Here is a 55,593-nt window from a genome sequence, read left to right on the forward strand (position 1 = left end):
CGACCTGACGTCGGCCGGCCAGGAACGCGCCCGCGAGCTCGACGTCCTCGTCTTCGGTCTCGACGAGATCGCGGCCGTCGCCCCTGAGGAGGGGGAGGACGACGCGCTCCGCATCGAGGAGGCGCGACTCGCCCACGCGGAGTCGCTCGCTCTCGCCGCCGCGGAGGCGCACAGTCTGCTGTCCGACACCGACGACGCCTCCGACGTGCTCGACCTGCTGGGCCGTGCGAGCGCCCTGCTCGACGGCGTCCGCGAGCACGACCCGGCTCTCGACGTCCAGGCGCGCCGGCTGGACGAGGTGCGGTTCACCGTCAGCGACGTCGCGGGCGAGCTGGCCTCGTACTCCGACGGCGTGGAGGTCGACCCGGCACGGCTGGCGGGGGTGTCCGAGCGTCGGGCGGCCCTGGCCGGGCTGACCCGCAAGTACGGTCCCACGGTGGCTGACGTCCTTCGTTGGGCCGAGGAGGCGCAGGTCCGCGTGACGACGCTGCAGGGCGACGACGGTCGCATCGCCGAGCTCGCGGACGAGATCGCGGCCCTGGAGAGCGAGCTGCTCGCGCAGGCGGCGACGATCACCGCCCGTCGCCGCGAGTCGGCCGTACGCCTGGCGGCCGAGGTCGGTGCGGAGCTCGAGGCGCTCGCGATGCCCCACGCGCGGCTCGACGTGCAGGTGGACGCGCCGGCCTCGCCGACGCCGGCCGATCTCGGTCCTGACGGTGTGGACGCGGTCGAGATGCTGCTGGCCGCCAACGCTGGTGCGGCCCCTCGGCCTCTCGCCAAGGGAGCCAGCGGCGGAGAGCTCTCCCGCGTGATGCTGGCGCTCGAGGTGGTGCTGGCCGACCGCGCCAGCGTGCCGACGTTCGTCTTCGACGAGGTCGACGCCGGGATCGGGGGACGCGCTGCCATCGAGGTGGGGCGTCGGCTGGCCCGGCTCGCGGCGAACGCCCAGGTCCTCGTCGTGACCCACCTGCCGCAGGTCGCGGCGTTCGGAGACCGGCACTACCACGTGCTCAAGTCCGACGACGGCACGGTCACCACGAGCGGGGTCGGCCTGCTCGACGACGACGCACGCGTGGCGGAGCTGTCACGGATGCTCGCCGGGCTGGAGGGGTCGGCGACGGCCGAGGCCCACGCCCGTGAGCTCGTCGACCTGGCGGCGGAGGATCGCGCCCTCCGCTGACGGTGGAGCGCGCTGACGGTGCGCCCTGAGCGGGCCAATCCGGACACGCCGGACGGCCCAGGGTGCGCCGATCCCCGCAGGGCCGGTGGCAGCATGGCGTCGGTGAGCCTGCTGAACCTCCGCCGTACGCCTCGCGACACCGACCTCGACGTCATGGGACCGGTACGCCTCGTACGCAGCGCACGAGACATCAGACGCGTCCGCTCCGGCGACGTGGCCGTGGCGGACCTGCCGGACCTGGACCGCAGTGCCGCCGAAGAGCTCCGTGAGCGGGGGGTCGTCGCGGTCGTCAACGCCGCCACCTCCAGCACGGGGCGCTATCCGAATCTCGGCCCCCAGGTGCTGGTGGGTGCGGGCGTCCCTCTGCTCGACGCCGTCGGCTCCGAGGTCCTCACGTCGCTCAAGGACGGCGAAACGGTCGGACTCGACGGGACGAGGCTCGTCCGTGGCGACGAGCCCGTGGCCGAGGGCACGCTCGTGGACGCGACGGCGGTCGAGGAGCTGCTGAGCCGCGGACGCAACGGCATGTCGAGGCAGATGGAGACGCTGGCGGCCAACAGCGGCGAGTACCTGCGCCGCGAGCACGCCATGCTCCTCGAGGGCGTCGGCGTGCCGGAGCTCACCACGAGCCTCGCCGGTCGCGAGGTCGTCGTCGTGCTGCCGGGCGCGGACGCCCGCGCCGAGATCCGGTCGATGAAGCGCTATCTGAAGGAGCGCAAGCCGGTCCTGGTCGGTGTCGACTCCGGCGCCGACGCGCTGATGGCCGCGGGCTACGAACCGGCGGTCGTGGTGGGTGACATCGCGCAGATGAGCGATCGCACCCTGCGGGTCGCCGGGGAGGTCGTCGTCACGGGGTCTCGTCGTCACGCGGAGTCGGAGGAGCGCCTGGAGCGACTGCAGCGCACGTCGGTGGGCTTTCCCGGTGCTAGCGGGTCGGAGGAGGCGGCGCTGCTCCTCGCGGATGCGCGGGGCGCCCGGGTCGTCGTGACCGTCGGCGGCTTCGGGACTCTCGAGGAGTTCCTCGACTCCGCCCGCTCGGGAGGCGCCACCCGGTTCCTCACCCGCCTTCGCCTCGGCGCGACGCTCGTGGACGCCAAGGCGATCACAGGGCTTCACCGTCCGCGGTTCACCTGGCTCCAGGTGCTCCTGGTCCTGCTCGTCGCCCTGGTCGCCCTGGGGGCGGCGATCGCGACCACCCCGGTCGGGGGAGAGTGGTTCGACTCCGCCCGCGACTGGCTGTCCACCGCGATCCAGGAAGCCCGTGCCTGATGCCCGTCCGCTCGCTGCTCGTCGTCGCCGCTGCGCTCCTGCTCGCTCTCGCCGGCGGGATCGCTCTCGGGACCGGTGTGCTCGACGGTGCCGAGGCCCCGCCCGCCGCCGCGGAAACCTCCAGGTCGGCCGAGGACACTCCTGAGGACGTCGCTGCCCGCGGCCTCGCCGAGGCCTACCGCGACCAGCTCGGTGCGGCACCGCTGGCCGGCCGGCTCACCGGCAGGTCGGTCGTGATGGTCACCCTGCCTGGGGCCGCGGACTCGACCGTCGACTCCGTCGACGCCGCACTGAAGGCGGCCGGAGCCACCGTGGTCGGTTCGGTGGCCGTCACCGACCGCATGCTCGACCCTGCTGACCGCCAGTTCGCTGTAGGCGTCGCCCAGCAGACCTTGAAGGGCGTGACCGACACGCCGACCGATGGGCTCGCCAACTACGAGGTGGTCGGAGCCGCGCTGGGACGTGGGCTCGCGGCGAAGGCGACGACCGCGGTGGACGCCCCCGCGCAGACGATCGTCTCGGCACTCACCGAGGCGAAGCTGGTGGGGACCGCGCAGGCGCCGGCGTCGCGCGCTCAGCTGGCGCTGGTGGTCGCGGGGACGGACGAGACCTTCGAGAGTGGACGCGGTGAGCTGTTGGCCACCATGGTCTCCGGGATGGACTCAGCGGGCCTGGGGAGCCTCGTGGTCGGCCCGGTGGGCTCGGGTGCCCCCGACGGCGCGGTCGAGGCCGTCCGCGCGTCGCCGTCTGCCGAGAGCGTGTCGACGGTCGACGTGGTCGGGGTGCCGTTCGGAGACGTCGCCCTCGTGACCGCCCTGCAGCAGGAGAGCAGCGGGAAGGCCGGACACTTCGGCACCTCGGGCGCGGCCGACGGTGATCTGCCAACGCCCGGATGACCTCGGCCTGGCCGGCCGAGTGTCGCAGGTCGCACGCGCCACGCCCCGCGGAGGTCCCGGACGTTGCCGGACCTTGATAGGGTGAAATCCCGTGAACATGTGCATTGATCCGCCTGTGTTCCACTGACGTGTCACGCGTCGTCCGGACCAACCGGACGCCGACCCGGCAACCCACACGATCACGGGAGTTCCCTTGGCAAACTCGGTGCCCACCAAGCACGTCTTCGTCACCGGCGGCGTGGCTTCCTCGCTCGGCAAGGGCCTCACGGCGTCCAGCCTGGGCCGGCTCCTCAAGTCCCGCGGTCTGCGCGTCACGATGCAGAAGCTCGACCCCTACCTCAACGTCGACCCGGGCACCATGAACCCGTTCCAGCACGGCGAGGTGTTCGTCACCAACGACGGGGCCGAGACCGACCTCGACATCGGCCACTACGAGCGGTTCCTCGACGAGGACCTCGTCGGTCGCGCCAACGTGACGACGGGTCAGGTCTACTCCGAGGTCATCGCCCGTGAGCGTCGTGGCGACTACCTCGGCGACACCGTCCAGGTGATCCCGCACATCACCAACGAGATCAAGGACCGCATGCTCACCATGGGCGGGCCTGCCGTCGACGTGGTGATCCACGAGATCGGTGGCACCGTCGGTGACATCGAGTCGCAGCCGTTCCTCGAGTCCGCGCGCCAGGTCCGCCACGAGATCGGCCGCGACAACTGCTTCTTCCTGCACGTCTCGCTCGTCCCCTACATCGGTCCGTCGGGGGAGCTCAAGACCAAGCCGACACAGCACTCGGTGGCCGCCCTGCGCTCGATCGGCATCCAGCCCGACGCCATCGTGTGCCGCTCCGACCGGGAGGTCCCGGTGAGCGTCAAGCGCAAGATCTCGCTGATGTGCGACGTCGACGCCGAGGCGGTCGTCAACGCGATCGACGCGCCGTCGATCTACGACATCCCGAAGGTCCTGCACACCGAGGGCCTCGACGCCTACGTGGTACGCCGTCTCGACCTCCCGTTCCGTGACGTCGACTGGAAGCAGTGGGACCAGCTCCTGCGCCGCGTCCACGAGCCGGAGGAGGAGGTCACCGTCGCGCTCGTCGGCAAGTACGTCGACCTTCCCGACGCCTACCTCTCGGTGGTCGAGGCGCTGCGGGCCGGCGGCTTCGAGCACGACGCCAAGGTCCGCGTGAAGTGGGTGCCGTCCGACGAGTGCGCCACGCCGGCAGGCGCTCAGCAGTGGCTCGGCGACGTCGACGCCGTGTGCGTCCCCGGCGGGTTCGGCATCCGCGGCATCGAGGGCAAGCTCGGTGCGCTGACCTGGACGCGCGAGCACCAGGTGCCCACCCTCGGGCTCTGCCTCGGCCTGCAGTGCATGGTCATCGAGTACGCGCGCTCGTTCGCCGACATCCCCGACGCCAGCTCGACGGAGTTCGACCCCGCCACCGAGCACCCCGTCATCGCGACGATGGCCGAGCAGGAGGCGTACGTCGAGGGCGCCGGCGACCTCGGCGGCACGATGCGTCTCGGTCTCTACGCCGCTCGCCTGACGCCGGGTTCGGTCGTCGCGGAGGCGTACGGCGCCACCGAGGTCGAGGAGCGCCACCGGCACCGCTACGAGGTCAACAACGGCTACCGCGACACGCTCGAGAAGGCCGGGCTGTCGTTCTCCGGCGTCTCGCCCGACAACCACCTGGTCGAGTTCGTCGAGCTGCCGCGCGAGGTCCACCCGTACTACGTGGGCACCCAGGCGCACCCCGAGCTGCGGTCGCGCCCGACCCGTCCGCACCCGCTGTTCGCCGGTCTTGTCGCTGCGGCGCTCGCCCGGCAGCGCGAGATGCGTCTGCCGGTCGACGAGTCGGGTCTGCGTCGACGTCCCGCCGAAGTCACCGCGTGAGCGCGGCGACGCGCGTCGCGCATCCCACCCTGCCCGGTTTCCTGCTCGCTCCGGGCGAGCAGCTCGAGGACCGCGCCGAGTCGTGGCAGGTCCGCAGCAGCGAGACCCCGTACGCGTCGGCGTTCGTCGACGTCGTCCTGGATCAGGTCGAGACGCCCGAGGGCGGCACGATCAACCGGACGACCGTCCGCCACGACGACGCGGTGGGAGTGGTGGCGCTCGACGACCAGGGGCGCGTCCTCCTGCTCGAGCAGTACAGGCATCCCGTCCGAGAGCGGCTCGTCGAGCTCCCGGCCGGGCTCCTGGACATCGAGGGCGAGTCGGCCGCCGACGCCGCGGCGCGCGAGCTGGCCGAGGAGACGGACCTCGTCGCCTCGGAGTGGTCGCACCTCGTCACCCTCCGCTCGTCGCCCGGATTCACCGACGAGCGGGTCGAGGTCTACCTCGCGCAAGGGCTCGAGGCCGTCGCCGATGACGCCCGCACCGAGCGGCTGGACGAGGAGGCCGACATGACGAGCGTGTGGGTCCCGCTGGGCGACGCGGTCGCGGCCGTGCTCGACGGGCGGATCACCAACGCCCTGGCCGTCGCTGGGCTGCTGGCGGGTCAGGTGCGCGCACACGGGGACACGTCCGCCTAGGATCGGCTGTGTCGACGACCGCCCAGCGGCAACGCTGTCATGAGCGGTCCGGGAGGAGTGCACGATGAGGATCGGCGTCCCACGCGAGGTCAAGGTCCACGAGTACCGCGTCGCGATCACCCCGGCGGGAGTGCGTGAGCTTCGGGAGGCGGGCCACGACGTGCTCGTCGAGGCCGGAGCCGGCGAGGGCTCCTCGATCTCCGACGACGAGTTCGTGCGTGCCGGGGCTGACATCCTCCCCGGTGCCGAGGGGGTCTGGGCGGCCGCTGACATGCTGCTGAAGGTCAAGGAGCCGATCCCCGAGGAGTACGCCCGGCTGCGACCCGACCAGGTGCTCTTCACCTACCTGCACCTCGCCGCGTCGCGAGAGTGCACCGAGGCGTTGCTGGCGGCCGGGACCACGGCGATCGCGTACGAGACCGTGCAGACCGCCGACCGGGCGCTCCCGCTCCTCGCGCCGATGAGCGAGGTGGCGGGACGCCTCGCGTCTCAGGTGGGTGCCTACCACCTGCTGGCCCCCGAGGGCCGCGGCGTGCTCATGGGCGGCGTGCCCGGAGTGCATCCGGCCGACGTCGTCGTCCTCGGTGGGGGCGTGTCCGGCCGCAACGCTGCCGCGATCGCGCTCGGCATGGGGGCACGTGTCTCCCTGTTCGACATCAACGTCGGCCGGCTGCGCCAGCTCGACGCGGAGTTCGGCGGACGGCTCCAGACCGTCGCCTCGAACCGCTATCAGGTCGAGGGCGCGGTGGCTGAGGCCGATCTCGTCATCGGCGCGGTGCTCGTCCCGGGAGCCAAGGCGCCGCGCCTGGTGACCCACGAGATGGTCGCCACGATGCGACCCGGCAGCGTGCTCGTCGACATCGCGATCGACCAGGGCGGCTGCTTCGAGGACTCGCGTCCGACCACGCACCTCGCGCCGACGTTCGCGGTCGAGCGGTCGGTGTTCTACTGCGTCGCGAACATGCCTGGTGCGGTGCCGCACACGTCGACGTACGCGCTGACCAACGTGACCATGCCGTACGTCCTGGCGCTCGCCGAGCACGGGTGGCGCGAGGGGCTGCGGCTGGACCCTGCCCTCCGCGCCGGTCTCAACGTCCACGACGGCTCGGTGACCAACGAGGGGGTCGCGGAGGCGCACGCCATGACGTACGTCTCGCCCGACGCGGTCGTGGGGGTCTCGTGAGCGAAGCCGGCCGAAGCGACGTTGGTCGGCTCGTCGAGGAGTACCTCAGCCACCTGGGCGTCGAGCGGGGCCTCGCCGCCAACACGCTCTCCTCGTACCGCAGGGACCTGCGCCGCTACTCCGCCTATCTCCGGGAGCGGGGGATCGCGTCCCTGGACGAGATCGCGGAGGCCGACGTGACGGACTTCCTCGCCGCGCTGCGGGAGGGAGACGACGACCATCCGCCGCTCAGCGCGCCCAGCGCGGCCCGCACGCTCGTCGCGGCCCGGGGCCTTCACAAGTTCGCGCTCCGCGAGGGCGTCATCGGACGCGACGCCGCGGCGGAGGTGAAGCCACCGGCACCGCCGCGGCGACTTCCCAAGGCCCTCGCGGTCGAGGAGGTCGAGGCGTTGCTGGACGCCTCCGGATCGGCGGGCACCGCGCTGGCGACACGTGACCGGGCCCTGCTGGAGCTCCTGTACGGCACGGGTGCCCGGATCTCGGAGGCCGTCGGGCTCGACGTCGACAACCTCGATCTCGAGGCCGGTGAGGTGCTGCTGCGCGGCAAGGGCGGCAAGCAGCGCATCGTCCCGGTCGGGCGCTTCGCCCAGGAGGCCGTACGGGCTTATCTCGAAGGAGTGCGGCCGGGACTGGTGAGCGCGCGGACCCCGGGAGGAGCGATCTTCCTCAACTCCCGAGGCGGTCGGCTGTCGAGGCAGAGCGCCTGGGCGGTTCTCGCGAAGGCTGCACAACGGGCCGGCATCACCGTCGACGTCTCGCCGCACACGCTCCGCCATTCCTACGCCACCCATCTGCTGGACGGGGGCGCCGACGTCCGCGTCGTCCAGGAGCTGCTCGGGCACGCCTCGGTCACCACGACGCAGGTCTACACGCTGGTGACCATCGACAAGCTGCGCGAGGTGTATGCCACGGCACATCCACGCGCCCTCGCGTAGCGCCGCCGACACGCCGCGCGGCGCCAGGGTGGAGACTTGTCGACTTGGTACAGTCCAGTCAGCCACCACCACGGGATCGAGAGCGCATGAACCAGCACCGCGATCTGCTCAGCGAGCTCCCGTCGGCCGGCGCCGAGATCGGCCCGACCGGCCGGCCCATGCCGGAGTTCCCCGCCGCGGGACCCCCGAGCGGAGGACCCGCCTACGTCATCGCCCTGTGCAACCAGAAGGGCGGCGTCGGCAAGACGACGACGGCCATCAACCTCGGTGCCGCGCTGGCCGAGGCAGGTCGTCGGGTCCTCCTCGTCGACTTCGACCCGCAGGCCTCCCTGACCGTCGGCCTCGGCTTCCCGGCCCACGATCTCGAGGCCACGGTCTACCACCTGCTCATGCACGACGACGTCGACGTGCCGGACGTGCTGCTCAAGACCCGCACCGCCAACCTCCACCTGCTGCCGTCGAGCATCGACCTGTCGGGCGCCGAGATGAGCCTGGTGCACGAGGTGGGCCGCGAGCAGACGCTGGCCCGGATGCTCCGGCCGGTCCTCAACGACTACGACGTCATCCTCATCGACTGCCAGCCGTCGCTCGGCCTGCTCGCCGTCAACGCGCTGACCGCCTCCGACGGCGTCCTGATCCCGCTCGAGTGCGAATACTTCGCGCTGCGCGGTGTGGCGCTGCTCAAGGAGACGATCGAGAAGGTCCGCCAGCGCACCAACTTCGACCTGGACATCATCGGTCTCCTCGGGACGATGTACGACAGCCGGACGCTCCACAGCCGAGAGGTGCTGCAGACCCTGGTCGACGGGTGGGGAGACAAGGTCTTCCACACCGTCATCCGCCGTACGGTGAAGTTCTCCGACGCCACCGTGGCGGGGGAGCCGATCACTGATTTCGCACCCGAGTCCAAGGGTGCCGAGGCCTATCGCCAGCTTGCTCGGGAGGTGCTCGTCCGGTGCCCCGGCGTGTGAAGCTGCCTGGCGCCGACGAGCTGTTCCGACCGACCACCGCCCCGGAGCACCCAGGCTCTGCTGCGTCCGCAGAGGGCGACGGGGCCGCGGACGCCGGACGCCGCGGCGGGCGGGTCAAGCACGACAGCAAGGTCACCGTCTACATGAACTCCGCGGAGCTCCTCGATCTCGAGGCGGCCCGCCTGGAGCTGCGGCGCGACCTCGGACAGACGTTGGACCGCGGACGGCTGATCCGCGAGGCGGTCGCGATGGCGCTGGCTGAGTACGCCGAGAACGGTGCCGACGGCGAGCTCGCCCGGCGACTCGGGGCGACGTGAGCGAACCCGCTGGGTTCGTCGTGCACCTCGACGCGTACGAGGGTCCGTTCGACCTGCTGCTGCAGCTGATCGCCAAGCACAAGCTCGACATCACCGAGATCGCGCTGTCCAAGGTCACCGTCGAGTTCATCGCCCACCTCAAGGCGATGGGCCCGGACGGCGACCTCGAGCAGACGACCGAGTTCCTCCTCGTCGCCTCGACCTTGCTCGACCTCAAGGCCGCACGGCTCCTGCCGCAGGCCGACGTCGAGGACGAGGAGGACCTGGCGCTGCTCGAGGCACGCGACCTGTTGTTCGCCCGGCTGCTCCAGTACCGCGCGTTCAAGCTGGTCGCGGCGCGGATGCAGGCGCGGCTGGCGGAGGAGTCGAAGCGGTTCCCTCGGTCGGTGGCGCTGGAGCCCCGCTTCGCCACGCTGCTGCCCGAGGTGCTGATCAGCATCGGTCCGGACGATCTTGCCCTGCTCGCCGCGAGAGCCATGCAGCCGAAGGTGCCGCAGGTTCTCTCGCTGACGCACCTGCACGCACCACAGGTCAGTGTCAGAGAGCAGGCGGTCCTGGTCGTCGAGCGGCTGCGGCGCGGCACCTCGATGACCTTCCGCGCGCTGGTGGCCGACGCCCCGGACACGTTGACCAAGGTGGCACGGTTCCTCGCGCTCCTGGAGCTGTTCCGCGAGAGCGTCGTCTCGTTCGACCAGGTCACGCCGCTCGGCGAGCTCACGATCCGGTGGACGGGCACAGAGGACGGCGAGGTCGAGGTGAGCGCGGAGTTCGACGAGTCCGACGCCGTACCCGTGGGCGCACCGGACGACGTACACGACGGGGCACGAGCCGGGGATGTCCCCGAGACCGAGGATGCAGATGGACGACAGTGACGCGACCGGGCCGACCGGTCCTGCCGATCAGCCGAACCCGGAGGACCCGCAGGAACCGGAGGAGCCGCCCGAGGCGTACCCGTTGCGCCCCGCGCTCGAGGCCGTCCTCATGGTCGCCGACCAGCCCCTCGACCACGTCACCCTCGCGTCGGCCGTCGGGCACCCTCCCGCCGTGGTGGAGACGGAGCTCGTCGAGCTCGCGCGCTCCTACGACGATGAGGGCCGTGGGTTCGAGCTGCGCAGGATCGCCGGCGGCTGGCGCTTCTTCACCAGGGCCGAGTACGGGGGAGCGGTCGAGCGCTTCGTGCTGGAGGGTCAGCAGGCCCGCCTGACGCAGGCGGCGCTGGAGACGATGGCCGTGGTCGCGTACCGTCAGCCGGTCTCGCGGGCGCGGGTCTCGGCGATCCGCGGCGTCAACGTCGACGGCGTCATGCGCACGCTCGTGACGCGTGGGCTGGTCGCCGAGGCCGGGACCGACAGCGAGACCGGAGCCGTGCTCTATGCGACGACTCCGTACTTCCTCGAGCGGATGGGACTCTCCAGCCTCGACGAGCTGCCCGACCTGGCGCCGTTCCTGCCGAGCATGGAGGACATGGACGATCCCGAGGTCCTCGGCGGCGGCGCCGCACCGGTGACCCCCGAGGCGCCCGAGGGTGAAGGCGCCGAACCTGAAGGAGACGAGCATGTCTGAGCAGCACCCCGACGGTGTCCGTCTGCAGAAGGTCCTCGCGCAGGCCGGGGTGGGCTCGCGTCGCGCCAGCGAGGACCTGATGGCCGCGGGCCGCGTCACGGTCAACGGCGAGGTCGTCACCGTGATGGGCCTGCGCGTGCACCCCGCGACCGACGTCATCCACGTCGACGGCAAACGCATCCCACCGGCGTCGGACAAGGCGTACCTCGTGCTCAACAAGCCGCGCGGCGTCGTGTCGACCATGAGCGACGAGCACGGCCGGAGCGACCTCTCGTCGTACGTCGCCGACCGACCGGAGCGGCTCTTCCACGTCGGCCGGCTCGACACCGACACCAGCGGACTGCTGCTGCTCACCAACGACGGCGAGTTCGCGAACCGGATGGCGCACCCCTCGTTCGAGATCACCAAGACCTACGTCGCCGAGGTCGAGGGCGAGGTCACCCGCGGGCTCGGGCGACGGCTGAAGGACGGGATCGAGCTCGACGACGGACCCGTGCGCGTCGACCGGTTCGCGGTGAAGCAGACGACGGCCGACCGGAGCATCGTCGAGCTCGACATCCACCTCGGCCGCAACCGGATCGTGCGCCGCATGATGGAGGCCGTCGGCCACCCGGTCGTGAAGCTCACCCGGACGGCGTTCGGGGGGATCCACCTCGGCGGGATGAAGCCAGGGGAGCTGCGCGACCTGACGTCGGACGAGCTCGGGGTCCTGTTGGATAGCGTGAAGCTGTGACCTCCGCCCCGCAGTCCCGTGCTCTCCCGGGTCCCGTCCTCGTCGTGGGCTGCGGACTCGTAGGCACCTCGCTGGCGCTGGCGCTCACGCGGTCGGGCGCCGAGGTGCACCTGCGAGACACCAGACCGGAGCACGCGCGCACCGCCGAGATGCTCGGCGCGGGCACGCTGGCCGCTCCCGAGAGGGTGGCGCTCGTCGTCGTCGCCGTTCCACCGGACTACGTCGCCGAGGTCGTCGCCGAGGCGCTGGGGGAGTGGCCGGACGCCGTCGTCACCGACGTCGCCAGCGTGAAGCTGCCGCCGTTGCAGGCGCTCGCGTCGGCCGGGACCGATGGCCTCGAACGCTACGTCGGGAGCCACCCGATGGCGGGCAGCGAGCGGTCCGGCCCGACGGCCGCCTCCGAGAACCTCTTCGAAGGGCGTGCCTGGGCGATCACCCCGCACGCCGCCGTCTCCGACGCCGCCATGGAGCTCGTCCGTGACCTCGGCCGTACGGCCGGGGCGACGCTCGTCGAGATGCCACCGGACGAGCACGACGTCGCCGTCGCGCGTGTCTCCCACCTGCCGCAGGTGATGTCGGTCCTGACGGCCGCGCGCCTGCACGGAGGTCCGACCGACCACCTTGCCCTGGCCGGCCAGGGTCTGCGCGACGTGACCCGCATCGCCGGCAGCGATCCCGGCCTCTGGCGCCAGATTCTCTACGCGAACAGGCTGCCGCTGGTGGAGTTGCTGCGAGGTGTGCGCGACGACCTTGACGAGCTCCTCGACGGCATCGAACGCCGCCAGACGATCGAGGACGTGCTCGGCCGCGGTGTCTCCGGCACCCGTCTGATCCCGGGCAAGCACGGCGAGGAGACGCCCGCCGCGCTGGCCACCGTGTTCATCCAGGTGCCCGACCAACCGGGCGAGCTCGGGCGCCTTTTCCGCGATACGGGACAATCGGGAGTGAACATCGAGGATCTGCGTATCGACCACGACCTCGGCCGACCGGTCGGTGTCGCGGAGATCACCGTCCGCTCCGAGCGCGCCGACGAGCTCGCGGCCGCGCTCACCGAGCGCGGTTGGACTGCCCACCTGTGAGGAAGGACCTCTCTGTGCCCCCTGTTGTCATCGCTCTCGACGGCCCGTCCGGGTCCGGCAAGTCGAGCACGGCCCGAGGCGTCGCGACGCGGCTCGGCCTGGCCTACCTCGACACCGGGGCGATGTACCGCGCCCTGACCTGGGCGGTGCTGCAGCGGGGCGCCGACGTCGAGGATGCCGCCGCGGTCGCCGCCGCGGCCGCGGACGCGACCATCGTCTCCGGCACCGATCCGCAGGCTCCGACGATCACCGTCGACGGTGTCGACGTCTCCGGTCCGATCCGCAGCCAGGAGGTCACCGATGCCGTCAGCCAGGTGAGCCGGGTCCCGGAGGTTCGCGAACGCCTGGTCAGGCTGCAGCGCGAGACGATCGCGGCCTCGGAGGGGATCGTCCTCGAGGGTCGAGACATCGGCACCGTCGTGGCCCCCGACGCTCCGCTCAAGGTCTTCCTCGTGGCCGACACGAACGCCCGCGCCGCTCGGCGGGCGGCCGAGCAGGGGCAGGCAGAGGCCGCTCACGTCGAGGCGACGGCTGCGTCGCTCCAACGCAGGGACGCGATCGACTCGTCTCGTACGACGTCGCCCCTCGCCAGGGCTGACGACGCGATCCAGCTCGACACCACCCATCTGACGCTCGACGAGGTCATCGACGAGGTCGTCCGCCTCGCTGCGAAGGCCGCCCCTGCTCTCGGAGGAACCACCCCATGACCGATCCCGTCAACGAGTCCGACAGCGGACGGGTCCCCGTACTCGCCGTCGTCGGCCGCCCCAACGTCGGCAAGTCGACGCTGGTCAACCGCATCCTGGGGCGACGCGAGGCCGTCGTCCAGGACGTCCCCGGCGTGACCCGCGACCGGGTCTCGTACGACGCCGAGTGGAGCGGACGCGAGTTCACCGTGGTCGACACCGGCGGCTGGGATCCCGACGCCCGAGGTCTCGCCGAGCGCATCGCGGCGCAGGCGGAGGTGGCGGTCTCCGCGGCCGACGCCGTCATGTTCGTCGTCGATGCGACCGTGGGCATCACCGATGCCGACGAGCAGGTCGTCAAGGTCCTCCGTCGTTCGGGCAAGCCCGTCGTCCTGGTCGCCAACAAGGTCGACGACGAGCGAGGAGAGCTCGAGGCGGCGACCTTGTGGAACCTGGGCCTCGGTGAGCCGTTCCCTGTCTCCGCCCTCCACGGCCGAGGCGCCGGCGACCTCCTCGACATCATCCTGGAGATCCTCCCCGACGCACCGCAGGAGACCGACGACGAGGACGAGGGACCGCACCGGGTCGCCCTGGTCGGCCGGCCCAACGCCGGCAAGTCGAGCCTCCTCAACAGGATCGCCGGCTCGGAGCGGGTGGTCGTGGACAGCGTCGCCGGCACCACCGTCGACCCGGTCGACGAGCTGGTCGAGCTCGGTGACGAGCTCTGGCGCTTCATCGACACCGCCGGCATCCGCCGCCGGGTCAAGGAGGCGTCGGGCCACGAGTACTACGCGAGCCTGCGCACCGCGACGGCCATCGAGCGGGCCGAGGTCGCCGTCGTCGTCATCGACTCGAGCGAGCCGATCTCGGAGCAGGACCTACGGATCATCCGCCAGGTCGAGGAGGCGGGGCGCGCACTGGTCCTCGCGTTCAACAAGTGGGACCTCGTCGACGACGAGCGCCGCTACTACCTCGACCGCGAGATGACCCGCGAGCTGGTTCAGGTCCAGTGGGCGCCCCGGGTCAACATCACGGCGCTGACGGGCTGGCACGTCGACCGCATCGTGCGCGCGCTCAACACCGCGCTCGACGGCTGGTACACCCGCGTCCCGACGGGGCTCCTCAACACCTTCCTGGGCCGTCTGGTCGCCGAGCACCCCCACCCGGTGCGCAGCGGGAAGCAGGCCAAGGTGCTTTTCGGGACCCAGGCCAGCGTGGCGCCGCCCACGTTCGTCCTCTTCACGTCGGGCAAGCTCGAGGACCAGTACATCCGGTTCATCGAGCGCCGGCTGCGTGAGGAGTTCGGGTTCGAGGGATCGCCGATCCACCTGACCCAGCGCGTACGGGAGAAGCGCAAGCGCCGCTGACGTCAGGCGCCTCGCGTGGGATCGATCGCCTCGCGAGGCTCAGCCGTCGAGGAACGGCAGCACGGTGTCCAGCCATGCCTGGGGAGCCCGGGCGTGGATCAGGTGGCCGACGTCGATGGTGACGCGGCGCGCGTCGGGGACTCGGTGCACCAGCTCGTCGATGGTGTCGTCCGGGACGTGGCTGGTGGGGCCACCGGCGAGGACGAGCGTCGGTGCCGTGACACGCGCGAGATCCTCGCGCCACGAGGGGTCCGGGCCGTCGATCTGGCGGCGGACGGCAAGGACCACGTCCCAGTCGAAGGGCAGCGGTCCGTCGGGCCGCTGAGGGGTGCTCGGGGTGCGCGGTCGTAGCGCGCCGACGTCTTCGAGGACGAGACGACGCACCCGGCTCGGATACGTCGCGGCGAGCTGGCACGCGATGGCTCCGCCGAGCGAGTGGCCGACGAGGTCGACCTGGTCGATGCCCTGCGCATCGAGCAGGTCGATGACGTCGTCACGCATCCGGTCCAACGTGTACGGGGGCTCCCAAGGCGCGTCCCCATGTCCACGGAGGTCGATCGCGTGGACCTCGCGCCCTCGGGAGAGGGCGGGCATGAGGGCGTCCCAGCTCGCACGCGTCTCGCCCAGCGAGGGCAGCAGGACCAGCGGCGGCGCCATGAGGCGACCGTACGGCGGCTGTCAAGCAGGGTCGTCCGTCCCCGCGCTCGGCACCTCGCGCGACCTCGTAGGCAGTGTCGAACGGGTTCGGGACGGCTGCTAATGTTGCTTGTCGGGTCCAGGACGCGTTTCTGGGCCTTCGGGCTGTGGCGCAGCTTGGTAGCGCACTTGACTGGGGGTCAAGGGGTCGCAGGTTCAAATCCTGTCAGCCCGACCGATTTCAGGCTCGGAGATCTGTGATCTCCGAGCCTGAAGCGTCTGAGATTTGATACACCCTCCAGAACCCTCCTTCCCGGAGGCTACTTCTCCCGACTCGGACGACGGGTAGCCGGAGGTAGGGGAGTGTGGTCCATGACGAACCACACCGCCCCTGCTATTGCGGCTCTCACCAAGCCCACCGGCATCCTGGTGGCCGTCCGGCGTTCCAAGACCGACCAGGACGGCCACGGCCAGCTCGTCGGCGTCGCCCGCGGCCAACACCGTCAGACCGACCCCATCGGCGCCCTGGAAGCCTGGCTCAAGGTCCGCCCCCCGCAGGCCACGGCGCTCTTCACCCGGGTCTACGCATCCGGAACCGCCACCACCGAACGCATCGCCCCCCGAGCGGTCAGCAGACTCGTCCAGGACCGCGCCAACGCGGCGGGCTTCGAGGGCCTCCCCGTCACCGGGCACTCCCTTCGCGCCGGGCACGCCACCACGGCGTCGCTCAACGGCGCCCCGATCGAACGGATCGCCGCCCAGACCCGCCACCGCGACCTCAGCACGCTGCTCAACCACTACATCCGCCCCGCGAAGCGCTCGCGACCAGCACCAGCCGCGACCTCGGAACTCTGAGCCGCCTCGATCGGCGCTGACCCCCGTACAAGCGTCCAGTCATCGGCGGGATCGCGCGGATCGCGGAGATCCAGACGCGGATGGTCGCGTCCCAAAGGCGGCGTTGTGACCGTTGTTGGCGGGGGTGCTCAACGTCCTGACATGCCGATGAGCGTGCGTACGTCCTGAGATCTAAGGTGCCGGAGGAAACCGGCACCAGTTCCATGTCCGTAGGGTCCAGCGAGGCACGTGCTCGCTCCGCCAGCAAGTCGGGGCTGTCTCGTAGCAGCGCGATGAGTTCATTCTGGCTGACGTAGCGGATGGGCATGCGGCTCATACTGCGTTGCCTGGCCGCCGTTCAAACCCACAGTCTCTTCAACCGGCCTCCGCACACGAACGCCCTCTCGCCGCGGAATGTCCCTCGCGTCCATCGCGGAGCGGGCTCAACTAACCAGGCATTCAACTGAGCATGTATTGCCGAACTCGTCCGCACGGGTATGGCGTCTGCTGACGCCTATGCCTCTGACACCAGGCACGACAAACTCATCATGGAGCTCCAAGGAGAGGTGAATAAGCTTCAGAAGATAGTCGAGAACCCAGCCAAGCGGATCTCCAACTCAGACAAGCCCAAGCGGATCAAAAGCCGGGAAGCCTCCCCGAGAACGGTTATGCCTTGTCGCCATTTGGCCGTACTTGCCTCGGGTATCTCGAGGATCTCGATCCCGAACAAGGTAAAGACATGGTGGAGGGCGAGGACCGCATGGCTACTGCCGAGCGAGGCGAGCACGACGACCTCGAACTCTGATCTCTCATCTAGCCATGAGTTCGCGCGGTCCTGCGATGTGCGGACGCGTCGGCCCTCAGCCAGAACGAACCTGGGCGGTCAGCCGCGCCGCGAGTTCCACTGAAGCCTCGATCTCTTCGCGCCGGATCGAGACGCTTTCCACGTTGAGGCCGAACGGAACCTCGAGTCGGCGGCAGAAGTCGGCGAGTTCAGCGGCTGTCGCTGCTGCTTGCTCCAACGAAGCGCTCAGCGGGTTCGTCGAGTGCCGCAGGTCGTTCTCGATCCAACGCGGGACGTCGACCCCGAGCCATCGAAGGAACTCGAGGGTCTTTATCGAGCCGCAGACCGAGAAGGTGAACACGATCGGCGCTGGAGGCATCTCTCGCGACTGGCACGCATAGCGGTAGTCAGAGACCAGGTTCTTGGCGGCGTTGACGTCGTAGACGACCTGGGTGACGAAGAAGCGACAGCCCGCCTCTTGCTTCGAGATCAGCCGCAGGTGCTCGTTCTCGCGGCGACTGTGCCGCTCAGGGATCGCAACTCCCCCGAGAAGCAACCCCGGGTTGAGCTCGGCGCGCAGCGCCTGCGCCTCGGCAAGGGACACCGGCCCGGAGGCGCTGCTGGAGGCGGCGCCGACCATCACCGTCAACGTGCGGCTGGGATCCTGCTCAGAGAGCCAGATGCGCAGACCCTCGCGCTGATACTTGCCAATCGCCCGGTAGACGATGACCGGCGTCCGCCACGACTGGAAGTGGTCGGACCGGTACTCGGAGGGGTCAACCGTCGGGCTGAAGGGGAACGGGCGCTCCGACGGGTTGCGGGAGCTCTCGTCGTCGATGTCGTACAGGACCAATCCGTCGAGATTGAGGTGGTCCAATCGCTCGACGGTGGCGCGGGCGATCTCCGGGAACCGATCGGCGGGCGTCGACTGCCGCGGGGGCGTGATGGCAAAGAGGACGAAGTCGCCCTTGCCGGCCTCGATTCGCTTTGCGAGATCCACGTGGCGAGGGTAGCGGCGCCAGACCCGTCCTGATATGCCGCGATCCGAGTGTGCGGGTCGGCTGCTGACCTACCCGGCCGTTGACAAGCGTGACAGATTTCCCGCATGCAGCTCACGCGGACATACGAATGGCAGGGCCGCTCGGTCGCCTGGGACCGTCTCGGATCCGGGCCGGCCGTGGTTATGTGTCATGGCACCCCGTGGTCTTCGGCTTTGTGGCAACCCTTTGCTGAAGCTCTCAGCCGCGAGTTCGCCGTCTACCTATGGGACATGCCCGGCTACGGCCAATCGTCCATGAACCCCGCTCGCCGTGTCGATCTTGGGACGCAAAGCACGCTGTTCCGTGAGCTACTCCGGCACTGGGACGTGGAATCCCCCCACGTCGTCGCGCATGACTACGGAGGTGCGGTTTCGTTGAGAGCATTCCTCCTGCACGGCGCATCCTTCGCTTCCTTGGCTCTGGTCGAGGGGATCGCAGGTTTTCCGACTTGATCGGAGTCGTCGCCGAGGTGGCTGACGGCTCCAAGGGGTCGCAGGTTCAAATCCTGTCAGCCCGACCGAACCGCTCAGGCCAGAGATGGCTTGTGAACTGCGGAGACAGGCCCGGGGATCTACGGATCCTCGGGCCTCACGCGTTTCCAGGACTCGGCGCGAGCCCATGAGCCGACGATTCGCCACTCCCACACAGGGTGCGGCGTGGGATCATCGAGCGGTGGGTGGTGTCCAGGAGATGAGGACCAACCGGCTGCGGTTGACCCGACCTGTGGCGAGGGACTCGGCGGGGGTGTTCGCGATCCTCGGAGACCCACGCACCGTTGAGCACAACCCGTCCGACCAGCTGGAGGACCTCGACGAGGCGACTGAGCTGGTGGCCCGGTGGGTCCACCACTGGGACGAGCACGGCTTCGGCTACTGGTGCGTCCGTACGTCCGGTTCGGACCACATCATCGGCTACGCCGGCGTCAAGCGGATGCTGATCCACGGACGTCCGGTGTTGAACCTGATCTATCGCTTCGAGCCGGAGGTGTGGGGACAGGGCTTCGCCACGGAGGCCGCCGCGGCCGTCGTGTCGAGGTGCCTGGACGAGATGCCGGGGGAGAGGATCGTGGCACGGGTGCGACCCGACAACCAGTCCAGCCAGAGCGTGGCGCTGAAGGTCGGACTGCAACGCGACGGGTCGATGGACTGCCAGGGCGAGGACGGCCTCGACCTCGCCTTCACGAGTCAGTGCACGGATCCTCCCTAGCGCAGGTGGAAGCGGGTCGCGAGGTCGTCGACAAGGTCCTCGACGTCCCGCGAGCCGTCGACAGTGAGGACCGAGAGGTCGAGCTCGGCGCCCTGGCGTCGGCGAAGCGATCCCGCAACGCCTGCTCTCGGAACTTCGGGGCGGGCAGGAGGAACGCCGCCTGCTCGGGCCAGGTGAGCAGCGGAGCGACGTCGCGGGGCAGGGTCCGGAAGTCGTCGACGAGGACGGGACGTCCGACAGGCAGCGCCAACAAGTCGTCGACGACGAAACCGAAGGTTTCACCGTGCAGGCTCGGCATCGACGCGAACACCTCTCGCGCACTCTTCCCGTTCCACGTCCGGGACGGCGGAGCCTGCAGCAACGCCCAGAAGCTCGGTGTCGCCTCCGGGGTGCAGCGGGCGACGTAGTCCCGTTCCGCGCGGTCCCCGTCGTAGACCAGCACGTCGTACCGCTCGGCCAGCGCTCGAGCAAGGGTGCTCTTGCCCGACCCGGTACCGCCTGCGATCCATCGGACGTGCGCGAGACGACGAGCAAGGTGTGGGCGATGGTGTTTGGTTGCCATGGCGCGAGACTGCCACCTCTCCGAGCCGGGGAGCAGTCCCTGTCTCCTTGGCCGGAGAGGCACGAGGTCGCGATGGGCGGCGGTGTCCGCCTACGATCGGGCGGCATCGCGGTCTCGCACCAACACGGCGATCCCGACGAGCGCACCCCAGCAGCCGACCGCGCCGGCGACCACGAGATTCAGCCACATCGGCAGCAGCCACGGGTAGGAGCCGACGAGGAACAGCACGCCAAGCGCGACGCCCGCGGCCACGGTGGCTCGACGTGCCCCGGTCGACCTCGCCGGCACCGGCAGAGTGAACGCAACAACCCCGAGGCCAAGCAGTGCCAGATGTACGGCGCCGATGACCACACTTTCGAGAAGGACGATCGTCTCCACCGCGAGCTCGATGTCGGCGACCGGATAGACCAGACGGCCCAGCGCAAGCAGAACGACCACGAACGCGATGAGTGCCACGCCCAGTGCGACGAGCGCGGTCGTGCGGCGCAGCGGCGAGCCACGACCGTGCGCGCCGAACGCACCTGCGGCACCGGTTCCCCACGCGATGGTCGCGAAGAACAGGAGTTCTCCCGCCCACGTGAGCTGGAAGCTGGCGTCGTCGACCCACAGGGCGACCGCGTCGGCGGTCGTCGGCAACGCTGGCACGGTCGCCAGAAGAGCCAGCGCCACGCTCGCGAGGAGCGCCCCCGCGATCCACAGCCACGCAAAAGCGACGGCACCACGATCTCTCCCCGCTCTCTCGATGACGGGCAGAGGTATCGCAGATGCTGTCGCGCCGTTCACGGCACCACCGTAGTGTCGGACCGGCTCGCTGAGCCGGGAGTCGTGCAGCGCGGCTGAGAAGGCGTACGACGGGTCGTCGCTAGGATGACGTCACCTGTGTGGAAAGGCTCGGTGTGGAGAACTCGAACGGGCTCACCGCCAGCCTTCTGGTGGCGGGGCACCAGGCGGCTCGCCTCTTGGAGGCTCATCTTTCTGCCACCGATCTGAGTGCGGGTGAGGCGGTCCTGGTGGCCTCTTTGGGCGACGGTCCCTTGACGATGTCGGACGTCATGTCGACGCTGCACATCCATGCATCCACGGCCACCAGCCTGGTCAGCCGGCTCGAAAAGGCCGCCTACGTCTATCGATCGTCCAATCCGGAGGACCGACGATCACGGCTCGTCCATCTCACCTCCTCCGGTCGGCGTCAGCTGGAGGCCATCGGGCCGGCCTTTCGGGCGGTCGACTCGATGTTGGCCGCGCGTGCTGGTGCGAACGCGGTTGCCGGCTGCACGACGGTGCTTGAAGCTCTGGCAGAGGCGGAGTGATCCGAAGTCACCCACGTCCGCTTAATCCGCTGTCCCGTGACCCTGGGCAGTCATATACTACGAACTCGTAGTAATGGCGGTCGAGCAGGGACGGAATGGGGATGGAATGAACGACCTCGAGTTTCTCGACAGATTCACTGCGGGCGACCTGGACGACTTCCCGCACGTCGACCACGTACGAATGGTCTACCTGCAGACGCGACGAGCGGGAAAGGAGGATGCGATTCGCTTTGCCAGGGCCGGGTTGAAGGCCATGGCTGAAGCGACGGGCCACCCTGGCAAGTACCACGAGACGATCACCACGGCCTGGGCACTCCTGGTGGGGGACAAGACTGCGTCCGACCCGGGAGAAGACTTTGAGGACTTCATCCGGAGGAACCCTCAGTTCCTGCGCACCGACCTGCTCGAGGACTACTACTCGCGTGCACGTCTCTTCTCACCTGAGGCCAGAGCGGGATTCGTCCCTCCGGACGTGCAGCCTCTCCCGTAGGGGACCCGTCCGTTAACATGAACACTGGTGTCTGCACCAGCGGGGAAGGGTGGATGGCGTGACTCAGGCCAAGACCAGCGCGTCTGTCGAGGACGAAGCCCCCGATCGCGGCAAGCGCGCCGACGCCGTGCGCAACATCGAAGCGATCGTGGCCGCGGCCACGCGGCTGCTGGCGGTCAATCCGGACGTGAGCGTCAACGAGATCGCCAAGGCCGCCGGGGTGGGGCGGGTGACGCTCTACGGTCACTTCGACTCCCGCGCGGCCTTGATCGGCGAGGTCGTCGACCGGGCTATCGTCCACACTGACAAGGCACTGGCAGGAGTGGACCTCGACGGCGATCCCCGCGAGGCGCTCGGCAGGCTGCTGGAAGAGACCTGGCACCTCACCCACAGATTCGGCGCCGTCGTGGTCGCCGCGTCCCAGGTGCTGTCGCCTGAGCAGATCCGCCGCGCCCACGACGAGCCTGCTGCCCGTGTCCGCGGCCTGCTCGAGCGCGGACGGGAGGCCGGCCAGTTCCGCGACGACGTGCCGATCGAGTGGCAGATCAGCGTGATCCAGGCGATCCTGCACGGCGCCTCGGCTGCGGTTCACCGCGGCGAGATCAGCCCTGAGGACGCCCCCGTACTGGTGCGTGACACCACGCTTGCGGCGCTGTCCTGAGCCTGCCACGAGCCTCCTCCACCTTGTCCGGGTGAGAAGATGGAGACGTGGAAGAGTTCGTGGGTACGACCGACGAAGACAGCGAACGGCCGTGGGCCAGCCACTACCCGCCCGGGGTGCCTGACCGCATCGAGATCCCCGACGAGCCGGTCACGGCCCCGTTCGAGCGCGCTGTCCAGCGCTGGCCTGACCGGGTCGCGCTGGACTTCCTCGGTGCGTCCCTGACCTATGCGCAGGCCGACGAGCAGATCCGGCGGGCAATGGTGGCCCTGCGCCGCCTCGGGGTCGATCGAGGGGAGCGGGTCGCGCTGGTCCTCCCCAACTGCAGCTCCCACGTCATCGCGTACCACGCGGTGCTGCGACTCGGGGCTGTGGCGGTCGAGCTGAACCCGACGTACACCGCCGACGAGCTGCACCACCTGCTCATCGACTCTGGCGCGCGGTTCGCGATCGTCTGGCACAAGGCGGTCGAGCCGGTGCTGTCGGCGCGCCCTGGGACTCCACTGACCCAGGTGGTCAGCGTGGACATGGTTCGGGACCTGCCCCTCCGATCGCGGCTCTTGCTCCGCCTGCCCGTGGCGGCAGCGCGGGAGAAGCGGGCAGCGCTGCGCGGCGTCGTACCCCCTGACGTCGCGGACTGGCACGACCTGCTCCGGCAGGCGGGTGCTGGGGACGAACCTGAGGCGGTTTCGTCAGAATCCGTCGGTGGTGACGACCTGGCGCTGCTGCAGTACACCGGCGGAACGACCGGCACCCCGAAGGCCGCCATGCTCTCGCACCGCAACCTGGTCGCGAATCTCGTGCACGGCGAGACCTGGGTGGGGTTCCGACCGGGGGAGGAGACGGTGTACGGCGTGCTGCCGTTCTTCCATTCCTTCGGCCTCACCTTCTGCCTCAACCTCCCGGGACAGATCGGGGCGACGCTGGTCATGTTCCCGAACTTCGACCCGGCGGAGGTACTGAAGGCGGCGGGCCGACGCCCCGCGACCTTTATCGCGGGTGTGGCGCCGATGTTCGACCGGATCGCCACGGCCGCGCAGTCGATGCCCCACCCGCCGTCCGAAGGATTGCGGCAGATCCGTCTCGCCTTCGCCGGCGCGATGCCGATCCCCGCGGAGACCGTCGAGCGGTGGGAGGCGCTGACCGGCGGGCTGCTGATCGAGGGCTACGGGATGACCGAGTGCGCGCCGGTCGCGCTCGGCAACCCCTGCGCCCCGACGCGGCGTCCGGGCACCCTGGGCGTGCCGTTCCCGAACACCGACATCCGCATCGTCGACATCGACGACCCGTCGGTCGTCGTCGAAGCCGACAGTGACGGCGCACGCCGCGGTGAGCTGCTGGTGCGCGGTCCGCAGGTGTTCCTCGGCTACTGGAACCGACCGGAGGAGACGGCCCATCAGCTGCTGCCCGGCGGATGGCTGCGTACGGGTGATGTCGTCGAGGTGGACGCGACCGGCTGGGTCCGCCTCGTGGACCGGGTCAAGGAGATGATCATCGTCGGCGGGTTCAAGGTCTATCCGTCGCCGGTGGAGGACCACCTCCGTACGCTCGCCGGGGTGGTCGACGTCGCCATCGTGGGCCTCCCAGCTTCGGGTGGCGACGACCTGGTCGTCGCGGTGCTCGTCCTTGAGCTCGACGCCGTGGAGCCGACGGTGGAGGAGGTCCAGGCCCACGCCGAGCAGTACGTCGCCCGCTACGCCCTCCCGCGCGCGGTGTACGTCGTCGACGAGCTCCCGCGGTCCCAGATCGGCAAGGTGATGCGGCGGGTCGTCCGCGAGCGGCTCATCGAGGGGCCTTAGCACTCAGGAGCATCCACCCTCTTGTCGAACAGTCGTGTTCGAGTTACTGTACTCGAACGCGACTGTTTGAGTTATGGGTGAGGGGGCTGTGCGATGGATGCATCCGATGCTGTGGCGACAGAGGGCGCTGCTGTTTCCGATCCGCGACGTTGGCGCACGTTGGGTCTGCTGGGTGTGGCGCAGCTGATGCTGATCGTCGATGTCACGGTGGTCGCGATCGCCCTGCCGGACATGCAGGCCGATCTCGCACTCGACCGTACGGGCGTCGCCTGGGTGGCGAGCAGCTATGCGTTGGTGTTCGGCGGGTTGATGCTGCTCGGTGGCAAGGCCGCGGACGTCCTCGGTCCCCGTCGGGTGGTGCTCAGCGGGCTCGGCGTCTTCGTGGCGGCGTCTCTGCTGGCGGGGCTGTCCGGCAACGGCGAGATGCTGTTGGTCGCGCGGGTGCTGCAGGGTCTGGGTGCAGCGGCGATGTCTCCGGCGGCACTCTCGGTGATCGTACGAACGTTCACCGGCGCCGAGCTGACTCGCGCGATCGGGGTGTGGTCAGCGCTGGGAGGAGCGGGTGCGGCGATCGGGGTGCTCCTCGGCGGTGTGCTGACCGCTGGTCCTGGTTGGCCGTGGGTGTTCCTCATCAACATCCCTGTCGGCGTCGTGCTGCTGGTCGGCCTGGTGAGATCGGTGCGGCCGTTGCCGGGCTCGGGTGGCAGCGTCGACGTCGTGGGCGCCGCGCTGGTCACCGCCGCGACCGGGGCCGTGGTGTACGGGTTGGTGGCCGCCGGGGACCAGGGCTGGCTCAGTCTTCATACCCTGATCGCCGTCGCGGCCGGCGTTGCTGGATACGCGCTCTTCGGGTGGCGGATCCGCAGCGCCGCAGCGCCGCTCATCGATCCGGCCATGCTGCGCCGTGGTTCGGTGGTGCGCGGCCTCGCGTTGATCTTCCTGGCGACGGCGCTGATGATCTCGGTGTTCTTCCTGGGCTCGTTCGCCCTGCAGCACCTGCATGGGTTCAGTGCGCTGGAGACCGGGCTGTCGTTCCTGCCGGTCGCTCTCGGCACCATTCTCGGCTCGACCCTTGCCGGGCAGATCATTCCGCGCCGGGGCGTGCGCGCGGTCTCGATCGTGGGTCTGCTCGTCGCAGCCGCAGGACTGGCCACAGCCGCGGCGGTCTTCTCGATGACCGTCCTGATCGTCGCCACCAGTGTGGCCGCGCTGGGTATCGGTGCGACCTTCGTGGCCGCGGCGGGCAGCATGTTCTCCGCCGTCCGACCGGAGGAGGCGGGAGTGGCCTCCGGTGCACTCAGCACCTTCCACGAGTTCGGAGCCGCGGCCGGTGTCTCCGCGATCTCGAGCGTCGCGGCTGCGGCGCTCCTGACTCCGGGCTTCGCCGCCTTCGCCTCGGGCTACTGGTTCGCCGCAGCCGTCGCACTCGCCGCGTGCCTGGCATCCCTTGTCCCGTCTCCCAGGGTGTCGTGAGAGTGTCTCAGGCAGGCGTCGGTGGGTCAGGGCGTCAGGGCGTCAGGGCGTCGGGCTGTCAGGCGTCTCGTCGCGGCGCTGAAGCTCGTCAGCGGTCGGGTGACGGTCGACGTACTCCTGCCCGCTCAGCTTCTGGATGGCGGCCATCAACGCATCGGTGGCCTCGCGCCACGCCTCCGGGTCGTCGGCTCGGTGACGCCACGGACTCAGGTCGATCGGATCACCGAGGTGCACCTCGGTGCGGCCCCGGCGCCAGCCGCGGTGTCCCGGCGGGTCGATCTCCCTGGTGCCGCGGAGCCCGACCGGCACGACGGCTGCGTCGGGCACGGACAGCGCCACCCGCATGGCCCCCGTACGCCCGCGGTAGAGGCGACCGTCGGGCGAGCGGGTGCCTTCGGGATAGATGACCCACACGCCGCCCTCGCACAAGGTCCCGCGCGCCCCCTCGAGAGCAGCATCCGCGCTGCCCGCGCCCGAGCGTTCGATCGGGATCTGGCCGGTGACGCGGCACAGCGTGCCGTACAGCCGTCCGCGCAGACTGCCACGCGCAAAGTAGTCACTCTTGGCGACGAAGGTCACCCGACGGGAGAGGGCGGCACACACGACGAGTGAGTCGATCTCGCTCAGATGGTTCGGCGCGAAGACGACGGGCCCCGCGGGCAGCTTTCCGATCAGCCTCGGGCGCGTGACCCAGTGCACGAGAGGACCCAGCAGGACGTACTTGATGAGCCAGTACACGCAACCTCCTCGGGGGAGCCTGATCCTTTCATGCCGGGGAGATCGTCCGGCGGGCGACCGCTGACCCTGAGAGCCCACCACGCGCGTGACGTTGCTCTCGCTCGCTAGGCGCCGTCGGTGCCGGTCTGCCGCAGCCACGGACGTCCGCCGCTGCCACCCGGGGTACGGGCGAGTCGGTCGCGGGTGTCCCTCGGCCCGTCGTAGTCGTCCGGATAGCCGGGACCGACGCAGAACTGCACATCATCCGGTCCGACTGTCTCCCCGCACACCTCGCACACCAGCCGGCCGACAATCGCATGGTCGGGCTCATGATGGTGGAGGGTCACCGGCGCGCCGTCGCCGCCGTCCAGCCATCGGTCGCCCCAGGCCAGCATCGCCACCAGCACGGGGAAGAAGTCACGTCCCATCTCCGTCAGCACGTACTCGTAGCGCGGCGGATTGTCCTGGTAGAACTCCTTCTTCAGGACGCCCGCGTCGACGAGCTTGCCCAAGCGGTCCGACAGCGTGTTTCGGGCGATGCCGAGCGACCGTTGGAACTGGTCGAACTTCGTGAGGCCCTGCATCGCATCTCGCGCAATCAGCAACGTCCACGCATCGCCGAACAGCTCCGCCGAGCGAGCGATCGAGCACGGCCACGTCGAGAACTCACGCTTCATCAGTCAATTCTAGCAACTGAGTCCATTTCCACTTGCACGAGTAGTGAATCGCAACTAAGTTGCGATGAACTACTCACTGTGAGGAGCGCACCGCGTTCTTCGCCCACCGTCGGAGGCGACGACATGGCAAGAATCACCGTGGGTCACGAGAACGGCGCCCCCGTAGAGCTCCACTACGAGATGCACGGGCAGGGGGCTCCAGTCGTCCTCATCCATGGGTGGCCCCTGAACGGGCGCTCCTGGGAGATGCAGATCGCCCCGCTCGTCGCCGCGGGGCACCAGGCGATCACGTACGACCGCCGTGGCTTCGGCCTGTCAACGCCGGCCTGGGAGGGGCACGATTTCGACACTGCCGCAGCGGACCTCGACTCACTCATGGCGCAGCTCGACCTGAGCGACGTGACGCTGGTCGGATTCTCGGCCGGTGGAGGTGTGGCGGCCCGCTACCTCGGGACCTACGGCACCGACCGCGTCGCCAAGGCGGTCCTGGCGAGCGCTGTCACGCCGTACTTGTACGCCACCGAAGGCAACCCTGGCGGCGGACTCGACGACGCGACGATCGGACACTTCGAGGCTGGCATCGCCGCCGACCGTGCTGACTTCGTCGACCACTTCCTGACGATGTTCTACTCCAACGCCGACGGCCTGACCGTCAGCGAGGCGCAGCGCGCGTACGGGCGCGACCTGGCGAACGAGGCTTCGCCCCGCGCCACCCTGGCCGGAGTCTCCGCGTTCGGGCGGACGGATTTCCGGGCCGATCTGGAGAAGCTTGCCGTCCCGACGCTGATCGTCCATGGAGATGCCGACCAGGTCGTCCCCTTCTCGATCAGTGGACGCCGATCCGCGGAGGCGGTACGCGGCAGCGAGCTCGTCGTCATCGACGGCGGTCCGCACGGCATCAACGTGTCCCACTCCGAGCAGTTCAACGCCGCCCTCTTGACGTTCCTCGCACGCTGAGGTCCGCGAGGTCAGCACCCATCGGCGCGACGCGCCAAGAAAGGAATCCATCATGTCCATCGCCACGCCCAGAAAGTTCAGAGTCGTCGGTCTCCTCGCTGCGGCGGCCGCAGTGGTGGGGCTCGCCCTCCCCGCTGCAACCTCCGCCGCCGCACCCTCGACCCATCCGAAGCCGGTCAAACCGACCGTCGTCCTCGTCCACGGCGCATGGGCGGATGCCTCGAGCTTCGCTCCCGTCACGGCTGCCCTTCAAGAAGACGGCTACAAGGTCGTGAGCGCTCCGAACCCGCTGCGCTCCCTCGCCACCGACGCGGCGTACGTGGCCGCGTTCGTCAACCAGAACACCACCGGACCAGTCGTCCTGGTGGGTCACTCGTACGGGGGCAGCGTCATCACGAACGCTGCGACAGAGACGCCGCGGGTCAAGGCGCTGGTGTACGTGAACGCGTTCGCCCCGGACGAGGGAGAGAGCGCCTACGAGCTGACGGGTGCCAAGCCCGGATCTCTCCTGAACGTGCCTCCGGCGGACCTCGGCACCGTGTTCGACTTCGTCCAGTTCCCCGGCGCCGGAGTCGACGACTACGACGCGTACGTCAAGCCGGCCCGCTTCCGCGAGATCTTCGCTGCCGGCCTGTCGCGCGACCGGGCAGCCGTTCTCGCCGCCGGTCAGCGGCCGATCACGACCGAGAGTGCCCTGAAGGCGCGCTCGGGGGCGCCGGCGTGGAAGACGATCACGAGCTACTTCTTCGTCGGCACGACCGACAAGGTGATCCCTCCCGCTCAACAGCTGGCCATGGCCGACCGGGCTGGAGGTGTCGTGGTGAAGGCCAAGGCCGACCACCTCTCCATGCTCGAGGTGCCCCACAAGGTCGCCCACCTCATCGAGAGGGCCGCCGTGACTCGCTAGAACGAACGACGACGGGGCCGGCGGTTGCGGAGACCGCCGGCCCCGGCTGCTAAATCCCTGGACGTGGAGCAGTCCCGGTGCTGTACTGCGATGTACCAGGTGGTACATCTAGTGAGGAGCACTTCATGCCTACCCTTCGACTCTCGGCCGGTGAGATCGACTACTCCGACTCCGGCGGTGACGGGCCGGTCCTCGTGCTCCTGCACGGGGTCACCATGGACGGCGGCATCTGGGACGACGTCGTCGCGGCGTTGGGACCTGGCTTCCGCTGTATCGCTCCGACGCTCCCGTTGGGGAGCCATCGGCGTCCGATGGAGAGGACAGATCTGGTCACTCACCGGGGCGTGGCGGCGATGGTGGGGGAGCTGCTCGAGGCTCTGGACCTGCACCAGGTGACGCTGGTGCTCAACGACTGGGGGGGTGCCCAGTTCCTCCTGGCCGATGGCCCGAACGAGCGGATCGCCGGAGCCGCGCTCGTCGCCTGCGAGGCGTTCGACAACTTCCCGCCGGGTCGACCGGGCAAGGCGGTCACCACCGCTGCCCGCGTGCCCGGTCTGCTCTGGCTCTCGATGCAGCTCCACCGCACCGGTTGGTTCCGCCGGGCTCCGGGCGCTTGGGGGTGGATGAGCAAGCAGCCGGTGCCGGATGCGGTGATGGACCGCTGGTTCGCGCCCGCACGGCTCGACGCTGGCGTGCGTCGCGATCTGCGGGCGTTCGCGCTGTCCACACCGTCGAGCGCCGAGCTCGTCGGACTGACGCAACGGCTTCGGTCCTTCGACGGGCCAGTGCTGGTGGTCTGGGCCGTGGAGGACAAGCTGATGCCTCGGGAGCACGGCCACCGCTTGGCCGCGTTGTTCGATCACGGGCGCTTGGTGGAGGTCGACGACTCCTACACGCTGGTGCCCGTCGACCAGCCCGATGCGCTGGCCGCCGAGCTTGGTCGCTTCGTCACCGCCGAGGTGACCGTCGGTCGCTGAGTGTCGATCGTCGCGCGCAGTCACCGCCCTGGCCACGTCTCGTCCAACACGGTGCGCACGGCGAGGTCTGCGGCGGCCCGGTCCCCGGTGATCGCCAGCTCCCAGAGGGCTCCACGCACCACCGCGATGCCGGCCCGCGCCAGCTCCTCTGCCCGCTCAGGGGACTCGCCGTAGGCGACCAGGTGAGCGCTGATCTGGCGCACCCAGGCGGCCGTGCCCTCACGGAAGGACTGTGTCCACGCCGCGTCCTTCATCGCGGGTGCGGACAGCTCGAACACGAGGGGCGTGATGGCGCTGCCCGCGGCCATCACCTCCCACATCCGCCAGGCGTTGCCACGTGGGTCGGCGGGGTCCGCGCCAGTGAGCGCGTCGAGCACGGCCTGCTGGCTGTGCCAGAGGTGCGAGACGACCGCAGCGAGCAGATCCTCGCGGGACCCGAAGTGGTAGATCAGCATTCGATGGCTGGTGCCCATCTCTGCGGCGAGGGTGCGCAGGCTGGTGCCACCGACCCCGCGGGCCACGAAGACGGCGATCGCCTTCTCGAGGAGCTCCTCGCGCGGACGTGGACTGGCCATGAACCGGATGGTACAGACATGGCGACCCCGCGGAGCGGCTGCTCGGCGCCTCGCCAGACCGCCGAGGCGCACTAGTGGTAGAGCGCCGGAGCGAACGCGTACGCCACCGACGCCACGTCCTCGTCACCTCGACCGAGCTCCACCGTCTCGTCGAACAGCGCGGTCAGTGTCGTGAGGAGAGTTTCGTTGAGCTGTCCGGCGACGGCCGATTGTGCGAGTCGTAGGTCTTTGAGGAGGCCGTTCGTGGCGAACTGGGGATCATAGTCGCCGGCGAGGATCTCCCTACCCTTCGACTGGGCGTACGGACTGTCCGAGGTCGAGCCGCCGATCGCCTCGAGGAACAGACGCGGGTGCAGGCCGAGCACGTCGGCGACCTTCATCGCCTGCGCCGTCCCCGCGGTGAGGCACGCGAGCCAGGTGTTGCACGCCAGCTTCAGTCCCGTTCCGGCACCGGCGCGGGTGCCGGCTCGGACGGTCTTGGCGCCGTACGCCTGGAACACGGGGGAGAGAGCGGATACGAGCTCGTCCGGACCAGACGCGAGGATGGTGAGCCGCCCGTCCTCAGCCGGGCCTTTGGTGCCGAGGACGGGTGCGTCGACGAAGCGCAGGCCGTGGTCCTCGGCTAGCGCGTGCGCGCGTTCGGTGCCCTCGATGCCGATGGTTCCGCTCTGGATCCAGACAGCGTCCTCAGGCGCGTACGGCAACCAGCCGTCGGCGACATCCAGGACGGCAGCCGCGTCGACGAGCATGGTGAGGACGACGGCGGCGCGCTCCACGGCGCGGTCGAGGGCCGGCTCTACACCGATCCCGTCGTCCGCGAGTGGACGGGCGTGCTCGATCGTCCGGTTCCAGACAGTCACCTGGAACCCAGCGTGCCGCAGCCGACGGGCGATCGCCGTCCCCATGATGCCCGTACCCAGAACGGTGACTGTGGTCGTCGACGGGTCGAGGTCAGCGAGATCGGTGTGGTGGTGTGTCATCGTGGGCCCCTGACTGGGATCGTACCCACAAGACTTCGGCGTGACGCGTCGTCAGAGCGACGACTGGCGGGGTCCTGGAGCAGACGGAGCGCCCACCTCAGGAGTGACGATCTTGCCCTCGAGCTGCGGCGCCGCCTTGTGCAGCCTGCCCCTGCGCCACGCGGCGTGGATGGCGGCCGCGGCGACGAGCGCGCCCAGCGTGCCGAGGGTGAGGTCACCGAGCGTGTCCGAGTAGGCGCTGTGGCGCTCCGCAGACTTGCTGATGAACGCGAAGTACTCCGCCAGCTCCCAGACCACCGCGGCAGTCACCCCGAAGGCGAGCGCGCGTTCGAGTGTCATGCCCAGGGTCGCCGTACGAGGGAGAGTCAGCAGGATCACGGCCCCTGCCAGCAGACCGGTGTTCATGAAGTGCATCCAGTCGTCGAACCACACGATCGTGTCGTAGAGGTCCATCCGGTTGCCGAGGATGTCGGTGAAGCACGTGATGGTGACGAGGAGGTCGGCGAGCCACGGGAAGGACGCCCGCTCACGCCAGTAGAGGTGCCAGATCACCGGGATGGTGAACGCCAGCATCGGGTAGGCGATCGCCCGGAGCCCCGCACCCTTGTCCTCGAGGTTGCCGAACTGCGGGAAGGCGAGGGCCAGCGCCAGCATGAGCACCAGCAGGCCCTTGGCTGCGACGTCGAGGAGGCGGACCAGCGCCGGAACGGGGTGCCGGATCGCGGCGACGTCACTCATGCGCTTACGCTAGCGGAGCCGCGTCGCGACGACGACGAGGGGTTTGTTCAACCGCTCGCCTGGTCGTTGTCCTTGAGCGCGCCCCAGCCGTGCCAGCGCTCGATCTCGATCCAGGCGCTGACCCGCCGGCGGTCTCTGGTGGGGTACGCGCGACCCGTGTAGTGCGTCGACAGGCGGTCGATGTCGACGAGCCCTTCGTCGTCGTGCATCTCGACGACCCGGCCCATCACCGTGACGTGGGTGGCCCACCCGTCCTCGGCGAGCATCGTGAGGCTGACTCGCGGCTCGCGGCGCAGATGCTTCAACCGGACTCGGCCCTCGTCCATGTTGACGAGGATGCGGCCGTCGTCCCAGAGGTACCAGGTGGCCGTCGTGACCGGGGACCCGTCCTGGCGGACGGTGGCGATCACGCAGGGGTTCGGACGGCGCAGGAGCGCGATGGCCTCATCGGGCAGCGGTGGCTTCGACACGGACGATCTCCTTCGCGGGCGGCGGACGTCTCCCGTCACGTTACGCGGCAGGCGGTCAGCCGTCACGGCGTCGCGGGCCGCTCTGTCAACCCGTGTACGGCTTGGCAGAGCCGTTCTCGATGCCGGTGCGGATGCGTCGCTCGACGAGCGCCGCGACGGCGTTGCGGACTCGCCCGACCTTGGCGCCCGTGAACCAGTCCGCCTCGAACCAGCCGCGCTCGTCCCAGTACGCCGCGTCGACCGGACCGTCGCTGCGGCCGGACTCGACCAGCAGGCGGGCGACGCGGAAGCCGATCAGGTCGGAGGTCGTCGGTGCGGGCTCCCCGCCGTCGTGCACGGCCCGTACGGCGGTCGCCGCGAGCTCATCGAGCGCGCGGTCCACCTTTGCGCGGTACGGCGCCTTGGCGAGGCCCGGACCGTTCACGCCGAGCTGGCCCGCCGTGTGGAACCCCCACCGGCGGATGGCGGTCGTCAGGTAGCCGAGAGCGGCATCGTGACCGGCGCCCGCGGCGGTCGAGACGAGGATGGCCGGGGTCCCGAAGTAGCGTGGGCGGTGGATCAGGTAGGCGAAGTGGTCGACGAACCGTTTCATGGTCGCGGAGAGCGTGAAGCTGTGGACCGCGGTCGCGAAGATGACGAGGTCCGCAGCATCCATCAGCTCCCGGGCCGGCGAGGCGTTGTCGGCGTTCGGGCACGCCTGTTCGCCCGCGGTCATGCAGGCGAGGCACGCGGGACAGCTCGGTCCGAGTACGAGATCGTCGGTGCAGATGACGTCGACCTCGATCTCGACGCGCTCGCGCATCCGCACGATCAGGGCGTCGACCACCATGCCGGTCGTGCCCTTCTCGCCGTGTCCGGTGCCGAGCACCACGCCTACCCTCATGTCTTCTCCTGCCACCGCTCAATCGGAAAATATAGGATAGACGATCATCTGACCGGTTCCACCGTGACTCGAGGCCACGCTGCATCTGATCTGTCCGGTGCATGACGGACGCACGTGGGCGGTGGAAGGCACACCTTCGTTTCCGTCGGCCCTCCTGGTCCGGCCCGAGGGGAGTCCCATGACTGACCAACGACCGCCCGTGGCCACCGACACGCCGATGCCCCCGTACGTGTTGACCGTCAGCGAGGTCGTCGGCGCCGCAGGTTCGGACGGACGCCAGCACGGGACTGTGCGTCGGCGAGGCGGAGATCAGGCTGACCTCGGAGGGGCCGAACGAGATCGCCGCCGAGAAGCCGCCGTCGTCGTGTGCGCGTCCCACACCTTCTCGCTGAGGGTCCTCGCCACGAGCGCGGGGATATCTGATCTAATCTCACCCGGCTCAGGCGGAGCCAGACCGATCGTCCTCGGCGGCGTCGGCCGCACGGCCGTAGCGCGCGGCGACGCGACGAAGGGCGGGTGCGAGCTCAGCCGGTCCGTCGACGGTGAAGTCGGCGTCGAGGAGCCCGAGCCACAGGGCCAGCTGGTCGCACGAGTCGGAGCCCACGTGAGCGATGCAGGTCGATACGTCGACTTCCTCCACGACCACAGCGGCTGGCACCCGTGCAATGATCCGCGCCGCAGGCGCCTGGACGCGCGCGCGTGCCCTGACCTGCCAGGTCACTGTCCCGAGCGTGCGCTCGACGAATCCGATGAGGTCACCGTCGGGCTCGTCTCGCGGGAGGAAGCGTGGCCCGTTCGGTGTCCGCAGGCGCATGCGGTCCACGCGGAACGTCCGCCACGCCGTACGCGCGACGTCCCACGCCGCGAGGTACCAGCGGCCACGGGTGTGGACGAGCCGGTGGGGCTCAGCCGTACGGAGTGTCGAGACTCCGTCGCTGTCTTCGTAGCCGAAGCGCACGCTCTCGCGGCAGCGCACGGCGTCGGCGATGGCGGTGAGCCGCTCGACCGGTACGGCCGACGACTCCGTCCGCAGCGCGACCGTGGCCGCCACGAGGTCCTCGAGCCGGTGACGAAGCCGAGAGGGGAGCGTCTGCTCGACCTTGACCAGCGCGCTCATGGCCGTGCCCTCGAACCCGGCGAAACCCCCGACCGCGGTGCGGAGACCGATCGCGACCGCCAACGCCTCGTCGTCGTCGAGGAGCAGCGGCGGAAGCGCGGCGCCTCCACCGAGGCGGTATCCGCCGGCCACACCCGGGACGCCCTCCACCGGATAGCCGAGGCTGCGAAGCCGGCCGACGTCGGTCCTCAGGGTCCGCGTGCTCACCTCGAGGCGCGCTGCCAGCGCCGACCCCGTCCAGTCACGTTGCGAATGCAGGAGAGACAGGAGCTGCAGCAGGCGTGCTGAGGTCGAGAGCACTCCTTTATCCTGCCCTGAAAACGCGGAAGGAGATCTTCCGCATGTCGTTCTACCGTCACGAGATGGACGAGAGCGCAGCAATCCGGCCGTACCAGATCGACATTCCTCAGAGCAGCGTCGACGACCTGCACGAGAGGCTTCGCCGTACGCGATGGCCCGACTTCTCGGCGGGTTCCGACTGGGCCAGGGGAGTGCCGCCCGGCTACCTGGCGACGCTGACCGACTACTGGTTGAACGACTTCGACTGGCGGGCCCAGGAGGCCCGTCTGAACGCGATCCCCCAGTTCGTGACCACGGTGGACGGACAGGACATCCACTTCTTCCACGTCCGGTCATCGGAGTCCGACGCGATGCCGCTGATGCTGACGCACGGTTGGCCGAGCTCGTCGGTCGAGTTCCTCCGGGTCCTCGAGCCTCTCGCGGACCCGCAACGGTCGGGTGGGCAGTCCACCGACGCGTTCGACGTGGTGGTGCCGACGCTGCCCGGGTACGGCCTGTCCACGCCCTTCCACGCGGGATGGGGCAACCTCTTCCAGGTCGCGCAGGCGTGGGCGGAGCTCGCGCGTCGCCTCGGCTACGAGAGGTACGGCCTCCAGGCGACAGACGCCGGAGCCGGCGTCGCCGGCATGCTTGCGATGATCGCGCCCGGGCAGGTCGTCGGCATGCACCTGACCGGGACCTCCGCAGGCACGCCGTTCGGGCCGGCCCTCGACCCCGACGACTTCGATGGCGCGGACCGCGACCGCATCGTGCGGTTCAACAAGGACCGCGACGAAGGTTTCGGCTACTTCCACCTTCAGGCGACCCGGCCGCAGACGATCGCGTACGCGCTGACCGACTCGCCCGTCGGTCAGCTGGCCTGGATCGTCGAGAAGTTCCACGAGTGGACCGATCCCGCTGCGGAGCTGCCCGACGAGGCTGTCGACCGCGACCAGCTCCTGACCAACGTCTCGTTGAACTGGTTCCGCCAGGCTGGGGCCACCTCCGCCCACGCCACCTACGAGGGCATCCAGGCGTGGAAGCAGATGGCGGCAGCGCAGACCAACGGTGCGGGCCACGGTTCGGAGGGATCGGAGCTGCCCGAAGGCCCACCGACCGGGTACGCCGTGTTCGCGGCCGACACCACGGTGCGGTCGTTGGCCGACCCGGAGGGAAGCCTGGCGCACTGGTCGAACTTCGACCGCGGGGGTCACTTTCCCGCGATGGAGGTGCCCGACCTGTGGGTCTCTGACGTACGGGAGTTCTTCCGTCCCCTGAGAGGACTCAGGATCCCGAAGGATCGTTAGGTGCAACGCCCGGTGGGGCGTTGCCGGGCGGCTCCGCGTCCTGGTCGTCGTCGGTCGATCGTGTGCTGTCCTCGCGCACGGAGTCGGCGGACGGCGACGAGCGGATCTCGTCGGCCTCCGCGGCGTCGTCGTTGATGGCCTCGTCGTCGCCGACGTCGGCGGGCTCGTTCGATGCGTTGGTCATGATGTGGGGGTACCCGCTGACCGGCCGGGCAATCACACCCTTCCCGTGACGCACCAGGCGGTCGCGTCGACGAAGAACGGCCGCGCCGGCACGCGAGCGCGGCAAGACTTGCGGACCGCCGCGAGCGCGTCCTCGTCGAGTCCGGCGACGTAGGCTCCGGCCGGACCCACCCCGAGCAGGAACGGCTCCCACCACTGCTCGAACGACTCGAAGCGCACCGTCACGGTGAGCGCCGACGCCTCGAGGTCGTGGAGTCCTGCCTCGGCGAAGAGCTCCTCCAGGTGGCCCTCCCGGGTCCCTGCGAGGCCGGACTCGTCCGGGGCGTCCGGATCGACGTCGAGTACAGCGTCCCAGAAGGCGGCAAGGGGTCCGGTCCCGCCCTCGTGGTCCCAGACGCACGCGGTGACCGGACCACCAGGCGCCGTGACCCGCCGCATCTCGCGCAGGCCGGCGACGGGATCGTGCATGAAGTGCACCACGAGCTGGGCGTACGACGCGTCGAACGTGGCATCGGCGAACGGGAGGTCCTCGGCGCGGCCGAGGCGTGCGTCGACGTGGGGGAGACGTCGATGCACGGCCCCGACGAAGGCCGGCGACGGATCGACAGCGCTCACCGCCTCGTCACCGATCCAGGCCGCGAGATCGCCGGTGAGCGCGCCCGGCCCACAGCCGACGTCGAGCACCTTCCAGCCGCGCTGAGGGTCCGTTGCCAGGACCAACGCGGCCGCGAGGGGCTCGGAGAATCGCCCCATGAACCGCTGGTAGGACTCGGCGGCCACATCGAAGGACATACGTGAAATCTACGGGGCAGCAGGCGCCGCGAAGGTACCGGTTGCCCTCACCACCTCCAGGTAGTGCGGATTGTTCATGATGCCCAGGAGGTTGCCGAAGGGGTCGACGACCGACGCCGTCACGAATCCCGTGCCGCCACCCTGCTCGGTGATCGGCAGGTGCGGGGTCGCGCCGAGGGCGAGGAGACGGTCGTGTGCTGCCTGCAGGTCGTCGACATGCCAGTAGGTGACGGCTCCGGCCGGCCCGGACGGACGGTCCGCGGGCGCATACCGCGCGTCGATGATGCCGAGCTCGTGCTCGTAGTCGCCGACCCGGAACTCGATGTAGCCGGGCGCCCCCTCGGAAGGGAACGCGTAGTACGGGTCGGCGCCGAGCACCTCGGCGTACCAGTCTCGGGCAGCGGCGAGGTCGTCGGCGTAGAAGCTGATGGTGGCGAGTCCGCGAAGCATGGTGGTGGTCCTCTCTGATGGGGTGGTGATCCCAGCCTGCCCCGTTAAGTGATCACCTTCTGAGCACTTTCTTTGACAAGATCGGGACATGCGCGCGGACCGTCTTGTCGCCACCCTCCTGCTCATGCAGTCGCGGGGACAGGTCACCGCTGCCGAGGTGGCGTCGGAGCTCGAGGTCTCGGTGGCGACCGCGCGGCGTGACCTGACGGCTCTGTCGTCCGCCGGTGTCCCGGTCTATGCGCGCCCAGGGCGTCACGGGGGCTGGTCGCTCGTCGGCGGCGCCCGGACGGACCTGACGGGCCTCACCGCGTCGGAGGCCCGGACGCTCTTCCTGCTCGCAGGCCCGGCGGCGTCCGGATCCCCGGAGCTCAAGGCGGCGCTGCGCAAGCTCGTCCGAGCACTCCCACGCACGTTCCGCGAGGACGCCGAGGCGGCGGCCGAGGCGGTCCACGTCGACGCGACCCCGTGGGGTGGAGCCGACCGGTCGCGACCCCCGCTCGTCGAGCGCCTCCAGGACGCCGTGGTCCGGCGTCGACGCGTCCGCCTCGTGTACGAGGGTCGCGGCGGTGAGACCGAGCGGCTCGTGGATCCCTGGGGCCTCGTCGACAAGGACGACCGCTGGTATCTCCTGGCGGGGACCGAGCGGGGTCGACGAACGTTCCGCGTGGACCGGGTGCGTACGGCGGAGGTCACCGACGAGTCGGCCGAGCGACCCGACGACCTCGCGCTGGAGGAGGCGTGGGCGGACGTGGTGACCACGATGGAGCGCCGACGATCCCTGGTGTCCGCCGTCGTGCTCGTCGACAGGCGATTCGTCCCCGTCCTGCGTGACCACTTCGGTCAGCACTGCACTCCAAAGCCGCCGGCCGCGGACGGCCGGGCCCGTGTCAGGGTCGCGGCCCACACGGCGGTGTCGGTCGCCGAGCAGCTCGCCGGCTGGGGAGCACGGGTCGAGGTCGTCGAGGGAGACGCGGTGAAGGAGGAGCTCCGCAGGATCGGTGCCGAGCTCCTCTCCCGCTACGGCGAGAGATGACCTCGCCGGGGCATTGGCGTCGGGCACGTTCGGAATGCGCGGCTGCCCGGCACGGTTCGTCCCTGCATGAGAGCTATCGCGTACGAGGAGTTCGGAAGCGTTGACGTCCTGAGCCTCCGCGACCTGCCGGAGCCGCACATCGGCCCCGACACGGTCGTGGTCAAGGTGATCGCCGCAGGCGTCAACCCCGTCGACTACAAGGTTCGAGAGGGTCACCTGCAGGGACTGATCGACGTCGATCTGCCGGCCGTCCCCGGCTGGGACGTCGCGGGTGTGGTCGACAAGGTCGGTCTCGACACCCCGGAGCTGGAGGTCGGCGACGAGGTGTTCGCGTACGCCCGCAAGGACGTGGTCTCCGGCGGCACGCTCGCCGAGTACGTCGCCGTCCCCGTCCGCACCCTGGCCAAGAAGCCGTCGACCATCGGGTTCGAGGAGGCCGCAGGCGTCCCGCTCGCGGGTCTGACCGCCCTGCAGACGATCCGGCGGTCGGGTCTCGTCGCGGGTCAGACGGTGCTGGTCCATGCTGCGGCCGGAGGCGTCGGCTCGTTCGCGGTGCAGCTCGCCGTGCACGCGGGTGCCCGGGTCGTCGGTACGGCGTCCGAGCACAACCACGACTATGTGCGCTCGCTCGGTGCCGAGCCGGTCGCGTACGGCGACGGTCTCGTCGAGAGGGCTCGCGCGGTGGCACCCGGCGGGTTCGACGTCATCCTCGACTACGTCGGCGGCGAGGCCGTGGACACCGCGCCGGACCTCCTCGCCGACGGCGGCCGGATCGTCTCGATCACCGACCCGCGTGCCCGTGACGAGCTCGGCGGCGCTTACGTCTGGGTCCGCCCCGACGCCGACGACCTCGCCGAGCTGGCGACGCTGATCGATCAGGGTGTCGTCAAGGTCGAGATCGCTGAGGTCTTCGATCTCGAGCACGCCGCCGATGCACACCGCACGGTCGAGAAGGGCCACACCCGCGGCAAGGTGGTCGTGCGGATCGGCTGAGGTGCCTGATTGGCCAGCCGGCGTCGGGGTACGGGGCGGAGGACCCTTACCCCGACGCCGAGGGAGCCGCTGTGCCTGGCGCTGAACCGTACGACTCCGACCTGCTGACCGTCCTCGATCCCGCGGACGGCTCGCTCGTCGGCACTCTGGAGTGCGCCGCGCCGGCCGAGGTCGGGGCGGCGGTCGAGGCCGCCGCCAAGGCTGCGCTGGACTGGGCGCGTACCGCGCCGGCCGAGCGTGCCGCGTGCGTGGCGGAGGCCGCCGCCCGGCTTGCCGCCTCCGCTGACGCACTTGCCGTCCTCACTACCCGCGAGATGGGCAAGCCGCCCGCGGACGCTCGCGGGGGAGTCGACGCCGGTGTCGCGACGTTGCGCCAGTACGCCGAGCTCGGTCCCCTCCACCGCGGCCGGTCGTTGCAGGGAGGCTGGGACGCGACCGATCTGATGGTGCCGCAACCACGGGGCGTCGTCGCCGCGATCACGCCGTGGAACGATCCCGTCGCGGTGCCGTGCGGACTGATCGGCGCTGCGCTGGTGACTGGCAACACGGTCGTCTTCAAGCCCTCCGAGCGCAGCCCGCACACGGGCGTCGAGCTGGCCCGGGCGTTCGCCGAGGTGCTGCCGCCCGGAGTGCTGCAGGTCCTCGTCGGCGACGGCCGTACCGGGGCCGCGCTCGCTGCGGACCCGCTCGTCGACGTCGTCGCGCACGTCGGTTCGACCCTGACCGGGCGGGCGATCGCGCAGGCCGCGGCGCGCACCGGCGCCAAGGCCGTGCTGGAGAACGGCGGGAACGACCCCATGATCGTGGACGCCGGGGTCGATCCGGTGTGGGCCGCCGAGCAGGCGGCGCTCGGCGCGTTCGCCAACGCCGGGCAGATCTGCACCTCGATCGAGCGGATCTACGTTGCCGAGCCGGTCGCCGCCGACTTCCTCGACGCGCTGGTCCGGCGCGCGAACGAGCTGGCGACCGGCTCGGGCGTCGAGCCTGCGACCGAGCTCGGGCCGTTGGTCGACGAGCGCATGCGCCGGAGCGTCCACGACCAGGTGTCCGAGGCGATCCTCGACGGTGCGACGTTGCTCGCCGGCGGTGAGGTACCCGACGGTCCGGGCACGTTCTATCCGGCGACGGTCCTCACCGACTGCACCGATGCGATGACGGTCATGCGTGAGGAGACCTTCGGGCCGGTGGCCCCGGTGCGGGTGGTGCCGGACTTCGACACCGCCCTGACGGCGGCGATGACGGGGCCGTACGGGCTGGCGGCGGTGGTGCTCACCGCCGATATGGAGCACGCCCAGCGCGCGTGGCGGGAGCTGCAGGTCGGCACGGTGAAGGTCAACGCCGCGTTCGGAGGCGCGCCGGGCGGTGCCGCGCAGCCTCGGCGGGCGAGCGGGTCGGGCTTCGGGTACGGACCCGAGCTGCTCGACGAGATGACGACGACGAAGGTGGTCCATCTCGGTACGCCGAGGGTTTGAGTCACGACCCCGGCCGGTGGAGCGGGCGTCGCGTAGGTTGCAGAGATGCGACGTGCGTGCCTCCCGCTCCTCGCGAGCGCGCTGCTGGTCCTCTCCGCGTGCGGGTCGTCGAGCGACGAACGCACGGAGCCCGCGACGGTGTCCGCCACCGCGGCGACCCCGAGCGAGCAGGCCCCGCCGGACGTCGGTGTCCTCCGGCTCCAGGCGACGCAGCAAGCGACTGCCCGCTCGTGCGGACCGCGGGACGTCAGCGTGGCCCTCACCCCCGCGGAGCCGGCACTGGGACACCGTTACGCGAGGGCGGTGCTGCGCAACAACACCGGCTCGGCCTGCGTCGTCGACGGGTTCCCCGGCATCGGCGGACGGGGGGAGAGCGGCGACCCGCTCGAGCTGGCGGCCGAGCACCGGCAGCGTACGGGGGAGCGCACACCGACGGAGGTCGTGCCCGTGCCGCCGGCGGGTGAGGCGTATGCCAACGTCGAGTGGACGGGCAGCCTCGCCGGGGCCGAGACGGAGCGGATCACCGTGCTCGCGCTCCAGCTCGCCGAGGGACAGCCGCCTGTCGTCGTCCGCACGACGGAGTCCCTCGACATCGGCAACGGGACCACGGTCCGGATCGGGCCCTGGCAGGCGGCGCCGACCGCGCAGGCAGCGCCGACCACGCAGTCGGCGCCGGCTCAGCGCGTTGCCCCGGCGTGCAGGGTGGGCCCGGGCCGAACCCCTTCGGGAGTGAAGCGCTTCTGGACGAGCGACACGCGCTGCTACGCCTCGCGGTGGTTCGCCGGCGCCCACCGGCGGATGATCCCGTTCGGCTGCACCCGCGCGCCGTGGTACCCGCCTTCGAGGCGCTGCGCCGGCGGCAGGGGGTTCCACCACGGGCTCGACATCGACATGCCCCGCGGCACGCCGGTCTACGCCGGGGTGTCCGGGCGCGTCGTGACCCGCGGTCTCGGATCGGCGTACGGCACTCGGGCGGTCGTGATCCGTTCGCGCGGGCGTGACGTCCTCCTCGGCCACCTGCGATCACGCCGGGTGAAGCACGGCGAGCGTGTGAGCAGAGGTGACCTGATCGGGCGCAGCGGGGCCCGAGGAGCGCCGGACGGGCCGCACCTGCACCTCGAGGTCCGGCCGGCGCGCGGGTCGTACCGGACGGCGGTGAGCCCGCGGCGGACCGTCGGCCTGACTGCCGTGAGGTAGCGCGGGCTAGCGGCTCTCGGAGTCCTGGGCGTCCTGGGAGTCCTCGCGGTCGTCGCCGCCGCTCGGTCCTACGAGCCGCGCCAGCAGGTGCAGGACGACCCCCACGGCGAGCAGCGCCGCTCCGAAGACCCACACCATGCCCCTCTGCTGGGTGAGGAGGACGACGCACGAGATCACGCCGAGCACCGGGACGAACGACCAGACCCTGAAGTGGTCGTGGTCCACGACGTCACGCCGCAGGACGAGGACCGCGACGTTGGTGCTGATGAACACGAAGAGGAGCAGCAGCACCACGGTCTCCGCGAGGGTGGCGAGATCGCCCACGAGGGTCAGCCCCATCGCCACGGCGGTGGTGGCGAGGATGGCCACCCACGGCGTCCGCCGGCGCGGCAGGACCGCACCGAGGACCGGTGGCAGCAGCCCGCGCTCCGCCATGCCGTACGTCAGGCGGCTCGCCATGATCATCGTCAGCAGCGCACCGTTCGCGACCGCGACCAGCGCGATGGCGCTGAACAGCTCGTCCGGGATGCCGAGGTCGGTCGCGTCGACGACGGTGGTCAAGGGTCCGGTGGACTCCGACAGCTCTGAGGGCGGAAGGGCGATCGCGCTCGCCATCCCGACCGCCACGTAGGCCATCCCGGCGACGACCAGAGCACCGAAGAGCGCCCGGGGATAGATCCGCGATGGATCGCGGACCTCCTCGACGATGTTCGCCGACGTCTCGAACCCCACGAACGAGTAGTAGGCGATGATCGCCGCTCCCAGCGTAGCGGTCAGCGGCGCCGCGCCCTCGGGGAACTCGGTCACCCGCCCAACGTCACCGCGTCCGTCGCCGACCATGATCCCGACGGCGACCACGACGAGGACCAGCCCGCTCACCTCGATGACGGTCATCACGAGGTTGGTCCCCATGGACTCGCGGATACCTCGTGCGTTGAGCGCGGCCACCGCCGCGAGGAAGAGGACGGCGGCCAGGGTCGTCGGGACGTCGACGAACGTGCCGAGGTAGTCGCCGGAGAACGCGAGCGACAGCCCGGCAGCGCTCGTCACCCCGGCGGCCAGCATGGAGAACCCGACGAGGAACGCGAGCAACGGGGAGCCGAAGGCGCGCTCGGCATAGACCGCCGCACCGCCTGCTCGCGGATACTTGGTGACCAGCTCCGCGTAGGAGCCCGCCGTCAGCAGGGCGAGGAGCAGCGCGATCAGCAGCGGGAGCCAGATCACGCCGCCGACGTCTCCTGCGAGGACGCCGACGAGCGCGTAGATCCCGGCGCCGAGCACGTCGCCGAGGATGAAGGCGAAGAGGAGAGGGCCGGTGATCCGCCGGTTGAGCCGCGTGTCGGTCGAGGTGAGGTCGTGCGAGGTCATGGCATCGAGCCTGACAGAGCACAGCGGATCGCACAGACGACGCGCGGCCCGGTGCGGCACGATGGCGGGGTGAATCCGCTCGAGATGCTCAGCCTCGACGACCTGCACGCGCGGACGAGTGTGAAGTGGCGTCTCCACCCGCCTGACGTCCTGCCCGCCTTCGTGGCCGAGATGGACGTCGTCCTCGCCGAGCCGGTGGTGCGTGCGCTGAGCGACGCGCTGCGCCGGGGAGACACGGGCTACCCCAGCGGTACCGGGTACGTCGAAGCCTTGGCGGCCTTCGCGTCGACACGGTGGGGTTGGGACGGGGTCAGCGTCGAGCGGTCGGCGATGGTGGCTGACGTGATGACCGGCGTGTCGGAGGTGCTCCAGCTGGTCACCGAGCCCGGCTCGCCGGTGGTCGTGAACCCACCGGTCTATCCGCCGTTCTTCGGCTTCGTCTCCAAGATCGGCCGGCGTCCGGTGGACGCGCCCCTCGGCGCTGACGGGCGCCTGGACCTCAAGGCGCTCGGTGAGGCGTTCGCCCGCGCCGCGACGACCGGACTGCCGGTGGCGTACCTCCTCTGCAACCCGCAGAACCCGACAGGGACCGCTCACCGTCCCGACGAGCTCGCGTCGGTCGCGCGGCTCGCGCACGAGCACGGGGTCCGCGTCGTCGTGGACGAGATCCACGCGCCGATCGTGCTGGACGGCGTCCGGTTCACCCCGTACCTGTCGCTCGAAGGGACCGACGACGCCTTCGCGGTGATGTCGGCTTCCAAGGCGTGGAACCTCGCCGGCGCGAAGGCCGGTGCGGTCCTCGCGGGCTCGGCCGCCGTGGACGACCTGGGACGGATGCCCGAGGTCGTGGCCCACGGCCCCAGTCACCTGGGGGTCATCGGGCACACCGCTGCGCTGCGCGACGGAGGGGAGTGGCTCGACGAGGTGCTCGCCGCCCTGTCCGCGAACCGCTCCCACCTGGCCGACGAGCTCGCGCAACGGCTCCCCGGCGTACGGCTGCGGGAGCCGGAGGCCACCTATCTGGCGTGGTTGGACTGTCGCGCGCTCGGACTCGGGGACGATCCGGCCGAGACCTTCCTCGAGCGCGGACGGGTCGCCCTCGGCTCGGGTCCGACGTTCGGGACCGGGGGAGCGGGTCACGTCCGGGTCACCGCCGCGACGTCGAAGCCGATCCTGTCCGAGATCGTCGAACGGATGGCAGCGAGCGTGGGGTGATCGGAACTGGTCCACAGGTCGCCGACCGCGGGACTGTTCCACAGGTCGTTCGACGACCGGCCGCCGCGCCGTTCCGATGCGCCACGATGAACGTATGTTCGATTCCAGCCGATATGCTGCGCTCAACGAGGCGTTCGATGCGGTCGTGGAGATGCCTCACGAGTTTGCCGACACCATGCAGACCCGGGCCGCGCTGAGGACTCTCCAAGCGATGTCCGACCGCGCCGAGGGGCTTCGCGCGAGGCTGCTGCGCCAGATGGACGAGACGGGGGCTTACGCGGATGACGGCGCCTCGTCCACGTTGTCGTGGGCGCGCCGCGAGCTGCGGCTGAGTGCGGCGTCCACGGCGCGGCTGCGAGCCGCCGGGCGCACGATGCAGGTGCTTCCGGGAGTCGGTGAGGCGATGCTGGCCGGCGAGATACGACTCGATCACGTCGCCCAGTTCACCGGCGGCCTTCGGCGCGTGGACACCGCCGTGCTTGCCGACGCGACGCAGCAGATCTTGCTGCCGCTGGCCAAGCAGGCGGCTCCAAGCGACCTCGCCGTGGCGATCGACCGACTCGACGAGGTGACCCATCCGTCCAAGGTCGACGAGGCCTGGCGGCGGGGGATGGACAGACGGGACGTGCAGGTCACCCGCGCAGGTGACGGCTACCACCTAGCGGGGTTCGTCGACATCGTTCTCGGCGCCAAGCTGGCGTCGTTCCTCGTCGCGGCATCGGCGCCGCGATCGACCGGCCCCGGTGAGGCGGACGGCCCGGCTGGGAGCGCCTCGTGCGCCGACGAGCGTCCCGCGTCGCAGCGTCGGACCGACGCTCTCCACGAGCTGCTGGACACCGCGATCGCGGACGGCATCCCCGGCGACAAGGGCGTGCGACCGCAGTTGCACGTCACCGTGGAGGCCGAGTGGTTGTCGCACCAGCCCGGGTCCGCCCCGCCCACGCTCCAGGGGTACGGCGTGATCGGCCCGGACCTCTATGGCTACCTCGCCTGCGAGGGGGACCACACGACGGTCCTCACGCACGGGACGACGAGCGGGAGGACACCCTATGCCGCGGTGCTCAACGTTGGACGCACACGACGACTCGCGACCCGCGCCCAACGGGTGGCAGTCCGCGTGCAGCAGGACGGGCACTGCGCCTCACCCGGGTGCAGTCACACCAACCTCGAGCTTCATCACGTCTCGTGGTGGGAACGGGACGGCGGCCGGACCGATCTCGTCAATCTGGTGGGACTCTGCCGGGCCTGCCACCTGGCCGTGCATGCCGGCCGACTCGGAGTCGAGCGCGACGAGGCGGGCGGGTTCGTCTTCCGGCGAGTGCACGGGCCGTCACGGCGGGCCATCGAGGATCGAGACCGCATCCACCGCCGTCGGTTCCGCGACTACCTGCACGCTCTCGGGGTGGCTCGCGACGGCGCGTTCGAGCCTGCATCGCGCCAGCAGGTGACCGCACCCTGCGGTTCACTCGAGCGTCATCGCGCCGGGATGGTGGACGTGTCGATCACGAAGCGGTAGCGCACGTCCGAGGCGACGACCCGGTCGTACGCCTTGTCGACGTCGTCGGCGCCGATGGTCTCGATCTCGGCGCCGATGCCGTGCTGCGCGCAGAAGTCCAGCATCTCCTGAGTTTCGCGGATCCCTCCGATGTTGGACCCGGCAAGGCTCCGTCGCCCGCCGATCAACGAGAACGCGCGGAACGACTGCTTGTTCTCCGGTGCTCCGACGAAGACCATCGTCCCGTCGAGCCTCAGCGCGCGGAGGTAGGCGTCGACGGGGAGGTCCGCCGAGACGGTGTTGATGATCAGGTCGAACGAGCCCCGCAGGCGCTTGAGCGTCTCGCGGTCCCCGGTCTCGTAGTGGTCGGCCCCGAAGCGGATCCCGTCGTCCTTCTTGGACAGCGTGTGGCTGATGACCGTCACCTCAGCACCGAGCGCGTGCGCGATCTTGACCGCGAGGTGCCCGAGACCGCCCATGCCGACCACGGCGACCTTCGTCCCCGGGCCAGCTTTCCAGTGCTTGAGAGGGGAGTACGTCGTGATGCCCGCGCACAGCAGCGGCGCAGCGACATCGAGCGAGATGCCTTCGGGGATCCCGAGGACGTACGCCTCATCGACGACGATCTGCGTCGAGTAGCCGCCGTAGGTGGGGGTCCCGTCCGCATCGCGCCCGTTGTACGTCGGCACGTTGCCGCTGAGGCAGTACTGCTCCTCACCGGCACGACAGGTCTCGCACTCGCGACACGAGTCGACGAAGCACCCCACGCCGACGCGGTCGCCGACGGCGTACCGCGTCACGGCCTCGCCGACCTCGGCGACGACCCCGGCGATCTCGTGGCCGGGGACCATCGGGAAGATCGCGGTGCCCCACTCCTCGCGCGCCTGATGGATGTCCGAGTGGCAGATCCCGGCGTACGCGATGTCGATGAGCACGTCGCCGGGACCAAGAGCGCGGCGGTCGATGGTCGCGCGTTCGAAGGGAGCTCCGGCGGACGCGGTGACCAGGGCAGGGACGGTGAGGCTCATCGGCACTCCTCGAGACAGGCAGCAGATCCTCGGCGAGTGTCGCAGACGCCACCACGGGGTACCCGCTCAGACATGACGTCGCCCCGTTCCATAGCCGCTGTCCCCGCTCACGTGGGTGGCGGTCTGCTCGCCGGGGCGTCGTTCGGCCTCGCTGCGCTCCGACGGTTCACCGCGAAGCCGCTGCACCCGCGTGGTGCGGTCGTGGAGGCGACGCTGACCCGCAGCAGGGTGCAGGACCGCGCCCGTGCGAGCGGTGTCGCCTGGATCGACGGTGCGGGTGTCGACCGGGTGCTCGCCCGGACCTCGAGAGCGGTGGGGCTACCAGCCAGGGTTCCGGACGTGCATGGGTTGGCCCTGCGGGTGCCGACAGGACCAGGTCGGCACGGGGACCTGCTGCTCGCCTCGACCGGGTGGGGCAGCGTCGGCCGGTTCTTCCTGACGGCGAGCCGCGTCCCGACGGCACGGCCGCTGACCACCTTGCTGCCGTACCGCACCGCTGGCGGCCCGGTGCTGATCGGGGCTGAGCACATGGACGGAGACGGCAGGGTCCGGCTGTCGTGGGCGCGTCTCGCGGGGCCGTGGCACGCCTTCGCTGTCCTGGAGCTCCCCGCTGCGCCCGGTGTCGGCGCCGACGCCTCGGTCGACTTCGACCCGGTGCGCTGCACCCTGCCCGGCCTGGAGACGTACGCCTGGGTGCGCCGTGTGCGAGAGCCTGCCTATGCCACGGCCCGCGCGGCTCGATCGAGCCGAGGCGTCGGCAGGCGCGTCGAGAGCCGCAGCCGTCAGCGCTGACGGACCGCTTGTGCCGAGGCGAACCACATCGGGACATCGGCCTCGCGCGGGGGTTCGTCGATGGGGATCCGAGTGGCCATGCCATCGGGATGCAGGGTCAAGGGCCACGGGTCGGTCAGGGCGTCGAGGATGGTCTCGCGATCGAGACCGGCGCGGATCATCGCGGCGATCTCGCGCGGATTGACGCCGAGCGGGAGGTCCCCATTGCCGAGGTCGGTGCCGTACAGCGCGCGACCGCCCGCGGCGTGGAAGACCCCGAGGTTCGTGACGGCGGTCTGCTGGCCCGACCCGCTGTCGCGGTGGATGTCGAGCGTCGTGACCCATCGCTGTCCTTGGTCCACCGCGCTCTGCACGAGCGAGGCGTCGAGCGGCTCGGTCCACGGGGTGTGGGCGAGCGCGTGGATGCCCACCTCGACGGCGAGCTCGGTCATCCCCGTCCCCTCCACGTGGGCGGCGACCGGGACTCCGTGCCGCTCCGCCGCAGTGACGACGCCGGCGAGCGTCGATCGGTCCGGCACCGGTCCGGCGTCGGTATTCAACGTCACCTTGACGACCGTCGCACCGCTCGCGACCTGCTCGGCGACCGCCTCCGCGGCATCGGCGGGGGAGCGGATCTCACGCACGGCGCCGTCCGGGCACCAGGGCCGTGCGCTCGGGTAGCCGCCGGGCGCAGCGAGGAACGCACCGGCGTGCCGGACGTACGGCAGCTCCGCCGCGTCGGCAGCGGCGGCGAGGGAGGCCACGGCCGGCGGTGCACCGCCGAGATCGACCACGCCTCCCAGTCCGCCCGCGAGGAGCTGCGGCACGTCGATCAGCTGGAGGTGGACGTGGTGGTCCACGAACGGCGGAAGGAGACCCGCCACGGGTCAGCCGCCGATCTCGGTCCGTACGGCGAACAGCTCGGGGAAGAACGTCAGCTCCAGGGCACGCTGCAGGAAGGGCACCCCGCTCGAGCCACCCGTGCCGCGCTTGGTCCCGATGATGCGCGAGACCGTCCTGAGGTGACGGAACCGCCACAGCTGGAAGTTGTCCTCGAGGTCGACGAGCTCCTCGCAGGTCTCGTACGCCGACCAGTGGTCGTCTGCGTCGGAGTAGATCGACGCGAGGACCGGCACCAGGTCGGGGCGGAAGGTCCACGCCTTGGTGACGTCGCGCTCGAGCACGTCGGCGGGGATGGCGTAGCCGGCCCGAGCCAGATAACGGAGGAACTCGTCGTACAGGCTCGGTGCCTCGAGGACGTGCCGCAGGATCTCCCGGTGGGCCGGGTCGGCGTCGAAGACGGCCAGCATCGCCTCGTTCTTGTTGCCGAGGACGAACTCGACCGCGCGGTACTGGTACGACTGGAACCCGCTCGCGTTGCCGAGGACGCCGCGGAACTCCGCGTACTCGGTCGGCGTCAGCGTCGCGAGGACCGACCACTGCTCCGCCAGCGTGCGCTGGACGTGCTTGACGCGCGCGATGCGTTTGAGCGCCGGTCCGAGCTCGTCGGCGCGGAGGAGGGCGCACGCACTCTCCAGCTCGTGCAGCACCAGCTTGAGCCAGAGCTCGGTGGTCTGGTGCTGCACGATGAAGAGGAGCTCGTCGTGGTGCTCCGGCCTGCTGATCGGCCGCTGCGCCGACAGCAGGGTGTCGAGATCGAGGTAGCCGCCGTAGCTCATGCGGTCGGAGAAGTCGGTGACGACACCGTCCTCGACCGTACGGGTGTTGGCGTGCACTCCGTGCCTTGTCTCGTCTGAGCTCACCCGAACACGGTAGGTGATGCCACACTTCGGGCATGAACGCCCGCCTGTTCCGCGACGCGTACGGGGTGCCGCACGTGCGTGCGGAGTCCCTCCTCGAGCTGGCGGAGGCGCAGGGACGGGTGACGGCTCGCGACCGCGGTGACCAGATCCAGGTCGAGCACTGGCGAGCGCAGGGCACCCTCGCCGAGCACATCGGGCGCGATGGCGTCGCGTGGGACCGCTTCGCCCGGAGCGCGCGGATCGCGGACACCGCACGGCGGGCGTCAGAGGCCCTCGACCCCGACGACCGGGCGTGGGTCTCGGCCTACGTCGACGGGGTGAACGCCGTCCTCCCCGAGGCTCGCTGGCCCGAGTGGGCGCCGCTGGGGATCCTGCACGTCACGCACCTCCTGTTCTCCGACCTGCCCTCGCTGCTCTGGCGAGAGCACGTCCGGCGAGCTCTCGGCGACGCGTTCGTCGACGTCTTCCACGCCGACACCGCGACCGGGTCCGGGAGCAACGCGTGGGCGCTGCACGGCTCACGGACGAGCACCGGCGCCCCGCTGCTCGCCGGAGACCCGCACCGCACCATCGGGATTCCCGCCGTCTACCAGCAGATCCGCCTGGCATGCCCGGGTGTGGACGTGGTCGGCCTCGCCTTCCCGGGAGTGCCGGGTGTCCCGCACTTCGGTCATGCGGAGAAGGTCGCGTGGGGCATCACGAACGCGGCCGCTCACCACGTCGACGTCTTCCGCGAGCGCCTCCGTCGCACCGAGAGCGGGGAGGTCCAGGCGTACGGCCCGGCCGGGTGGGAGGCCGTGGCGTCGGGGGAGGAGGTGATCGCTGTACGCGATGACGATCCGGTGGCGGCCGGCTGGATCGAGACGCCGAGGGGCCTCGTCGTCGCAGGCCCCGGTCTCGGCCCGGGCTTCGGTCCCGAGCGGCCGGGGTACGAGGTCCTCGCCTACTCGGCGCGGTTCCCCGCACGCGCCACCTCTGACCTGGGGACCGCCGCGCTGCGGCCGCTCCTGCAGGCGCGGTCGGCCGAGGAGGTCGCCGCCGCCTTCGGTCGCTGGGTCGACCCGGTGAACCGGGTGCTGACCGCCGACCAGGACGGGAAGGTGCTGAGCCTGACTGCCGGGCGCGTGCCGGAGACCGGTGCCACGGCCCGACGTCGATCTCGCGACGGCTGGGAAGCCGGGGTCGAGAAGGTCGCGTGGAGGCGGCTGCCGCCCTCTCGCCCGATCCACGACTGCGCCGTCGATGCGAACGAGCGCCCCGAGGACCCGGCGTTGCGGCTCGGGCACGCCTACTCTCCGCCGCACCGGGCGAGGCGGATCCGTACGCTCCTGGACGAGCTGCTCGACGGACGAGGAGCGCTCGACGTCGAGGACATGCACGACATCCACCGCGACACGCTCTCCTCGAGCGCAGGCGGCCTCCTCCATCACCTCCCAGCGCCCGGGGATACCGCCGTCTCGGCGCGGGCTCACGAGCTGGCCGCACGCCTGCGGGGGTGGGACGGGCGGATGGACGCCGCGAGCGTGGAGGCTGCCGCCTTCGCCGCCTGGCGCAGCGCACTGGTGGGTCGGCTTGCCGATCTGCCCGCGCTGGCGGTGCTGCACGCCCCCCACGAGATGGGACCGGTGCTCGACCCGTGGTTCGACGTTCGCGCGAGGATCGCCGACGGCCTGGGCGTGCTCCTCGCCGCCGACGGGCCGGCCGGCCCGCTCGGCATCGACCGTGCTGCCGTGGCGCGCGACGCCTTGGAGGACGCGGCGGCCCGAGACGGCGGTGAGGCCTGGGGCGACCGTCATCGGCTCGAGCCCCAGCGCGTGCTCGCCGGCGTGCCCGGTGCCGCGTTCGCCCGACTGCCCAGAACAGGTCTCTCGGGTGACACCGACACCGTGCGGTCGACCGCGACGATCCCGGGAGTCAGCGACGTCTGTTCGCGAGGGTCCGTCGCTCGGTGGATCTGGGACCTGTCCGACCGCTCCCGGAGCAGGTGGGGGGTCCCGTTCGGTGCGGCCGGTGATCCTGCCAGCCCTCATTCGCTCGACCAGCACGAGCACTGGCTGGACGCCCGGACGGTGCCGATCGCGACCGGCTGGGACGCGCTCACCGAGGAGCACCTGCCGTGAGCCCTCTCGACGCTCCGCTCGTCGCGCAGCTGGGCGCCGACTAGGAGGACGCGGATGAACGAGACGGTGGACATGACGGTGTTCTGGGCAGTGGTCGCCGCGCGCCTGCTGGTCCCGTTGCTGATCTTCACGTTCCCCCTGCCGGGGATCGTCGCCTGCATGCTGCTCGACGGTGTCGACCAGACGATCTTCCAGACCTTCACGTCGCTCGACCTCACGCACTACCAGAGCTATGACAAGGCGCTCGACGTCTTCTACCTCTCGCTCGCCTACGTGGCCACGATGCGCAACTGGACGAGCCGCCCGGCGTTCGAGGTGGCCCGGTTCCTCTTCTTCTACCGCCTGGTGGGGACGACGATCTTCGAGCTGACCGGCGGCACCCACCGGTGGCTGCTGCTGGTCTTCCCCAACACGTTCGAGTACTTCTTCATCTTCTACGAGCTCGTGCGTCTGCGATGGGACCCGAAGCGCTTCTCGATGCGCTGGTGGATCGCCGCGGCAGCGGTGATCTGGGTCGTCATCAAGATCCCGCAGGAGGCGTGGATCCACGTCTTCAAGCTCGACCTGACCGACACCATCCGTGACGTCGGCTGGTTCCTGCCCGCGATGGTCTTCGCGGCACTTGTCCTCGCGGCGGTCTTCTGGTTCGTCGTACGACCGCGGCTCGCCCCACCCGACCACGCCTGGCAGGTCGTGGCGCCACCGATCCCCGCCGAGATCGACAGGGAGCGGGAACGGGCGGCGTTCCGGGTCGCGCACGGCAAGGTCCTGGATGCCCAGCTGGGCGAGAAGACCGTGATCGTCGCGCTCGTGAGCATCATCATCGCCAACATCGTGCCGAGCGTCCGTACGTCGCCGTTCGACATCGCCGTGAGCTGCACCGTGCTGGTGGTCGTGAACTCCTTCCTCGGACTGTGGACAGCCCGACGCGGTGGTGGACTCGAGTCGGCGGTCACCACGTTCTTCGCGCTGTCGGCGCTCAACATCGGACTGGTGCTGGTGGCGAGCCTGGTCCTCCCGAACAACGAGCAGTTCTTCCTCACGGCTGGCTTCTTCTTCGTGTTCCTCCTGACGCTGATCGTCAGCCTGTACGACCGCTACCGTCCTGTGCTCGACGTCCGGACAGGTGGCGTGCGAACGGGACCGGTAGCCTCGGCGCCGTGACCGACGGCCTGACGACACGCGGACGTGCCGAGGTCCGGACGTCGCCGGGACTCGGCGGGCGGCGCGGCGTCCTCGTCATCGTCACCGGCGGCACCGCCACCATGTCGCCGGGATCCGGCGGCGGCCTGGAGGTCAGTGCCGAGGGCGTCGACGTGCTGCGGGCGGTGGTCGACGGATGGGCGGCGGTCCGCCACGTCCCGGCCGAGCTGGTCCTCGACCTCCCGCTGCGAGACAGCGCGGAGATGGGTCCGCAGGACTGGAACCGGTGGCAGCGGCAGATCCGTGCGGCGCTCCCGTCGGTCGCCGGTGTCGTCCTCGTGCACGGCACGGACAGCATGGCCTTCAGCGCCGGTGCTCTCGCGTACGCGCTGGCCGACGCTCCGCGTCCGGTGGTGCTCACCGGAGCCCAGCGTGGCCCGAACGAGCCGGGGAGCGACGTGGCGGACAACCTGAGGCTCGCGCTCGACGCCGCCATCGAGGACCGGCCCGGGGTCTCGGTCGCGTTCGCCGGGCGCGTTCTCGCCGCCGCGACGGCATGGAAGCGCTCCACCACCGACCTCGACGGCTTCGCCGGTGACCCGGGCACCAGCCGGCGCCGGTCGGCACTCCTGCCGGTCGACCGCTTCCAGGCGTACGCCGCGGAGCGGTTCGTCGCCCTCGCCACCGTCACTCTCGACCACTGGCACGACCAGCTCGCCTGGTCACGGGAGCCGGCCGGTGTGGTGGTGCGGGTGTTCGGGGGCGGGACCGCCCCGCGTGACCCGGTGGCCGAGTCACGACTGCTGGACCTGCGCGACGCGGGGATCCCGGTGGTGGCGGTGAGCCAGACACCGGCGGCCGTGGTCGATCTGACCCGGTACGCCGCCGGTCGGGTCCTGGTGGAGGGAGGCGTGGTCAGCTGTGGGGCGATGACCGTGGAGGCGGCGTACACGAAGCTCCACTACCTGCTCGGCTGCGGGCTCACCTACGACGAGCTGACCGCGGCCCTGGCCGAGGATCTCGTCGGCGAAGCTCGCCTGGCCTGACACGACCTGGCTGATTTGTCCGATTGCAATCACGCCTGATCGTGACCCTCGTGCGGGGCAGGCTCGAGATCGGCGGGCCCTCGACCGCCACCACGCCGGCGCTGTCGTGCCGGTGTCTCGGGAATCCACCTGCGAGGAGAGCACCATGGCCACAACCACCGGGCACGAGACGACCTCCGCCGAGGAGCGCCCGCCCACACCGGCGCCCGAGCCGACCACGCCCACGAGGCCGGTCCACCACGGGGCGTCACAGCGGGGGATCGACATGATCCCGTCGTCGTCGTTCAAGTCCGGCCGCTTCGGACGGATGTTCCGACACCTCCCGGTGTTCGAGCATGCCGCCGACGACATGACCGCTCTGGCACAGCGCATGGTCGAGCCGGCCGGACCACCCGCCGCAGAGAACCCCGACATCCCGTCCGGATACACCTACTTCGGGCAGTTCGTCGACCACGACATCACGTTCGACCCGGTGTCGAGCCTGCGTCGTCAGAACGACCCGGACGCGCTGCACAACTTCCGTACGCCGCGGTTCGACCTGGACTCGCTGTACGGGCGCGGTCCCGCGGACCAGCCGTACCTGTACGACGACTCCGGCCCGGTGACGAAGATGCGGCTCGGTGAGGACGTCGGCGTCGTCCCGACCGAGACCAGCGGTGCGGGGCCCGACCTCCCGAGGAACGAGCCGCGGCAGCGCACGAGCGGTGAGGAGGTCTTCTTCGGGCGGGCGCTCATCGGGGATCCCCGCAACGACGAGAACCTGCTCGTGTCACAGCTCCACGTCTCGATGCTGCAGTTCCACAACCGCGTCGCCGACGTCGTGGGAGCGACCACCCCGCTCACTGGCGACGACGCGTTCAAGGAGACCCAGCGCCTGGTCAGGTGGCACTACCAGTGGGTGGTCGTGCACGACTTCCTCCGGCGGATCGTCGGTCAGGCGGTCGTCGACGACATCCTGCGCACGGAGACCTTCGTCTCCGGCCGCGACGGGGCGACGACGTCCTTGGTACGGCCAACGTTCCAGTTCTACGAGCCGGCCCACGAGGCCTACATCCCGGTGGAGTTCGCCGTGGCGGCCTACCGGTTCGGGCACTCGATGATCCGCGGCCGCTACCACATCAACGACTTCGTCCGGAACGCACGAGGGGCGCAGGGCCCCATCCCGATCTTCGGCACGGAGCTGCCGCCCGACGAGCTGTCGAACCTCAACGGCTTCCGTCGTCTGCCTCCCCAGTGGGCGGTCGAGTGGAAGTTCATGGTCGACATGCCTGGCTCGGATACTCCTGCGCAGGCGTCGCTGCCCATCGATACGCAGCTCGCGCGGCCCTTGGCGGACCTTCCGCTCTCGGTGTCGGCACACCCGCCGCACGCCCTCGCGGAGCGCAACCTGCAGCGCGGGGTCGCGCTCGGGCTTCCGGCCGGCAACACGGTCGCCCGCGC

The 55,593-nt window shown here is 70.3% G+C and carries 57 protein-coding genes, 1 tRNA gene and 1 pseudogene (2 of these 59 running past the window's edge); 40 read left to right on the forward strand and 19 right to left on the reverse strand.

All coding sequences use genetic code 11. From position 1 onward, the window contains the following. The 15 genes from recN to der all read left to right on the forward strand — a co-directional run. Positions 1–1,180, forward strand: partial view of a DNA repair protein RecN gene (gene recN / locus KV097_RS03190; RefSeq protein WP_220341828.1) — the 3' portion only. Its footprint begins 524 nt before the window's first position; the window shows 1,180 of its 1,704 coding nt (coding positions 525–1,704); its start codon lies beyond the left edge, outside the window; its stop codon occupies positions 1,178–1,180. A 102-nt stretch (positions 1,181–1,282) separates the two neighbouring features. Further along, positions 1,283–2,449 carry a putative cytokinetic ring protein SteA gene (gene steA / locus KV097_RS03195; RefSeq protein ID WP_220365059.1) on the forward strand — a complete coding sequence of 389 codons (1,167 nt, stop codon included), beginning with the start codon at positions 1,283–1,285 and terminating at the stop codon, positions 2,447–2,449. Beyond that, positions 2,449–3,345 (forward strand): copper transporter, encoded by an 897-nt coding sequence (locus KV097_RS03200; protein ID WP_220365060.1) that lies wholly within the window; start codon positions 2,449–2,451, stop codon positions 3,343–3,345. The genes steA and KV097_RS03200 overlap by 1 nt, the downstream gene beginning before the upstream one ends. A 193-nt stretch (positions 3,346–3,538) precedes the next feature. Continuing rightward, positions 3,539–5,233, forward strand: a complete 1,695-nt coding sequence (locus KV097_RS03205) for a CTP synthase (RefSeq protein ID WP_220341825.1) — start codon at positions 3,539–3,541, stop codon at positions 5,231–5,233. Then, positions 5,230–5,871 carry an NUDIX domain-containing protein gene (locus tag KV097_RS03210; RefSeq protein ID WP_220365061.1) on the forward strand — a complete coding sequence of 214 codons (642 nt, stop codon included), beginning with the start codon at positions 5,230–5,232 and terminating at the stop codon, positions 5,869–5,871. Before KV097_RS03205 ends, KV097_RS03210 begins: the two co-directional genes overlap by 4 nt. Before the next feature lie 64 nt (positions 5,872–5,935). Next, a complete protein-coding gene (gene ald / locus KV097_RS03215; RefSeq protein ID WP_220341823.1) occupies positions 5,936–7,054 on the forward strand; it encodes an alanine dehydrogenase in 1,119 nt (372 codons plus the stop codon). Next, positions 7,051–7,989, forward strand: a complete 939-nt coding sequence (gene xerD, locus KV097_RS03220; RefSeq protein ID WP_220365062.1) for a site-specific tyrosine recombinase XerD — start codon at positions 7,051–7,053, stop codon at positions 7,987–7,989. Before ald ends, xerD begins: the two co-directional genes overlap by 4 nt. Positions 7,990–8,075: 86 nt before the next feature. Next, positions 8,076–8,960, forward strand: coding sequence for a ParA family protein (locus KV097_RS03225; RefSeq protein ID WP_220345189.1), 885 nt, complete (start codon positions 8,076–8,078; stop codon positions 8,958–8,960). After that, on the forward strand, positions 8,945–9,277 hold the full coding sequence (locus tag KV097_RS03230) for a hypothetical protein (RefSeq protein ID WP_220341820.1): 333 nt from the start codon (positions 8,945–8,947) through the stop codon (positions 9,275–9,277). The genes KV097_RS03225 and KV097_RS03230 overlap by 16 nt, the downstream gene beginning before the upstream one ends. Continuing rightward, positions 9,274–10,149, forward strand: a complete 876-nt coding sequence (locus tag KV097_RS03235; RefSeq protein ID WP_220365063.1) for a ScpA family protein — start codon at positions 9,274–9,276, stop codon at positions 10,147–10,149. Before KV097_RS03230 ends, KV097_RS03235 begins: the two co-directional genes overlap by 4 nt. Further along, positions 10,136–10,840, forward strand: coding sequence for an SMC-Scp complex subunit ScpB (gene scpB / locus KV097_RS03240; RefSeq protein ID WP_220365064.1), 705 nt, complete (start codon positions 10,136–10,138; stop codon positions 10,838–10,840). The genes KV097_RS03235 and scpB overlap by 14 nt, the downstream gene beginning before the upstream one ends. Further along, a complete protein-coding gene (locus tag KV097_RS03245; RefSeq protein WP_220341817.1) occupies positions 10,833–11,573 on the forward strand; it encodes a pseudouridine synthase in 741 nt (246 codons plus the stop codon). The genes scpB and KV097_RS03245 overlap by 8 nt, the downstream gene beginning before the upstream one ends. Further along, on the forward strand, positions 11,570–12,652 hold the full coding sequence (locus KV097_RS03250; protein ID WP_220341816.1) for a prephenate dehydrogenase: 1,083 nt from the start codon (positions 11,570–11,572) through the stop codon (positions 12,650–12,652). The genes KV097_RS03245 and KV097_RS03250 overlap by 4 nt, the downstream gene beginning before the upstream one ends. Before the next feature lie 14 nt (positions 12,653–12,666). Then, positions 12,667–13,359, forward strand: a complete 693-nt coding sequence (gene cmk / locus KV097_RS03255; RefSeq protein ID WP_308289316.1) for a (d)CMP kinase — start codon at positions 12,667–12,669, stop codon at positions 13,357–13,359. Then, entirely contained in the window at positions 13,356–14,705 is a 1,350-nt protein-coding gene (der, locus tag KV097_RS03260; RefSeq protein ID WP_220341814.1) for a ribosome biogenesis GTPase Der, read from the forward strand. Before cmk ends, der begins: the two co-directional genes overlap by 4 nt. 39 nt (positions 14,706–14,744) lie before the next feature. Here der and KV097_RS03265 read toward each other — a convergent pair whose 3' ends face one another. After that, positions 14,745–15,362 carry an alpha/beta fold hydrolase gene (locus tag KV097_RS03265; protein ID WP_220365066.1) on the reverse strand — a complete coding sequence of 206 codons (618 nt, stop codon included), beginning with the start codon at positions 15,360–15,362 and terminating at the stop codon, positions 14,745–14,747. 140 nt (positions 15,363–15,502) lie between these two features. On the opposite strand from KV097_RS03265, the gene KV097_RS03270 reads away from it, so the two are divergent. Together KV097_RS03270 and KV097_RS03275 are read left to right on the forward strand one after the other, a co-directional pair. Next, a tRNA-Pro gene (locus KV097_RS03270) sits at positions 15,503–15,576 on the forward strand. A gap of 137 nt (positions 15,577–15,713) precedes the next feature. Then, a complete protein-coding gene (locus KV097_RS03275) occupies positions 15,714–16,196 on the forward strand; it encodes a tyrosine-type recombinase/integrase (protein ID WP_220365067.1) in 483 nt (160 codons plus the stop codon). A gap of 839 nt (positions 16,197–17,035) precedes the next feature. Here KV097_RS03275 and KV097_RS19640 read toward each other — a convergent pair. Continuing rightward, positions 17,036–17,959, reverse strand: coding sequence for a methylenetetrahydrofolate reductase (locus KV097_RS19640; RefSeq protein WP_220365068.1), 924 nt, complete (start codon positions 17,957–17,959; stop codon positions 17,036–17,038). Between the two features lie 183 nt (positions 17,960–18,142). Here KV097_RS19640 and KV097_RS19875 point away from each other — a divergent pair, with 183 nt between their 5' ends. Together KV097_RS19875 and KV097_RS03290 are read left to right on the forward strand one after the other, a co-directional pair. Then, positions 18,143–18,451: an alpha/beta fold hydrolase gene (locus KV097_RS19875; RefSeq protein ID WP_374106978.1), complete on the forward strand. Its 309-nt coding sequence runs from the start codon at positions 18,143–18,145 to the stop codon at positions 18,449–18,451. Between the two features lie 238 nt (positions 18,452–18,689). After that, positions 18,690–19,205 (forward strand): GNAT family N-acetyltransferase, encoded by a 516-nt coding sequence (locus tag KV097_RS03290; protein ID WP_220365070.1) that lies wholly within the window; start codon positions 18,690–18,692, stop codon positions 19,203–19,205. On the opposite strand, the gene KV097_RS03295 is transcribed toward KV097_RS03290, so the two are convergent. Continuing rightward, positions 19,177–19,767, reverse strand: coding sequence for a hypothetical protein (locus tag KV097_RS03295; RefSeq protein WP_220365071.1), 591 nt, complete (start codon positions 19,765–19,767; stop codon positions 19,177–19,179). The genes KV097_RS03290 and KV097_RS03295 overlap by 29 nt on opposite strands. 90 nt (positions 19,768–19,857) lie before the next feature. Further along, the gene (locus KV097_RS03300) at positions 19,858–20,550 is read right to left on the reverse strand and encodes a hypothetical protein (RefSeq protein WP_220365072.1); all 693 of its coding nucleotides are present in this window, start codon (positions 20,548–20,550) and stop codon (positions 19,858–19,860) included. A gap of 113 nt (positions 20,551–20,663) precedes the next feature. Between KV097_RS03300 and KV097_RS03305 the strand changes: the two genes are divergently transcribed. The 5 genes from KV097_RS03305 (at position 20,664) to KV097_RS03325 (ending at position 25,500) form a co-directional block, all read left to right on the forward strand. Then, positions 20,664–21,077, forward strand: coding sequence for a MarR family winged helix-turn-helix transcriptional regulator (locus KV097_RS03305; RefSeq protein ID WP_220365073.1), 414 nt, complete (start codon positions 20,664–20,666; stop codon positions 21,075–21,077). 106 nt (positions 21,078–21,183) lie between these two features. Continuing rightward, positions 21,184–21,567, forward strand: coding sequence for a hypothetical protein (locus KV097_RS03310; protein ID WP_220365074.1), 384 nt, complete (start codon positions 21,184–21,186; stop codon positions 21,565–21,567). A gap of 58 nt (positions 21,568–21,625) precedes the next feature. Next, the gene (locus tag KV097_RS03315; protein ID WP_220345173.1) at positions 21,626–22,228 is read left to right on the forward strand and encodes a TetR/AcrR family transcriptional regulator; all 603 of its coding nucleotides are present in this window, start codon (positions 21,626–21,628) and stop codon (positions 22,226–22,228) included. Positions 22,229–22,275: 47 nt separating this feature from the next. Beyond that, on the forward strand, positions 22,276–24,027 hold the full coding sequence (locus tag KV097_RS03320) for an AMP-binding protein (protein WP_308289317.1): 1,752 nt from the start codon (positions 22,276–22,278) through the stop codon (positions 24,025–24,027). Between the two features lie 93 nt (positions 24,028–24,120). Then, positions 24,121–25,500, forward strand: coding sequence for an MFS transporter (locus KV097_RS03325; protein ID WP_220365075.1), 1,380 nt, complete (start codon positions 24,121–24,123; stop codon positions 25,498–25,500). A 42-nt stretch (positions 25,501–25,542) separates the two neighbouring features. Here the strand turns inward: KV097_RS03325 and KV097_RS03330 are convergent, their stop codons facing one another. Together KV097_RS03330 and KV097_RS03335 are read right to left on the reverse strand one after the other, a co-directional pair. Continuing rightward, on the reverse strand, positions 25,543–26,238 hold the full coding sequence (locus tag KV097_RS03330) for a 1-acyl-sn-glycerol-3-phosphate acyltransferase (protein WP_220345171.1): 696 nt from the start codon (positions 26,236–26,238) through the stop codon (positions 25,543–25,545). A gap of 104 nt (positions 26,239–26,342) precedes the next feature. Next, positions 26,343–26,894, reverse strand: a complete 552-nt coding sequence (locus KV097_RS03335) for a helix-turn-helix domain-containing protein (protein WP_220341800.1) — start codon at positions 26,892–26,894, stop codon at positions 26,343–26,345. Between the two features lie 123 nt (positions 26,895–27,017). Here KV097_RS03335 and KV097_RS03340 point away from each other — a divergent pair, with 123 nt between their 5' ends. From KV097_RS03340 to KV097_RS03350, 3 genes are all read left to right on the forward strand, one after another. Further along, complete coding sequence (locus KV097_RS03340) at positions 27,018–27,851, forward strand: alpha/beta fold hydrolase (protein ID WP_220345170.1); 834 nt, start codon at positions 27,018–27,020, stop codon at positions 27,849–27,851. Between the two features lie 52 nt (positions 27,852–27,903). Further along, positions 27,904–28,758, forward strand: a complete 855-nt coding sequence (locus tag KV097_RS03345) for an alpha/beta fold hydrolase (RefSeq protein WP_220345169.1) — start codon at positions 27,904–27,906, stop codon at positions 28,756–28,758. 125 nt (positions 28,759–28,883) lie between these two features. Beyond that, complete coding sequence (locus KV097_RS03350; protein WP_220341797.1) at positions 28,884–29,735, forward strand: alpha/beta fold hydrolase; 852 nt, start codon at positions 28,884–28,886, stop codon at positions 29,733–29,735. A 20-nt stretch (positions 29,736–29,755) separates the two neighbouring features. Here the strand turns inward: KV097_RS03350 and KV097_RS03355 are convergent, their stop codons facing one another. From KV097_RS03355 to KV097_RS03375, 5 genes are all read right to left on the reverse strand, one after another. Beyond that, positions 29,756–30,310 (reverse strand): TetR/AcrR family transcriptional regulator, encoded by a 555-nt coding sequence (locus tag KV097_RS03355; protein ID WP_220341796.1) that lies wholly within the window; start codon positions 30,308–30,310, stop codon positions 29,756–29,758. A 71-nt stretch (positions 30,311–30,381) separates the two neighbouring features. Beyond that, positions 30,382–31,290 (reverse strand): NAD(P)-dependent oxidoreductase, encoded by a 909-nt coding sequence (locus KV097_RS03360; protein WP_220365076.1) that lies wholly within the window; start codon positions 31,288–31,290, stop codon positions 30,382–30,384. Positions 31,291–31,341: 51 nt separating this feature from the next. Then, entirely contained in the window at positions 31,342–32,028 is a 687-nt protein-coding gene (locus KV097_RS03365; protein WP_220341794.1) for a hypothetical protein, read from the reverse strand. Positions 32,029–32,075: 47 nt separating this feature from the next. Next, positions 32,076–32,498 (reverse strand): PPOX class F420-dependent oxidoreductase, encoded by a 423-nt coding sequence (locus KV097_RS03370; protein ID WP_220365077.1) that lies wholly within the window; start codon positions 32,496–32,498, stop codon positions 32,076–32,078. Positions 32,499–32,583: 85 nt separating this feature from the next. Next, positions 32,584–33,381 carry a flavodoxin family protein gene (locus tag KV097_RS03375; RefSeq protein WP_220365078.1) on the reverse strand — a complete coding sequence of 266 codons (798 nt, stop codon included), beginning with the start codon at positions 33,379–33,381 and terminating at the stop codon, positions 32,584–32,586. 275 nt (positions 33,382–33,656) lie between these two features. Between KV097_RS03375 and KV097_RS19880 the strand changes: the two are divergent. Further along, positions 33,657–33,773, forward strand: a pseudogene (locus tag KV097_RS19880) (cation-transporting P-type ATPase); the annotation flags it as partial. A gap of 47 nt (positions 33,774–33,820) precedes the next feature. Here the strand turns inward: KV097_RS19880 and KV097_RS03385 are convergent. Beyond that, entirely contained in the window at positions 33,821–34,798 is a 978-nt protein-coding gene (locus KV097_RS03385) for a YafY family protein (RefSeq protein WP_220345164.1), read from the reverse strand. Positions 34,799–34,860: 62 nt separating this feature from the next. Here KV097_RS03385 and KV097_RS03390 point away from each other — a divergent pair, with 62 nt between their 5' ends. Further along, complete coding sequence (locus KV097_RS03390) at positions 34,861–36,084, forward strand: epoxide hydrolase family protein (RefSeq protein ID WP_220345163.1); 1,224 nt, start codon at positions 34,861–34,863, stop codon at positions 36,082–36,084. On the opposite strand, the gene KV097_RS03395 is transcribed toward KV097_RS03390, so the two are convergent. The 3 genes from KV097_RS03395 to KV097_RS03405 are packed head-to-tail and all read right to left on the reverse strand — an operon-like array spanning position 36,062 to position 37,509. Beyond that, positions 36,062–36,268 carry a hypothetical protein gene (locus tag KV097_RS03395; RefSeq protein ID WP_220345162.1) on the reverse strand — a complete coding sequence of 69 codons (207 nt, stop codon included), beginning with the start codon at positions 36,266–36,268 and terminating at the stop codon, positions 36,062–36,064. The two genes, KV097_RS03390 and KV097_RS03395, sit on opposite strands and share 23 nt — an antisense overlap. Before the next feature lie 32 nt (positions 36,269–36,300). Continuing rightward, a complete protein-coding gene (locus KV097_RS03400) occupies positions 36,301–37,059 on the reverse strand; it encodes a class I SAM-dependent methyltransferase (RefSeq protein WP_220341787.1) in 759 nt (252 codons plus the stop codon). A 9-nt stretch (positions 37,060–37,068) separates the two neighbouring features. After that, complete coding sequence (locus tag KV097_RS03405; protein ID WP_220341786.1) at positions 37,069–37,509, reverse strand: VOC family protein; 441 nt, start codon at positions 37,507–37,509, stop codon at positions 37,069–37,071. Between the two features lie 88 nt (positions 37,510–37,597). On the opposite strand from KV097_RS03405, the gene KV097_RS03410 reads away from it, so the two are divergent. The 4 genes from KV097_RS03410 (at position 37,598) to KV097_RS03425 (ending at position 42,204) form a co-directional block, all read left to right on the forward strand. Beyond that, positions 37,598–38,542: a YafY family protein gene (locus KV097_RS03410; RefSeq protein WP_220365079.1), complete on the forward strand. Its 945-nt coding sequence runs from the start codon at positions 37,598–37,600 to the stop codon at positions 38,540–38,542. Between the two features lie 66 nt (positions 38,543–38,608). Beyond that, positions 38,609–39,535 carry an NADP-dependent oxidoreductase gene (locus KV097_RS03415; protein ID WP_220365080.1) on the forward strand — a complete coding sequence of 309 codons (927 nt, stop codon included), beginning with the start codon at positions 38,609–38,611 and terminating at the stop codon, positions 39,533–39,535. A 71-nt stretch (positions 39,536–39,606) separates the two neighbouring features. Next, positions 39,607–41,007 carry an aldehyde dehydrogenase family protein gene (locus KV097_RS03420; RefSeq protein ID WP_308289318.1) on the forward strand — a complete coding sequence of 467 codons (1,401 nt, stop codon included), beginning with the start codon at positions 39,607–39,609 and terminating at the stop codon, positions 41,005–41,007. A gap of 45 nt (positions 41,008–41,052) precedes the next feature. Next, positions 41,053–42,204, forward strand: coding sequence for a peptidoglycan DD-metalloendopeptidase family protein (locus tag KV097_RS03425; RefSeq protein WP_220365081.1), 1,152 nt, complete (start codon positions 41,053–41,055; stop codon positions 42,202–42,204). Positions 42,205–42,210: 6 nt separating this feature from the next. On the opposite strand, the gene KV097_RS03430 is transcribed toward KV097_RS03425, so the two are convergent. Then, positions 42,211–43,572, reverse strand: coding sequence for an APC family permease (locus KV097_RS03430; protein WP_220345156.1), 1,362 nt, complete (start codon positions 43,570–43,572; stop codon positions 42,211–42,213). Positions 43,573–43,641: 69 nt separating this feature from the next. Here KV097_RS03430 and KV097_RS03435 point away from each other — a divergent pair, with 69 nt between their 5' ends. Further along, positions 43,642–44,787, forward strand: a complete 1,146-nt coding sequence (locus KV097_RS03435) for an aminotransferase class I/II-fold pyridoxal phosphate-dependent enzyme (protein ID WP_308289319.1) — start codon at positions 43,642–43,644, stop codon at positions 44,785–44,787. 94 nt (positions 44,788–44,881) lie between these two features. Further along, positions 44,882–46,303 carry an HNH endonuclease signature motif containing protein gene (locus KV097_RS03440; protein WP_220365082.1) on the forward strand — a complete coding sequence of 474 codons (1,422 nt, stop codon included), beginning with the start codon at positions 44,882–44,884 and terminating at the stop codon, positions 46,301–46,303. Here the strand turns inward: KV097_RS03440 and KV097_RS03445 are convergent. Next, positions 46,261–47,310 carry an NAD(P)-dependent alcohol dehydrogenase gene (locus tag KV097_RS03445; protein WP_220341780.1) on the reverse strand — a complete coding sequence of 350 codons (1,050 nt, stop codon included), beginning with the start codon at positions 47,308–47,310 and terminating at the stop codon, positions 46,261–46,263. The two genes, KV097_RS03440 and KV097_RS03445, sit on opposite strands and share 43 nt — an antisense overlap. 72 nt (positions 47,311–47,382) lie before the next feature. Between KV097_RS03445 and KV097_RS03450 the strand changes: the two genes are divergently transcribed. Continuing rightward, positions 47,383–48,102, forward strand: coding sequence for a hypothetical protein (locus tag KV097_RS03450; RefSeq protein WP_220365083.1), 720 nt, complete (start codon positions 47,383–47,385; stop codon positions 48,100–48,102). Here the strand turns inward: KV097_RS03450 and KV097_RS03455 are convergent. Next, positions 48,093–48,965, reverse strand: a complete 873-nt coding sequence (locus KV097_RS03455) for a hypothetical protein (protein WP_220365084.1) — start codon at positions 48,963–48,965, stop codon at positions 48,093–48,095. The two genes, KV097_RS03450 and KV097_RS03455, sit on opposite strands and share 10 nt — an antisense overlap. A 3-nt stretch (positions 48,966–48,968) precedes the next feature. After that, positions 48,969–49,844 carry a tryptophan 2,3-dioxygenase gene (gene kynA, locus KV097_RS03460; RefSeq protein ID WP_301021564.1) on the reverse strand — a complete coding sequence of 292 codons (876 nt, stop codon included), beginning with the start codon at positions 49,842–49,844 and terminating at the stop codon, positions 48,969–48,971. Between the two features lie 32 nt (positions 49,845–49,876). Between kynA and KV097_RS03465 the strand changes: the two genes are divergently transcribed. The 4 genes from KV097_RS03465 to KV097_RS03480 form a co-directional block, all read left to right on the forward strand. After that, positions 49,877–51,964: a penicillin acylase family protein gene (locus KV097_RS03465; protein ID WP_220365085.1), complete on the forward strand. Its 2,088-nt coding sequence runs from the start codon at positions 49,877–49,879 to the stop codon at positions 51,962–51,964. Between the two features lie 54 nt (positions 51,965–52,018). Then, complete coding sequence (locus KV097_RS03470) at positions 52,019–53,128, forward strand: hypothetical protein (RefSeq protein WP_220365086.1); 1,110 nt, start codon at positions 52,019–52,021, stop codon at positions 53,126–53,128. Next, entirely contained in the window at positions 53,125–54,153 is a 1,029-nt protein-coding gene (locus KV097_RS03475) for an asparaginase domain-containing protein (protein WP_220365087.1), read from the forward strand. Before KV097_RS03470 ends, KV097_RS03475 begins: the two co-directional genes overlap by 4 nt. A 145-nt stretch (positions 54,154–54,298) precedes the next feature. Next, positions 54,299–55,593 carry the 5' portion of a heme peroxidase family protein gene (locus tag KV097_RS03480; protein ID WP_220365088.1) on the forward strand. It continues 298 nt past the right edge of the window, so only the first 1,295 of its 1,593 coding nucleotides appear in the window; the start codon lies at positions 54,299–54,301; its stop codon lies off the right edge, out of view.

Origin of the sequence: Mumia sp. zg.B17 (assembly GCF_019550915.1) — a bacterium.
Taxonomy (GTDB): Bacteria; Actinomycetota; Actinomycetes; order Propionibacteriales; family Nocardioidaceae; genus Mumia.

What these genes read in the sequence shown, in the direction of transcription:
- KV097_RS03325 (WP_220365075.1), top strand. Translation starts at nt 24,121, where the DNA reads ATGGATGCATCCGATGCTGTGGCGACAGAGGGCGCTGCTGTTTCCGAT.
- KV097_RS03390 (WP_220345163.1), top strand. Translation starts at nt 34,861, where the DNA reads ATGGACGAGAGCGCAGCAATCCGGCCGTACCAGATCGACATTCCTCAG.
- KV097_RS03465 (WP_220365085.1), top strand. Translation starts at nt 49,877, where the DNA reads ATGAACGCCCGCCTGTTCCGCGACGCGTACGGGGTGCCGCACGTGCGT.
- der (WP_220341814.1), top strand. Translation starts at nt 13,356, where the DNA reads ATGACCGATCCCGTCAACGAGTCCGACAGCGGACGGGTCCCCGTACTC.
- KV097_RS03200 (WP_220365060.1), top strand. Translation starts at nt 2,449, where the DNA reads ATGCCCGTCCGCTCGCTGCTCGTCGTCGCCGCTGCGCTCCTGCTCGCT.
- KV097_RS19875 (WP_374106978.1), top strand. Translation starts at nt 18,143, where the DNA reads ATGTGTCATGGCACCCCGTGGTCTTCGGCTTTGTGGCAACCCTTTGCT.
- KV097_RS03245 (WP_220341817.1), top strand. Translation starts at nt 10,833, where the DNA reads ATGTCTGAGCAGCACCCCGACGGTGTCCGTCTGCAGAAGGTCCTCGCG.
- KV097_RS03295 (WP_220365071.1), bottom strand. Translation starts at nt 19,767, where the DNA reads ATGGCAACCAAACACCATCGCCCACACCTTGCTCGTCGTCTCGCGCAC.
- KV097_RS03430 (WP_220345156.1), bottom strand. Translation starts at nt 43,572, where the DNA reads ATGACCTCGCACGACCTCACCTCGACCGACACGCGGCTCAACCGGCGG.
- KV097_RS03345 (WP_220345169.1), top strand. Translation starts at nt 27,904, where the DNA reads ATGTCCATCGCCACGCCCAGAAAGTTCAGAGTCGTCGGTCTCCTCGCT.
- KV097_RS03445 (WP_220341780.1), bottom strand. Translation starts at nt 47,310, where the DNA reads ATGAGCCTCACCGTCCCTGCCCTGGTCACCGCGTCCGCCGGAGCTCCC.
- KV097_RS03410 (WP_220365079.1), top strand. Translation starts at nt 37,598, where the DNA reads ATGCGCGCGGACCGTCTTGTCGCCACCCTCCTGCTCATGCAGTCGCGG.
- KV097_RS03415 (WP_220365080.1), top strand. Translation starts at nt 38,609, where the DNA reads ATGAGAGCTATCGCGTACGAGGAGTTCGGAAGCGTTGACGTCCTGAGC.
- KV097_RS03365 (WP_220341794.1), bottom strand. Translation starts at nt 32,028, where the DNA reads ATGAGTGACGTCGCCGCGATCCGGCACCCCGTTCCGGCGCTGGTCCGC.
- scpB (WP_220365064.1), top strand. Translation starts at nt 10,136, where the DNA reads ATGGACGACAGTGACGCGACCGGGCCGACCGGTCCTGCCGATCAGCCG.
- KV097_RS03450 (WP_220365083.1), top strand. Translation starts at nt 47,383, where the DNA reads ATGACGTCGCCCCGTTCCATAGCCGCTGTCCCCGCTCACGTGGGTGGC.
- KV097_RS03355 (WP_220341796.1), bottom strand. Translation starts at nt 30,310, where the DNA reads ATGGCCAGTCCACGTCCGCGCGAGGAGCTCCTCGAGAAGGCGATCGCC.
- ald (WP_220341823.1), top strand. Translation starts at nt 5,936, where the DNA reads ATGAGGATCGGCGTCCCACGCGAGGTCAAGGTCCACGAGTACCGCGTC.
- KV097_RS03350 (WP_220341797.1), top strand. Translation starts at nt 28,884, where the DNA reads ATGCCTACCCTTCGACTCTCGGCCGGTGAGATCGACTACTCCGACTCC.
- KV097_RS03340 (WP_220345170.1), top strand. Translation starts at nt 27,018, where the DNA reads ATGGCAAGAATCACCGTGGGTCACGAGAACGGCGCCCCCGTAGAGCTC.
- KV097_RS03395 (WP_220345162.1), bottom strand. Translation starts at nt 36,268, where the DNA reads ATGACCAACGCATCGAACGAGCCCGCCGACGTCGGCGACGACGAGGCC.
- KV097_RS03470 (WP_220365086.1), top strand. Translation starts at nt 52,019, where the DNA reads ATGAACGAGACGGTGGACATGACGGTGTTCTGGGCAGTGGTCGCCGCG.
- KV097_RS03405 (WP_220341786.1), bottom strand. Translation starts at nt 37,509, where the DNA reads ATGCTTCGCGGACTCGCCACCATCAGCTTCTACGCCGACGACCTCGCC.
- KV097_RS03440 (WP_220365082.1), top strand. Translation starts at nt 44,882, where the DNA reads ATGTTCGATTCCAGCCGATATGCTGCGCTCAACGAGGCGTTCGATGCG.
- KV097_RS03225 (WP_220345189.1), top strand. Translation starts at nt 8,076, where the DNA reads ATGAACCAGCACCGCGATCTGCTCAGCGAGCTCCCGTCGGCCGGCGCC.
- KV097_RS03400 (WP_220341787.1), bottom strand. Translation starts at nt 37,059, where the DNA reads ATGTCCTTCGATGTGGCCGCCGAGTCCTACCAGCGGTTCATGGGGCGA.
- KV097_RS03265 (WP_220365066.1), bottom strand. Translation starts at nt 15,362, where the DNA reads ATGGCGCCGCCGCTGGTCCTGCTGCCCTCGCTGGGCGAGACGCGTGCG.
- KV097_RS03360 (WP_220365076.1), bottom strand. Translation starts at nt 31,290, where the DNA reads ATGACACACCACCACACCGATCTCGCTGACCTCGACCCGTCGACGACC.
- KV097_RS03375 (WP_220365078.1), bottom strand. Translation starts at nt 33,381, where the DNA reads ATGAGGGTAGGCGTGGTGCTCGGCACCGGACACGGCGAGAAGGGCACG.
- KV097_RS03335 (WP_220341800.1), bottom strand. Translation starts at nt 26,894, where the DNA reads ATGAAGCGTGAGTTCTCGACGTGGCCGTGCTCGATCGCTCGCTCGGCG.
- KV097_RS03310 (WP_220365074.1), top strand. Translation starts at nt 21,184, where the DNA reads ATGAACGACCTCGAGTTTCTCGACAGATTCACTGCGGGCGACCTGGAC.
- KV097_RS03425 (WP_220365081.1), top strand. Translation starts at nt 41,053, where the DNA reads ATGCGACGTGCGTGCCTCCCGCTCCTCGCGAGCGCGCTGCTGGTCCTC.
- KV097_RS03290 (WP_220365070.1), top strand. Translation starts at nt 18,690, where the DNA reads ATGAGGACCAACCGGCTGCGGTTGACCCGACCTGTGGCGAGGGACTCG.
- KV097_RS03275 (WP_220365067.1), top strand. Translation starts at nt 15,714, where the DNA reads ATGACGAACCACACCGCCCCTGCTATTGCGGCTCTCACCAAGCCCACC.